This is a genomic window from Chryseobacterium oranimense, assembly GCF_900129755.1.
GTDB classification, from domain to species: domain Bacteria; phylum Bacteroidota; class Bacteroidia; order Flavobacteriales; family Weeksellaceae; genus Chryseobacterium; species Chryseobacterium oranimense.
On sequence record NZ_FQWT01000007.1, the window covers coordinates 173,015 to 230,685 of the forward strand.

The 57,671-nt window shown below is 38.5% G+C and carries 49 protein-coding genes (2 of these 49 running past the window's edge); 25 read left to right on the top strand and 24 right to left on the bottom strand.

Going from position 1 to position 57,671, the window contains the following annotated elements; genetic code table 11:
* Positions 1 to 1,737 carry the 5' portion of an isoleucine--tRNA ligase gene (gene ileS / locus BUB03_RS18760; RefSeq protein WP_040999382.1) on the bottom strand. The gene continues 1,653 nt to the left of window position 1, outside the view, so only the first 1,737 of its 3,390 coding nucleotides appear in the window; the start codon lies at positions 1,735 to 1,737; its stop codon lies off the left edge, out of view.
* Positions 1,738 to 2,101: 364 nt separating this feature from the next.
* Between ileS and BUB03_RS18765 the strand changes: the two genes are divergently transcribed.
* From BUB03_RS18765 to BUB03_RS18775, 3 genes are all read left to right on the top strand, one after another.
* A complete protein-coding gene (locus BUB03_RS18765) occupies positions 2,102 to 3,790 on the top strand; it encodes a M23 family metallopeptidase (RefSeq protein ID WP_073066043.1) in 1,689 nt (562 codons plus the stop codon).
* Between the two features lie 88 nt (positions 3,791 to 3,878).
* Complete coding sequence (locus tag BUB03_RS18770) at positions 3,879 to 5,171, top strand: flexirubin biosynthesis putative acyl-CoA ligase FlxY (protein ID WP_073066045.1); 1,293 nt, start codon at positions 3,879 to 3,881, stop codon at positions 5,169 to 5,171.
* Between the two features lie 127 nt (positions 5,172 to 5,298).
* Positions 5,299 to 5,904, top strand: a complete 606-nt coding sequence (locus BUB03_RS18775; protein WP_073066048.1) for a hypothetical protein — start codon at positions 5,299 to 5,301, stop codon at positions 5,902 to 5,904.
* Positions 5,905 to 5,936: 32 nt separating this feature from the next.
* Here BUB03_RS18775 and BUB03_RS18780 read toward each other — a convergent pair whose 3' ends face one another.
* The gene (locus BUB03_RS18780) at positions 5,937 to 7,187 is read right to left on the bottom strand and encodes an NAD(P)/FAD-dependent oxidoreductase (protein ID WP_073066051.1); all 1,251 of its coding nucleotides are present in this window, start codon (positions 7,185 to 7,187) and stop codon (positions 5,937 to 5,939) included.
* A gap of 97 nt (positions 7,188 to 7,284) precedes the next feature.
* Between BUB03_RS18780 and BUB03_RS18785 the strand changes: the two genes are divergently transcribed.
* From BUB03_RS18785 to BUB03_RS18820, 8 genes are all read left to right on the top strand, one after another.
* The gene (locus tag BUB03_RS18785) at positions 7,285 to 8,805 is read left to right on the top strand and encodes a flexirubin biosynthesis tyrosine ammonia-lyase FlxA (RefSeq protein ID WP_073066054.1); all 1,521 of its coding nucleotides are present in this window, start codon (positions 7,285 to 7,287) and stop codon (positions 8,803 to 8,805) included.
* A 78-nt stretch (positions 8,806 to 8,883) separates the two neighbouring features.
* A complete protein-coding gene (fabG, locus tag BUB03_RS18790) occupies positions 8,884 to 9,615 on the top strand; it encodes a flexirubin biosynthesis SDR family reductase FlxB (protein WP_073066057.1) in 732 nt (243 codons plus the stop codon).
* A gap of 72 nt (positions 9,616 to 9,687) precedes the next feature.
* The gene (locus BUB03_RS18795) at positions 9,688 to 10,908 is read left to right on the top strand and encodes a beta-ketoacyl-[acyl-carrier-protein] synthase family protein (protein ID WP_073066060.1); all 1,221 of its coding nucleotides are present in this window, start codon (positions 9,688 to 9,690) and stop codon (positions 10,906 to 10,908) included.
* 4 nt (positions 10,909 to 10,912) lie between these two features.
* On the top strand, positions 10,913 to 11,167 hold the full coding sequence (locus tag BUB03_RS18800) for an acyl carrier protein (RefSeq protein ID WP_040999465.1): 255 nt from the start codon (positions 10,913 to 10,915) through the stop codon (positions 11,165 to 11,167).
* Positions 11,168 to 11,280: 113 nt separating this feature from the next.
* Complete coding sequence (locus BUB03_RS18805; protein ID WP_073066063.1) at positions 11,281 to 12,165, top strand: LpxL/LpxP family acyltransferase; 885 nt, start codon at positions 11,281 to 11,283, stop codon at positions 12,163 to 12,165.
* A 134-nt stretch (positions 12,166 to 12,299) separates the two neighbouring features.
* On the top strand, positions 12,300 to 13,835 hold the full coding sequence (locus BUB03_RS18810) for a phytoene desaturase family protein (RefSeq protein ID WP_073066066.1): 1,536 nt from the start codon (positions 12,300 to 12,302) through the stop codon (positions 13,833 to 13,835).
* Positions 13,822 to 15,504 (top strand): C45 family autoproteolytic acyltransferase/hydolase, encoded by a 1,683-nt coding sequence (locus BUB03_RS18815; RefSeq protein ID WP_073066069.1) that lies wholly within the window; start codon positions 13,822 to 13,824, stop codon positions 15,502 to 15,504. The genes BUB03_RS18810 and BUB03_RS18815 overlap by 14 nt, the downstream gene beginning before the upstream one ends.
* A complete protein-coding gene (locus BUB03_RS18820) occupies positions 15,501 to 15,866 on the top strand; it encodes a DUF1648 domain-containing protein (protein ID WP_073066072.1) in 366 nt (121 codons plus the stop codon). Before BUB03_RS18815 ends, BUB03_RS18820 begins: the two co-directional genes overlap by 4 nt.
* A gap of 38 nt (positions 15,867 to 15,904) precedes the next feature.
* On the opposite strand, the gene BUB03_RS18825 is transcribed toward BUB03_RS18820, so the two are convergent.
* The 17 genes from BUB03_RS18825 to BUB03_RS18905 form a co-directional block, all read right to left on the bottom strand.
* Positions 15,905 to 17,077, bottom strand: coding sequence for a DUF2062 domain-containing protein (locus BUB03_RS18825; protein WP_073066073.1), 1,173 nt, complete (start codon positions 17,075 to 17,077; stop codon positions 15,905 to 15,907).
* A gap of 4 nt (positions 17,078 to 17,081) precedes the next feature.
* Positions 17,082 to 17,558 carry a hypothetical protein gene (locus BUB03_RS18830; protein ID WP_040999405.1) on the bottom strand — a complete coding sequence of 159 codons (477 nt, stop codon included), beginning with the start codon at positions 17,556 to 17,558 and terminating at the stop codon, positions 17,082 to 17,084.
* Between the two features lie 6 nt (positions 17,559 to 17,564).
* Complete coding sequence (locus BUB03_RS18835; protein ID WP_081780241.1) at positions 17,565 to 17,936, bottom strand: ApeI family dehydratase; 372 nt, start codon at positions 17,934 to 17,936, stop codon at positions 17,565 to 17,567.
* 4 nt (positions 17,937 to 17,940) lie between these two features.
* Entirely contained in the window at positions 17,941 to 18,543 is a 603-nt protein-coding gene (locus BUB03_RS18840; RefSeq protein ID WP_073066076.1) for an outer membrane beta-barrel protein, read from the bottom strand.
* 1 nt (position 18,544) lies between these two features.
* Positions 18,545 to 19,186, bottom strand: a complete 642-nt coding sequence (locus BUB03_RS18845; protein WP_083539010.1) for a flexirubin biosynthesis protein LolB2 — start codon at positions 19,184 to 19,186, stop codon at positions 18,545 to 18,547.
* Positions 19,152 to 19,778 carry a flexirubin biosynthesis/transport protein LolA2 gene (locus tag BUB03_RS18850; RefSeq protein WP_073066078.1) on the bottom strand — a complete coding sequence of 209 codons (627 nt, stop codon included), beginning with the start codon at positions 19,776 to 19,778 and terminating at the stop codon, positions 19,152 to 19,154. The genes BUB03_RS18845 and BUB03_RS18850 overlap by 35 nt, the downstream gene beginning before the upstream one ends.
* Complete coding sequence (locus BUB03_RS18855; RefSeq protein ID WP_073066080.1) at positions 19,771 to 20,526, bottom strand: polysaccharide deacetylase family protein; 756 nt, start codon at positions 20,524 to 20,526, stop codon at positions 19,771 to 19,773. The genes BUB03_RS18850 and BUB03_RS18855 overlap by 8 nt, the downstream gene beginning before the upstream one ends.
* A 40-nt stretch (positions 20,527 to 20,566) precedes the next feature.
* Positions 20,567 to 21,631, bottom strand: a complete 1,065-nt coding sequence (locus BUB03_RS18860; protein WP_073066083.1) for a beta-ketoacyl synthase N-terminal-like domain-containing protein — start codon at positions 21,629 to 21,631, stop codon at positions 20,567 to 20,569.
* Positions 21,628 to 22,827 carry a beta-ketoacyl-[acyl-carrier-protein] synthase family protein gene (locus BUB03_RS18865; RefSeq protein WP_073066086.1) on the bottom strand — a complete coding sequence of 400 codons (1,200 nt, stop codon included), beginning with the start codon at positions 22,825 to 22,827 and terminating at the stop codon, positions 21,628 to 21,630. The genes BUB03_RS18860 and BUB03_RS18865 overlap by 4 nt, the downstream gene beginning before the upstream one ends.
* An 87-nt stretch (positions 22,828 to 22,914) precedes the next feature.
* Entirely contained in the window at positions 22,915 to 23,172 is a 258-nt protein-coding gene (locus BUB03_RS18870; RefSeq protein ID WP_040999413.1) for a phosphopantetheine-binding protein, read from the bottom strand.
* Between the two features lie 85 nt (positions 23,173 to 23,257).
* On the bottom strand, positions 23,258 to 23,797 hold the full coding sequence (locus BUB03_RS18875; RefSeq protein WP_040999473.1) for a 3-oxoacyl-ACP synthase: 540 nt from the start codon (positions 23,795 to 23,797) through the stop codon (positions 23,258 to 23,260).
* A 10-nt stretch (positions 23,798 to 23,807) separates the two neighbouring features.
* Positions 23,808 to 24,968 (bottom strand): beta-ketoacyl synthase N-terminal-like domain-containing protein, encoded by a 1,161-nt coding sequence (locus tag BUB03_RS18880; RefSeq protein ID WP_073066088.1) that lies wholly within the window; start codon positions 24,966 to 24,968, stop codon positions 23,808 to 23,810.
* Positions 24,968 to 25,393, bottom strand: coding sequence for an acyl-CoA thioesterase (locus BUB03_RS18885; protein ID WP_073066091.1), 426 nt, complete (start codon positions 25,391 to 25,393; stop codon positions 24,968 to 24,970). Before BUB03_RS18885 ends, BUB03_RS18880 begins: the two co-directional genes overlap by 1 nt.
* On the bottom strand, positions 25,383 to 26,651 hold the full coding sequence (locus tag BUB03_RS18890; protein WP_073066093.1) for an ABC transporter permease: 1,269 nt from the start codon (positions 26,649 to 26,651) through the stop codon (positions 25,383 to 25,385). The genes BUB03_RS18885 and BUB03_RS18890 overlap by 11 nt, the downstream gene beginning before the upstream one ends.
* The gene (locus tag BUB03_RS18895; protein WP_073066096.1) at positions 26,638 to 27,396 is read right to left on the bottom strand and encodes an ABC transporter ATP-binding protein; all 759 of its coding nucleotides are present in this window, start codon (positions 27,394 to 27,396) and stop codon (positions 26,638 to 26,640) included. Before BUB03_RS18895 ends, BUB03_RS18890 begins: the two co-directional genes overlap by 14 nt.
* A 1-nt stretch (position 27,397) precedes the next feature.
* The gene (locus BUB03_RS18900; RefSeq protein ID WP_040999422.1) at positions 27,398 to 28,393 is read right to left on the bottom strand and encodes a BtrH-related acyltransferase DarH; all 996 of its coding nucleotides are present in this window, start codon (positions 28,391 to 28,393) and stop codon (positions 27,398 to 27,400) included.
* 64 nt (positions 28,394 to 28,457) lie between these two features.
* Positions 28,458 to 28,862 carry a flexirubin biosynthesis protein DarG gene (locus BUB03_RS18905; protein WP_040999424.1) on the bottom strand — a complete coding sequence of 135 codons (405 nt, stop codon included), beginning with the start codon at positions 28,860 to 28,862 and terminating at the stop codon, positions 28,458 to 28,460.
* A gap of 245 nt (positions 28,863 to 29,107) precedes the next feature.
* Here BUB03_RS18905 and BUB03_RS18910 point away from each other — a divergent pair, with 245 nt between their 5' ends.
* Complete coding sequence (locus BUB03_RS18910; RefSeq protein WP_073066098.1) at positions 29,108 to 32,020, top strand: M16 family metallopeptidase; 2,913 nt, start codon at positions 29,108 to 29,110, stop codon at positions 32,018 to 32,020.
* A gap of 286 nt (positions 32,021 to 32,306) precedes the next feature.
* Here BUB03_RS18910 and BUB03_RS18915 read toward each other — a convergent pair whose 3' ends face one another.
* Genes BUB03_RS18915 through BUB03_RS18935 form a run of 5 tightly spaced genes read right to left on the bottom strand, consistent with a single transcriptional unit; the run spans position 32,307 to position 38,941 of the window.
* A complete protein-coding gene (locus BUB03_RS18915; RefSeq protein ID WP_073066101.1) occupies positions 32,307 to 32,750 on the bottom strand; it encodes a hotdog family protein in 444 nt (147 codons plus the stop codon).
* Between the two features lie 7 nt (positions 32,751 to 32,757).
* The gene (locus BUB03_RS18920) at positions 32,758 to 33,189 is read right to left on the bottom strand and encodes a hotdog family protein (RefSeq protein WP_073066103.1); all 432 of its coding nucleotides are present in this window, start codon (positions 33,187 to 33,189) and stop codon (positions 32,758 to 32,760) included.
* Positions 33,189 to 34,328, bottom strand: coding sequence for a dialkylresorcinol biosynthesis protein DarB (locus BUB03_RS18925; RefSeq protein ID WP_073066106.1), 1,140 nt, complete (start codon positions 34,326 to 34,328; stop codon positions 33,189 to 33,191). The genes BUB03_RS18920 and BUB03_RS18925 overlap by 1 nt, the downstream gene beginning before the upstream one ends.
* A 1-nt stretch (position 34,329) precedes the next feature.
* Positions 34,330 to 35,244 (bottom strand): hypothetical protein, encoded by a 915-nt coding sequence (locus BUB03_RS18930; protein ID WP_073066108.1) that lies wholly within the window; start codon positions 35,242 to 35,244, stop codon positions 34,330 to 34,332.
* Positions 35,245 to 35,287: 43 nt separating this feature from the next.
* Positions 35,288 to 38,941, bottom strand: a complete 3,654-nt coding sequence (locus tag BUB03_RS18935; protein WP_073066111.1) for an MMPL family transporter — start codon at positions 38,939 to 38,941, stop codon at positions 35,288 to 35,290.
* Between the two features lie 328 nt (positions 38,942 to 39,269).
* Here BUB03_RS18935 and BUB03_RS18940 point away from each other — a divergent pair, with 328 nt between their 5' ends.
* From BUB03_RS18940 to bamA, 13 genes are all read left to right on the top strand, one after another.
* Positions 39,270 to 40,409, top strand: coding sequence for an EpsG family protein (locus BUB03_RS18940; RefSeq protein ID WP_042280036.1), 1,140 nt, complete (start codon positions 39,270 to 39,272; stop codon positions 40,407 to 40,409).
* Positions 40,410 to 40,702: 293 nt separating this feature from the next.
* Positions 40,703 to 44,134, top strand: coding sequence for a T9SS type A sorting domain-containing protein (locus BUB03_RS18945; protein ID WP_139258929.1), 3,432 nt, complete (start codon positions 40,703 to 40,705; stop codon positions 44,132 to 44,134).
* Between the two features lie 270 nt (positions 44,135 to 44,404).
* Positions 44,405 to 46,963 (top strand): type I DNA topoisomerase, encoded by a 2,559-nt coding sequence (gene topA / locus BUB03_RS18950; RefSeq protein WP_073066113.1) that lies wholly within the window; start codon positions 44,405 to 44,407, stop codon positions 46,961 to 46,963.
* A 157-nt stretch (positions 46,964 to 47,120) separates the two neighbouring features.
* A complete protein-coding gene (locus tag BUB03_RS18955; protein ID WP_042280039.1) occupies positions 47,121 to 48,188 on the top strand; it encodes a formimidoylglutamase in 1,068 nt (355 codons plus the stop codon).
* Between the two features lie 11 nt (positions 48,189 to 48,199).
* Positions 48,200 to 48,976 (top strand): SGNH/GDSL hydrolase family protein, encoded by a 777-nt coding sequence (locus BUB03_RS18960; protein ID WP_073066116.1) that lies wholly within the window; start codon positions 48,200 to 48,202, stop codon positions 48,974 to 48,976.
* A complete protein-coding gene (locus BUB03_RS18965; RefSeq protein ID WP_073066120.1) occupies positions 48,973 to 49,959 on the top strand; it encodes a glycosyltransferase family 2 protein in 987 nt (328 codons plus the stop codon). The genes BUB03_RS18960 and BUB03_RS18965 overlap by 4 nt, the downstream gene beginning before the upstream one ends.
* Before the next feature lie 113 nt (positions 49,960 to 50,072).
* Complete coding sequence (locus tag BUB03_RS18970) at positions 50,073 to 51,200, top strand: glycosyltransferase family 4 protein (protein ID WP_040999442.1); 1,128 nt, start codon at positions 50,073 to 50,075, stop codon at positions 51,198 to 51,200.
* A gap of 29 nt (positions 51,201 to 51,229) precedes the next feature.
* Positions 51,230 to 52,090, top strand: coding sequence for a polysaccharide biosynthesis/export family protein (locus BUB03_RS18975; RefSeq protein ID WP_040999444.1), 861 nt, complete (start codon positions 51,230 to 51,232; stop codon positions 52,088 to 52,090).
* A 2-nt stretch (positions 52,091 to 52,092) separates the two neighbouring features.
* Entirely contained in the window at positions 52,093 to 54,591 is a 2,499-nt protein-coding gene (locus BUB03_RS18980) for a polysaccharide biosynthesis tyrosine autokinase (RefSeq protein ID WP_073066123.1), read from the top strand.
* An 83-nt stretch (positions 54,592 to 54,674) separates the two neighbouring features.
* Entirely contained in the window at positions 54,675 to 54,848 is a 174-nt protein-coding gene (locus BUB03_RS22295; protein WP_407712616.1) for a bacteriocin-like protein, read from the top strand.
* Between the two features lie 332 nt (positions 54,849 to 55,180).
* Entirely contained in the window at positions 55,181 to 56,071 is an 891-nt protein-coding gene (gene porG, locus BUB03_RS18985; protein WP_040999449.1) for a type IX secretion system protein PorG, read from the top strand.
* Positions 56,072 to 56,076: 5 nt separating this feature from the next.
* Positions 56,077 to 56,826 (top strand): isoprenyl transferase, encoded by a 750-nt coding sequence (locus tag BUB03_RS18990; RefSeq protein ID WP_040999451.1) that lies wholly within the window; start codon positions 56,077 to 56,079, stop codon positions 56,824 to 56,826.
* Positions 56,827 to 56,853: 27 nt separating this feature from the next.
* On the top strand, positions 56,854 to 57,671 hold the 5' portion of the coding sequence (bamA, locus tag BUB03_RS18995) for an outer membrane protein assembly factor BamA (RefSeq protein ID WP_040999453.1). Its footprint extends 1,720 nt past the window's final position; 818 of the gene's 2,538 nt are visible here — the first part of the coding sequence; the start codon lies at positions 56,854 to 56,856; the stop codon falls past the right edge of the window.

Genomic DNA, 57,671 nt, shown 5'->3' on the forward strand with positions numbered 1-57,671 from the left:
GTGAAGATCAACCAGTTCATAGTTCTGCTCAGACATATTTCCGATTACAAAACCTTTGAAAGGATTTTCTTTCATGAATCCTGCAGCAACAGATTTTTCAATCTCATTGTACAATTCCTCTACAGACCCGATGATCTTTTCTTCTTTAAGATCTTCCGTTCTCCAGATTGGCAACGGAATACCCCAGTATCTTGAACGGGAAAGATTCCAGTCGTTTACATTTTCAAGCCAGTTGGCAAAACGTCCTTCTCCGGTAGCTTTCGGCTTCCAGTTGATTTCTTTGTTTAAATTAACCAGCCTGTCCTTCACAGCAGTCATTTTCACAAACCATGAATCCAGCGGATAATACAATACCGGCTTATCAGTTCTCCAGCAATGCGGGTAACTGTGGACATATTTTTCAACCTTGAAGGCTTTATTTTCAGTTTTTAAAACGATGGCCAGTTCCACATCCCAAGATTTTTCAGGAGCAGTTCCGTCATCATAATACTCGTTCTTGATATATTTTCCTGAAAATACTTCAGGCACATTTTCTCCTTTGATGAATTTACCCTGAAGGTCTACAAGAGGAACAAGGTTATCATTCTCGTCTTTTACCAACATTGGAGGAATTCCGTTTTCCTTTCCGACTCTGGCATCATCTGCACCAAAAGTAGGAGCAATATGAACGATACCCGTACCGTCTTCAGTCGTTACAAAATCCCCGATGATCACTCTGAATGCTTTTTCAGGTGAATCGTTAGGAGTAAACCAAGGGATAAGCTGCTCGTATTGAGTCCCTGCAAGCTGCTCTCCTGTGAATTCTTTTATAATTTTGAAAGGAATGACTTTGCTTGCTTCAGTATAAGCTGCAAAATCTTCATCCGTTCCTTCCGCATATTTCTTACCGAACACTTTAGGTAAAAGAACCCTTGCCAATACAATGGTGATAGGCTCAAATGTATATTGGTTGAACGTTTTAACCAAAACATATTCAATATCTCTTCCTACTGCCAAAGCTGTGTTGGAAGGTAAGGTCCATGGAGTAGTGGTCCATGCTAAAACATGCACATCTCCATCCACCTCATTAAACAGTTCAGAAGTTTCTTTTTTCGCTTTGAACTGTGCCACTACCGTAGTATCCGAAACATCACGGTAAGTTCCCGGCTGGTTAAGTTCGTGGGAAGAAAGTCCTGTTCCTGCTTTTGGGGAATAAGGTTGGATCGTATAACCCTTGTACAATAATTCTTTATCATACAATTGTTTCAGCAGCCACCAAACGGTCTCCATATATTTGGATTTGTAGGTGATATAAGGATCATCAAGGTCTACCCAGTATCCGATTTTCTCTGTAAGGTTATTCCATACGTCAGTATACCGCATTACCGCTTCACGGCAGGCTTTGTTGTAATCTTCAATTGAAATCTTTTTGCCAATATCTTCTTTCGTAATTCCTAATTCCTTTTCTACGCCCAGTTCCACAGGAAGTCCGTGTGTATCCCAGCCCGCTTTACGGAAAACCTGTTTCCCGTTCTGCGTCTGGAAACGACAGAAAATATCCTTTAATGCTCTGGCCATAACGTGGTGAATTCCGGGCATACCATTTGCTGAAGGCGGACCTTCATAAAAAACAAACTCGGCGTTACCCTCGCGAATCTCAACACTTTTACTGAACGTTTTATTCTGTTTCCAAAACTCCGATACATTCTCGGCTATGTCAATAAGGTTGAGGTTTTTGTATTCTTTAAATTGGCTCATTGTAAATATCTCAATATCGTTGATTAATTAAGTCTGCAAATTTAGTGATTTTTGTCGGTTTATAAGATATGTTTTATTTAGCTTATATCTATTAAAAAGTCAATTTCAGAAATATAAATGCAGAATGAAGTTTGAAGGTGAATAGTGAAGAGTGAATAGGTGAATTTTTCTTGTGGTTTACACTGTTTTTCACAGTTGTTTTATTCAATAGGAGCGGGCTTTAGCCCGCCTAAAAATGGGCTATATTCATTAGGCTTTAGCCAAAATTTAAAATCAAAAGCCATGGCTTTCACAAATGGCATATTTTTCACAGCAATAATATAAAAATTTCGTAAATTTCAATAGATCCCAAAACCAATGTCGTATGAAAATTTTCTGCAAACTACTCTTCATTGCTTACTTTCTAAATTATTTTGCAGCATCAGCGCAGAATAATTATCCGCAAAACTATTTCCGGAATCCGTTGAATATCCCCATGCAGCTGGCAGCCAATTTTGGAGCCGTCCGTTCCAATCATTTTCATATGGGCTTGGATCTGAGAACCAACAGCCAGGAAAATTTATCGGTTGTTGCGGCGGCTGACGGTTATGTAAGCAGGATAAAAGTAGAACGCTACGGTTTTGGAAATGCAGTTTATATCACCCACCCCAATGGCTATACTACAGTTTATGCTCATCTCAATAAATATTTTGACCAGCTGGATGGATATGTAAAAGAAAGACAGTACAAAGACGAAAAATGGGAGCAGGATATCACTTTTTCTCCCGGGCAGTTTCCCGTAACTAAAGGCCAGGTCATCGCTTTAAGCGGAAATACCGGAGGTTCGGCCGGACCGCATTTACATTTTGAAGTCAGGGATACTAAAACGGAAGAATGTATCAATCCTCTGCTTTTTGGCTTTAATATTCCGGACCGTGTTGTTCCTACGATCAGCGGGCTGTATTGGTATGACCGTCGTTTCAGTACTTATGAGCCCGGGGCAAATGGAATTCCGGTTAAAAAAGCCGGCAATGCATATACAACAGATATTATCCAGGTTACTTCACCGGAAATAAGCTTTGCGGTTAAAGCTGTGGATAAAGCCAATCAGGGATTTAACCTTGGAATTTATCAGGCAGATCTGTTGATGGATGGTAAGTTGATCTATAGTTTTTCCATTGATAAAGTAAGCTATGATGATACCCGCTATCTCAATGGCTGTATAGATTACACAAAGTTTTCGAGAGATAAAATGAGTATCCAGCACTTATCCGAATTACCGGGAATGAAACTGAAGAATTACAATTCATCCGGTAAAACAGGAATTATTCACCTTGAGGATGACAGTGTTCACAATATTGAAATTGTTTTAAAGGACGTTAACGGAAACACCAGTAAGCTGGTCACAAAAGTTCGTTATGCTGTAAATTCACAGCAGGTAACTCCTTCGGATCAATTGGTAAAACCGGATGAAGCAAAAACAGTAAGTACCGAAAATGCGGCAATAAATCTTAGTAAAAATGCAGTGTATGATGCGGTGAACTTTAAAATAGGTGAAAAACCGGCTTCCCATCCGGCTGCAATTTCCAATACTGTTGTTCTGCAGACTGCATACATTCCGGTTCATGATTATTTTACACTGAAAATAAAACCCAACAGGAAACTATCAACTGAAGAAAAGAATAAACTGGTTATGCTGTTTGATTACGGAAGTGATACGGATGCCGTAAAAGCAAAATGGAATGGAGACCGGGCAGAGGCAGAATTTAACAGACTTGGTACGGCAGTTCTGCTGTTGGATGAAAGTTTACCTTCTGTTTCTGCGAACTGGAAAGAAGGAGCCCTTGTAAACAACAGTAGTTTACGATTAAAAGGAACGGCTAAAGTGGGTGATATTGCTTCATTCCGTGCGGAACTGGATGGGAAATGGCTCCGCTTTGCCCGGTTAAAAGACGATTTTGTCTATGTTTTTGATGAAAAATGTCCAAAAGGCTCAGGTTCACATGTCTTAAAAATAACAACAATCAATACGGCAGGAAACACTAATACGCAAACTTTTACTTTCCAACGGTAAAATGATAACGCTCAATAATTGTTAAATCTTTTAATCATTCAATCTTTTAATTTTAAATAAATAAATTTGTCTTTTAAAAATAAAATCATTGGAATTCTATCCGGCCATCGAAAAATCAGGTATCCAGGAAATAAAAAAGTTTCAGGAGCAAAAGCTTCAGGAGCTTCTGGCTTATCTTGAGACTCATTCACCTTTTTATCAGAAATTATTCAAAGAAAATAATATCAATCCTGCAGATATCCGCACATTGGAAGATCTGCAGAAGATTCCGACCACTACAAAGAATGATCTGCAGCAGTACAATCACGATTTTTTCTGTATTTCGCAGGACAAAATTGTGGATTACAGCACCACCTCAGGAACTTTGGGTGATCCGGTCACTTTTGGATTGTCTGATAATGATCTTGAAAGACTGGCCTACAATGAAGCCATTTCTTTTGCCTGTGCCGGAATTCAGAAAGGAGATGTCGTTCAGATGATCACCACCATCGACAAAAGATTTATGGCAGGGCTTGCTTATTTTCTGGGGTTAAGGAAAATGGGAGCCAGTGTGGTAAGAATGGGCCCCGGAATTCCCGAGCTTCAGTGGGATTCTATTTTCAGATACAAGCCTAAATACTTAATTACAGTACCTTCTTTTCTTTTGAAAATGATAGATTATGCTGAAAAAAATGGACTGGATTATAAAAATTCAAGTGTTTACGGAGCGGTATGTATCGGGGAAAGCATCAAAAACCAGGATTTTACCGACAATATCCTTTCGCAGAAGATCAAAGAAAAATGGAACATTAAATTGTTTTCCACCTATGCCTCCACAGAAATGAGTACCGCATTCACGGAATGTGAATTTCAGATCGGCGGCCATCATCACCCTGAACTCATTATCACGGAAATCCTTGACGATAACGAAATTCCTGTTCAGGAAGGTGAAAACGGAGAGCTGACCATCACTACTTTAGGGGTAGAAGCCATTCCTTTGCTTCGCTTTAAGACCGGGGATATTGTTAAGGCTCATTATGAACCGTGTCAATGTGGAAGAAACACGATGAGGCTGGGCCCGGTTGTCGGAAGAAAACAGCAGATGATCAAGTACAAAGGGACGACACTTTATCCGCCTGCGATGAATGATATTTTAAATGATTTTAGTACCATTTTGTGTTATCAGATTGTTATTCAGTCTGACGAAATTGGTTTGGATGAAATTATTATCAGGCTGAGCACAGAAGAGGACCATGAAACTTTTGTCAATGAAGTTCGTGATCATTTCCGGGCAAAGCTAAGGGTAAGTCCTAAAATTGAGATCATAGATTTTGATATCCTTTCCAAAACCGTTTTCAACCCAAACAGCAGAAAACCGATTACCTTCATAGATTTAAGATAAAAATACATCACAAACATGAAAAAATGTTGGCTTGAAAGCCAATCATTACAGTGAAAAAAAGTAAAAGCAGTTCAGCAGACCAATATTTATAATATATTTGAAACTTAATTTTTAGAAACCTATAACCATGAAAAAATTATTATTGCTATTATTTGTAGCAATGACAACAGTGGCTTTTGCCCAAAATCAAATCAATATTGAATCCGGAAATTTCGATTTCTTAAAAGACCAGACCGAAGTGAATGTGCAGTTGAAGTTCGATAATGCTGTTTATCAGGAGAAAAATTTTACAGAGGCACAGTATATAGAAAACAGGAAAGCAGATATTACTGCTAAAAAAAGTGAAGCGGTCTGGAAAAACTGGGAATATCAGTGGGGGCAGTTTAAAACTTCAGAATATTTGAATTATTTCTTTGAGGGAATCAACAGCAAATCAAAAAAAGTAACATTTAAAAATGATACTAAAGCAAAATATACCCTAATCATTGATGCAAAATGGATTTATGCAGGCTGGTACGGCGGAATGATCGGTTCACAGGAAGCTAAATTAACTGCGGACCTGACGTTTGTAGAGACAGATAATCCGTCAAATGTGGTGATGAGGTTACAGGCTGATAAAATCCAGGGGAAAAAGATGAACAAGGATTTTGCCTGGGAATACGGAAGAATTGCCGGAGCTTATGAAGTGACAGGTAAAAAACTCGGAGCAGAAATAAAAAAAGCACTTAAATAAAACAAAAGGGTCTGAATTTTTTAGACCCTTTTTTATGATTGTTCCTGCTGTTTCTCCATTTTGATGAGGTTGGCAAGGTTTTTAATAACCGTATCGTGCTTTCTTACAAAAGGATTGTCCTTATTCCAGACATAGCCGGCTAAAACCGCACATATTTTCCTTTTCACATCTTCATTTTCAGGCCTGTGGAAAAATAATTCCTGAAGATTTCCCGTATACCATTCCTTCACATAAGTAGTGAAAACATCTACGCCATAAAGAATATAATCCGTGTACTCTTTCTGCCAGTCAATTTTCTCACCATTAAGCTGTCTTAGAGCCAATTTCGCGGCAAGCATTCCTGATTCCGTAGCAAATGCCATTCCTGATGAAAAAACAGGGTCAAGGAACTCAGATGCATTTCCGGTCAGGGCATATCCATCCCCAAACAGCTGCTTTACCGAGCAGGAATAATCTTTCAGATGCCTTGGCTCAAAAAGAAAATCCACATTGCCAAAACGTTTTACATAATAATCAGAAAGAGAAATGGCTTTTCTTAGTGCTTCTGTCGTATCACCGTTTTCAGATAGGTTTTCAATATAATCTGTAGGTCCTACAATTCCTACGCTCGTATTACCGTTGGAAAAGGGGATTACCCAAAGCCATACTTCAGTTTCAATAATATCAAAAGAAATAAGAGTACCTTCTTCGCCTTCCTCCCTGTTAATATCCTTTACATGAGAAAAAATGGCAGAATGTGGAGACAGTTTAGAAGGTTTTTCAAGATCAAGCAATCTGGGAAGCACTCTTCCGTAGCCACTTGAATCGATCACAAACTTAGAGTGGATCTCCTTTGTTTCACCGTCTTTATTTTTTACCGTAGTTACAGAATCTGTGCCATTGAACCGGATATCAACAACTTCCGTTTCAAATTCAAGATCAATGCCCTTGTTGATTACTTCCTGGGCCAGTGTATTATCAAAATCAGCTCTTGGAACCTGCCAGGTCCAGTCCCAGCCTTCACCAAACTTGTCACTGAAATCAAAAATGCAGACTTCATGGCCTCTTAAAAAACGTGCTCCAAGCTTTTTTTCGAAGCCCATTTTATCCAGAGCCGGAAAAAGGCCTGCTTCATCAAAATGATCCATTACCCTGGGAATTAAGCTTTCGCCTACCACCAGTCTTGGGAATTTTGTCTTTTCAACAACCTTTACGTTGACGTTGTTCTTCTTTAAGTATGAAGAAGATACGCATCCGGAAGGTCCAGCACCGATTACGAGAACGTCAACAAATTCTTTGCTCATCTTGATTTTTTATTTTAATAATAACTTCTATCTTTGCCGCTAAATTAGTGACAAATAATTAATATTTTACAAAATTAGCAACTATTACTTTTAATTGATGAAAATAAATAACTTTTTAGAACTGAAGGATTTTCAAAAAATTATCATTGAGAACGGAAAAATTGAACTGGACGAATCACTTTTGGATAGAGTAGAAACAAGTTTTCAGTTTTTGAAGGAATTTTCGAAAAATAAAGTAATATACGGAGTCAATACAGGTTTCGGACCCATGGCTCAGTTCAAGATCAGCGATGAAGATACCCACCAGCTTCAGTATAACCTGATCAGAAGTCACTCTTCAGGAATCGGGAACCCATTGCCGGCCGAGGAAGTAAAAGCATGTATGCTGGCCAGATTGAATACCCTTTCACTTGGAAATTCCGGCGTTCATCAGTCCGTTGTTCATTTACTTAAAGAATTGATCAACAGAGATATTATACCGTTGATTTTCGAGCACGGGGGAGTTGGTGCAAGTGGCGATTTGGTACAGCTTGCCCATCTTGCTTTAGTGCTGATCGGAGAGGGCGAGGTTTTTTATAAAGGTGAAAGAAAAGCCACAAAAGAAGTTTTTGAGACTGAAGGTTTAGAACCTATCAAAGTAGAAATCCGTGAAGGTCTGGCTTTAATGAACGGAACTTCTGTTATGTCCGGAATAGGAATCGTTAACGCATACAAAGCGAATCAGTTAACAGATATTTCCATCAGGCTTTCCTGTGCCATTAATGAGATTGTTCAGGCTTATGATGATCATCTTTCCGAAGCTTTGAACGGAACCAAAAAACATTACGGTCAGCAGAAAGTAGCAGAAAGAATGCGTGTCCATTTATCCGACAGTAAGCTGATCAGAAAAAGAGAAGATCATCTTTATACCCACTTTGAAGAGCAGGAAAAAGTATTTAAGGAAAAAGTTCAGGAATATTATTCATTAAGATGTGTTCCTCAGATCCTGGGACCTGTTTTAGATACACTGGAATACACTGAAAATGTTCTTGAAAACGAGATCAATTCAGCCAATGATAACCCGATCATCAATGTAGAGGACAAACATGTATACCATGGCGGAAACTTCCACGGAGATTATATTTCGCTGGAAATGGATAAGCTGAAAATTGTGGTTACCAAGCTGACAATGCTGGCAGAAAGACAGCTGAACTACCTCTTGAATGCAAAGATCAACGAAATATTGCCTCCTTTTGTAAATTTAGGTAAATTAGGCTTTAATTTCGGAATGCAGGGAGTACAGTTTACAGCAACTTCTACTACTGCAGAAAGTCAGATGCTGTCCAACTCCATGTATGTTCACAGTATACCTAATAATAATGATAATCAGGATATTGTGAGCATGGGAACCAATGCTGCTGTCATCTGCCGGAAAGTGATAGAAAATGCATTTGAAGTGTTGGCGATTGAAGCCATCACAATCATTCAGGCTGTTGAATATCTTGGTTTTCAGGATAAAGTGTCATCTTCTACCAAAGAACTGTATGACGAGATAAGAAAGATCATTCCTGCATTCTCAGACGATATGGTGATGTATCCGTATCTGGAAGAAGTGAAGAAATATTTAAAAGCAATGTAATTATCCTTGATAATGAATTGTTATACACAAAGAACGGAATTTAACTTAAAAAAACTAAAACTAAATAAACACTAACACATGAAATGTGCAATTGTCACAGGCGGCTCCAGGGGAATTGGAAGAGCAGTCTGTATAAAACTGGCGGAAGAAAAAAACTACCATATACTCATCAACTACGCTTCTAACGAAACCGCAGCAAAGGAAACTCTGGCTAAAGTAGAAGAGCTTGGAGCTACAGGAGAGATCCTTAAATTTGATGTGGCCAATGCCGAAGAAAGCCTGAATGTTTTAACGAAATGGCAGGATAAAAACCCTGACGCAATTGTTGAAGTAATTGTAAACAACGCCGGTATTACAAGAGACGGATTATTCATGTGGATGCAGAGTGAAGACTGGAACAGTGTGATCAACACAAGTCTTAACGGATTTTTTAACGTAACCAACTTCTTTATCCAGAAACTTCTACGCAATAAATACGGGAGAATCATCAATATGGTCTCTGTTTCCGGGGTAAAAGGAACTGCGGGGCAAACGAATTATTCTGCGGCAAAAGCAGCTTTGGTAGGCGCTACAAAAGCACTGGCCCAGGAAGTTGCCAAGAGAAATATTACGGTAAATGCAGTGGCACCCGGATTTATCAGAACAGATATGACCCAGGATTTCAATGAAAACGAAATGAAAGCCATGATCCCTGCCAACAGATTTGGAGAAGCCGAAGAAGTGGCGGATCTTGTAGCCTTTTTAGCTTCTAAGAAAGCTTCATATATTACCGGGGAAGTAATAAACATTAATGGGGGAATTTATTCATAAATCAGGTAGCAGATAAAAGGTAGCAGTAAAGACCTGCAACCTGCAACCTGCAATCTAAAATCTTAATTATAAATGGAAAATAGGGTTGTAATTACCGGGATGGGAATTTATTCTTGCATCGGGACCTCTCTGGAAGAGGTCAGAGAATCCCTATATCAAGGAAAATCCGGTATTGCTTTGGTTCAGGAAAGAAAAGAATTCGGGTTCAGGTCCGGCCTTACTGGAGTAGTGTCTAAGCCGGATCTTAAAAACCTGCTGAACAGACGCCAGCGTGTAAGCATGGGAGAGGAAAGCGAATATGCTTATCTTGCTACCACAGATGCCCTGAAACAGGCAGGAATAGATCAGGATTTCCTGGATGCTCACGAAGTGGGAATTTTATACGGAAACGACAGTGTTTCTCAGGCAGTTGTAGAATCTATTGACATTGCCAGGGAAAAGAAAGATACAACATTGATGGGATCCGGAGCGATCTTCAAATCAATGAATTCAACGGTAACCATGAACCTTTCAACGATTTTTAAGCTGAAGGGGATCAATCTTACCATCAGTGCAGCCTGTGCGAGCGGTTCCCATTCTTTGGGCCTTGCTTACATAATGATCAAAAACGGATTCCAGGATATGATTATCTGTGGAGGCGCACAGGAAACCAACAAATATTCAATGGCAAGCTTTGACGGCCTTGGAGTTTTCTCAGTAAGAGAGGACGAGCCCACAAAAGCCTCAAGACCTTTTGATGCAGGAAGAGACGGCCTTATCCCGAGCGGGGGAGCTGCCAGCCTTATTGTAGAAAGCCTGGAATCTGCACAGAAAAGAGGCGCCACCATTCTTGCAGAGATTGTAGGCTATGGATTCTCTTCAAATGGCGGACATATCTCTACACCAAACGTTGACGGCCCGGCCTTAGCTATGGACAGGGCCCTGAAACAATCCGGATTAAAAGCGGAAGACATCGATTATATTAACGCTCATGCGACATCCACACCAATCGGTGATGCCAATGAAGCTAAAGCGATCCATGAGATCTTCGGAAGCGAAGTTCCGGTAAGTTCTACAAAATCCATGACCGGCCATGAATGCTGGATGGCAGGGGCAAGTGAAGTAGTGTACTCCATTCTGATGATGCAGAACGATTTCATAGCCCCGAACATTAACCTGGAAAACCCTGACGATGAGGCGAAAAAGATAAATTTGGTCTCAAAAACGAAAAATCAAAAAATTGACGTATTTTTGTCGAATTCTTTCGGATTTGGGGGCACCAACTCCGCATTAATAGTTAAAAAATTTGATTAAAAACATGGAAAGGGAAAAAATTGTTGACATCGTTAATGATTTCTTAGTAAACGAATTCGAAGTGGATGGCGATGAGATCAGCAATGATGCCAACCTGAAAAAAACACTCGGGCTGGACAGTCTGGACTATATTGATATGGTCGTGGTTATTGAATCTAATTTCGGGGTGAAATTAGGAGAGGCAGATTTCAAAAAAATGGTGACATTTGATGATTTCTACACTACTATTGAAAATAAAATTGCTGAAAAAAACGCATAACTATCGATTGAACTTTATTTTTTTAATAATGTAACAATAGAACAATGTACCAGTATAACAGTAAATTAAACTATTGTTATGCTGGTACACTGATAAATTGGTAAACTGTACATATGAACAAGTGGAAAGGTAAATCTAAAGGAACCATAACGGGATATAAAATATTCGTTTGGTGCATTAGAAATATCGGCATACGGAGTTCATATTTTGTACTTTACTTTGTAGCTTCCTATTATTTTTTATTCCTTAAAAAAAGCAACCGCTACATCTTTTATTATTTTCAGAAAAGATTGGGCTATGGATATTGGAAATCAAAGGTTTCCGTATTCAAAAGCTATTTTACCTTCGGAAAAGTTCTGATTGATAAAACCGCAATTTCTGCCGGCCTACGGGAAAAATACACCTACGAATTTGATGGTGTTGAAAACCTTACCAGTCTTCTCGCTGAAAAAAAAGGCGGAGTTCTTATAAGTGCCCACATCGGAAATTTTGAAATCGCAGAACATTTCTTTGCAGATATCGATTTCGACTGCCAGATCAATCTGGTGACTACGGATCAGGAAGTAACCGTAATCAAAGAATACCTGGAAAGCGTTGCTGTAAAACGCAGCAATATCAAATTCATTTACGTCAAAGATGATATGTCCCATATTTTTGAGATCAATCAGGCTTTGTCCAACAATGAGCTGATCTGCTTCACGGGAGACCGTTATTTTGAAGGTTCAAAATATCTTGAAGCAGACCTTTTGGGGAAAAGTGCCAGATTTCCGGCCGGTCCTTTCCTCATTGCCTCACGGCTGGGGGTTCCCGTGGTTTATGTGTATGTAATGAAAGAAAAGAACCTGCATTATCATTTATACGCAAGGGTGGCAAAAAATATTAAAAGCCGTGATTCTCAGGGACTTCTCAATTCCTACGTGCAGAACCTCGAAACCATGATCAGAAAATATCCCCTTCAATGGTTCAATTATTTCGATTTTTGGGATGATATTGATTAATTTTTCTAATTTTAACAACGAAAACTAATTAATAAACTCAAATCATCCGGCAATTCAGAAAATGTGATACGGTTTGCACCATTTTCCCAAACCTGAATTTCCGTTAAAATAAAAACACACACACTTTTCCTCTTTTGAAAAAAGAATACGACATACTTGTGATCGGCAGCGGATTGGGAGGCCTTGTTTCGGCTCTTATTTTGGCCAAAGAAGGCCTGAAAGTCTGTGTTCTGGAAAAAAACAACCAGTACGGCGGAAACCTTCAGACTTTTTCAAGGGAAAAGCTCATCTTTGATACCGGAGTTCATTATCTGGGCGGTCTTTCAAAAGGACAGAATCTTCATCAGTTCTTTTCCTATCTCGGAATTATGGATGATCTGAAGCTGCATAAAATGGATGAAGACAGCTACGATAAGATCTCTTTTGGTGATGAAAACATTGAATATCCTCATGCGCAGGGCTATGAAAATTTTGTAGAGCAGCTTACAGCTTATTTTCCCAATGAAAAGCAGAATTTAGAAAGCTATTGTGAAGAAATCCAGTATGTATGTGCCCAGTTTCCAAGATATCAGATAGTCGGGAAAGAAAGCTACAATGAAGAAATTCTCCACCTGAATACCAAAAGATTTATAGAATCTGTTACCCAGGACAAAAAGCTGCAGGCAGTATTGCTGGGTTCCAATTTTTTATATGGCGGCGACTCTGAAAATATTCCGTTTTACGTTCACGCACTGACGGTAAATTCCTATATTCAAAGTGCTTATAAATGTGTAAAAGGAGGAAGCCAGATCACAAAACTGCTCATTAAAAAACTTCGCGAACATGGTGCAGAAGTACATAAACATTCCGAGGTTTCTGAATTTATTTTTAATGAAACGGGAGTCTTATCTTCCGTAAAAACAAAAGAAGGAAAAGAATATACAGCGAAAAAATTCATTTCCAACATAGAAATACGTTCTTTTATTAAATTAATAGGAGAAGAAAAGCTTAGAAAATCCTTTTTGAACAGGGTCCTGAGCTGGGAGCCCGTTTCATCATGCTTCAGTGTTTATCTGATCCTGAAACCACAGTCATTCCCGAACTTCAATTATAATATTTATCATTATTCGTCAGAAGAAATGATATGGAATGCATTCCGCTACACCAAAGAAAGCTGGCCGGAAACCTATATGCTTTCCTCCACACCCTCAAAACACCATCCCGATTATGCTGAAAGCCTTACAGCCATTTCTTATATGGATTTTGAGGAGGTCAAAGCCTGGAAAGAAACTGTAAATACCGTTGCCGATGAGCATGAAAGGGGATTGAAATATGAGCAGTTCAAATTAGAAAAAGCAGAAAAAATGATTACTGCCCTGGAAAAGAAAATTCCCAACCTCAGACATTTCATAAAAAGCATTTATACTTCATCGCCGCTGTCTTACAGGGATTATATAGGCAGCTTTGAAGGAAATATGTACGGCTACATGAAAAACTCGGATAATCCGCTGAAAACAATGGTTTCTCCAAGGACAAAAATTGATAACCTGTTTCTGACAGGCCAATCTGTGAATATGCATGGAATTCTGGGAGTAACGATTGGAGCATTCAACACCTGTGCGGAAATCCTGGGAAAAGAACTGATAGACGGCCGTTTGAAACAAATGATCAATACTCATGAGAAAAAATAACAGATTTACCGTCTTATTCAGGGGAATTCAGTTGGTCCTTATCTTTTTCCTTATTTCATGTGGAGTCTCAAAATCAATCCATCATATTCCAGAGATCAGTACGTATGCGCTGGAAACTCCGGAAGTGAGCAAGATCAACGATTCTACGTTCAGTTTCAACCGGAATTATTTAACCAAAAATAAACAGCAGATCTGGGAACTTTATATCAAAGGTAATCCTTTACAGCTGGGATATAACAACGGAGCTTTAACCCAAAACCTGATGCAGAAGCAGGAAGAAATTTTCTTCTCAAAAGTGGAAGGCTTTGTTCCTTCAAAATTTAAACAAAAACTGCTTCGCGGATTCCTGAAATGGTACAACAGAAAAATGTACCTGAACGTAAGGGAAGATTACCAGGCAGAACTTTATGGTCTGTCCCGATATTCCTCAGATAAGTACAATTTTATTGCACCAAAATACCTTCGGAGCTTGTATCTTCACGGAGCCCATGACATTGGGCACGCTATGCAGGACCTGGCTATGGTAGGATGTACCTCACTGGCTGTCTGGAACGAAAATACGGAAGACGGGGATCTCCTCATCGGAAGAAATTTCGATTTCTATGTCGGGGACGATTTTGCTAAAAATAAGCTGGTAGAATTTGTAGAACCGGAAACCGGAATTCCCTATATGTCTGTAAGCTGGCCCGGAATGATCGGTGTAGTTTCAGGAATGAATAAAGAAGGAATTACCGTAACGATTAATGCCGGAAAATCTAAAATTCCTTTGACTGCCAAAACCCCGATATCTTTGGTAACACGGGAAATTCTGCAGTATGCGAAAAATATTGACGAAGCGATCGCCATTGCTAAAAAAAGAAAAGTTTTCGTCTCGGAATCCATTCTGGTGGGCAGTGCAAAAGATAAAAATGCTGTAATTATTGAAGTTTCGCCTAAAAACTTCGGAGTGTATAAAGTGGAAAATACCAGCCGGATGTTCTGTACGAACCATTTTCAGTCCGAAGCTTACAAAGATGATAAAAGGAACCAAAAGCACATTATAGAAAGTCATTCCCAATACCGTTATGAAAAGCTCCAGGAACTTCTTCAGGAGAATAAAAAACTGAATCCTGAAAAAATGGCAGCCATTTTACGTGATAAATCCGGTTTGAAAGGTGAAAAAATAGGATACGGAAATGAAAAGGCGATCAATCAGCTGCTGGCCCATCATGCGGTTATTTTTTCTCCTGAAAAAAGACTGGTTTGGGTGTCCTCAAATCCTTATCAGCTGGGAGAATTCGTATGTTATGATCTGAACGAGATCTTTTCCGGCAAACAGGCAGAAGAAAGCTTACAGGCAAAAACAGCACTAAATATCGCAAGAGACCCTTTTGCGGATTCAGAGGAGTACCATCATTATGAAATGTCCAAAAAGCTTGGTGCGGAAGTGAATAATGCCATCGATCATAAGGATATTGTATTAACAGATGATTTTATTCCCTACTATCAGTCCATGAATCCGGATTTCTGGCTGGTTTATTACCATGCCGGAAGATATTACTTCGGGATCAATGAGTTTGAAAAAGCTAAAACTGAGTTTGAAAAGGCTCTGACAAAAGAAATTACCACTGTTCCGGACAAACAAAATGTGGAAAAATATCTGAAAAAAACGCTAAAGAAATTAAGATGATTCCCAAACATATAAAACTGCTGTTCTGCATTCCTTTTATAATCATTATTGCTTATACGATTTACCTGTTTACAAGATACGGCTCTATTCCGGATATTATTCCCATTCATGGTTACGGCGGAAAGAATGACGGATTTGGAAGCAAATTGTTTCTTTTTGCTCCTGTCGTATTGAACCTTATCATTTTAGCTTTTATCTGGCTTATTATAAGGAAGCCGGAGAAGATTAAATTTACTTTTGAGGCAAAAGAAGAAGATGAGGCAAAAACCTACTATCAGTATCAATTGGTTTTAGTCATTCTCGCCATATTTGTGACCATGGTTATGAGTCCGTTATCTTTTTCGGATGTTGTCTTTAAGTAATGATTTCTTATTAAAAAACAGGAATATTTTCGTTCCGGTTAATTATTTTCCGGGTTCAGCTTATTCAGGAAAAGAAAGGTTGCTATTCCACAAAGGGCAGACATTGAAGTCGCCAGAATAGCACTCCCAATCACGTACTGAAGAAGATTATTTTTAATCAGTTCAAAATTCAGTTCACTGCTTAAAATATTACTGTCACTATGTACAAAAGGTGCACCCAGAAACAGGGACGCTGCAATGACGAAAGGAATAAAAGGCGGGAGACTTACGTTGGAGGCAATAAACGCCAGTACTTTATTCAGTTTGAAAAGAACAGATAATGAAATAACAAGCAAAGTATGGAATCCCCAGAAAGGAGAAAGCCCTATAAAAACGCCGAGGGCAATTGAAAAAGCCTTTGTACGGTTGCTGCCGTCACTTTCCAGCACATCTTCCTTTAAGAACCTTTTAAAGCTTTTTTTTTTGAAATTATTCACGAAGTTTCTGGGAATAATGTAAAGCAGGGTGATGGTCACCAAAATTGTATTCAGAATGCTGATCCTTGTAAAATCTTTGAACGGCCTGAAATGCGAAACCCTTTCTGCCGGATCATACAAAACCTTTACCGGTACATTCTTTACAGGAACGTGCCTCCAGGCTGTTCTTACAATAATCTCAATCTCAAATTCAAATTTTGGAGTAAAATATTTCTTAGGAATTCTCAGCAGAGGATACAATCTGTACCCGGATTGGGTATCTTCAAGCTTTATCCCCGTTTCAAACCAGAACCAGAAGTTGGAAAACCGGTTTCCAAAGCTGCTTTTTTTCGGGATTCCGTCCTGTGACATGTTCCGGTTTCCGATAAGCAGTACATCCTCTTTTTCCTGGAGCAGTGCTTCTGTGAATACAGGAATATCGTCGGGATAATGCTGCCCGTCCGAATCAATAGTGATGGCATAATGATAACCAAGCTCCTTTGCCTTTCTGAAGCCAATTTTAAGCCCGTTACCCTTGCCTTTGTTCTCAGGTAAGGAAATAACAGTGATCTGAGGATATTGGGACAGTATTTCCGGGGTAGAATCTGTAGAGCCGTCATTGACTACAATAATGCTGCCGGTATATTCCAGCACGCCGTCTATCACTCTTTTCAGAGTTTTTTCGTTATTGTAGGTCGGTATTAAAACGCAGATCTTCTTTTCAGAAATTGCATTTTGTACTTCAGGCAGGGTCATTGGTTTATTTTATGGAAGCTCTTTCTGTATCTGTGAAGGATTTGGACTGCATGACGAATTTTTTCACATAGCTTTTCAGGGCTGTGTTCTGCTTGCTGTAGTTATTGATCAGGAATGCCTTATCGTCTTTGATGCTGCCTCTGTATCCGACTATTTTCGGAATGTTTTCCTGAACACTTAATCTGATTACCCTTAGCTCTATATTATTCGGATTGCTTTTGATAATACTTTCAAGGCTGGTAGCACCGCTTTTTACAAGTGCTTTCCTGTCTTTTTTGGTAATCTTGGCTTCCATGATTTTAGCTGCTGCTTTATAGCCTGTTGTTACAGCATCCGAGCCGGACTGCTTTTCAGCAAGGTTAATGAATGCTTCAGTGTTGGCATTGGACGAATTGGCCTTTGCATAGCTGTTTCTTAAAGCTTCTAAATCACTTTGAAAGAAGAAAATAAAAGCGGTGATGAGGGATAAGAAAAGTTTCATGAAATTTTATTTTTTATAGCTTACTGACATTTTTAATGCAATAGTCTCGCCAAAAGAGGTTGTATTCTTTACTTTAACATCTTCTTCATTTTCAGTAATATCCAGCTGAAGTTTCAGGTCCGGAGTCTCAAAAGGATTGATAATCGCCATGAACTTTACATTGGAAGCTGTTTTCAGGAATAGTTTGGAACCCGTAAATTCCTCTGTAAGTTCTTTTACAATCTGCATCATACAGACTCCCGGCGTCACCGGATTTCCCGGAAAGTGGCCTTTAAAAATATCATGATCCTTATTCAGATGAATATGGGCGGTGAAACTTCCGTTTTCTGCCTTTTCATAAGATTCCAAAGTATAAAAGTCTGTAAGAATGGTTTGCATAATGCTATTTTTTCATGTTAAATGTATAATAAAGTCCCGTCTGGAAAACAACGTTGGAGTGATTCCTGTTGTAGCTGTCTACCGGTACAAAGCCTTTTTTTACCCTGGCTTCGATACCAAAATTTTTAGTAATGTCATACCCTAAACCAGCAGTAATTCCCAGATCGATTTCATTTTCAGGGTCAAAATTCTTTTTATCTACTACAAATTCCAAAGTCGGTCCAACATGTACATTGAACTGATTGAAATAAAATTTATTCACAAGCTGTAATCCAAGGTAAGATACGGAAAGAGTTTTCCCGTCCCAGTTATTAACGTTCGTATTTATTTTAGCTCCCTGTCTGGAATAGTTGATTTCCGGCTGGAGTGCATAAAATTTTGCGAAACGGATATTTCCGAGGAAACCTATGTAAAAATCTGTTTTGGTTTTGTAATCCAGATAAGGTTTCTCAGCATTGGGAAACTCTTCGTAATAGTAATAATTAAACTCTTCACTGTTCGAAAAGTGAGAAAAATTGGCTCCTGCTCTTATTCCCGGGGAAAATGTTACCTGGGCAAAAGCAAAGCCCGAGACCAATGCTGTGATGAGAAATAGAAGTTTTTTCATGTTAATTCTGTTCGTTTTCGGTTATTTGAAATAGTTTTATATTGATCTTAAAGTCCTTGTGCTGGAGGTTTAAGCTATCTGCGAAGATATGTTTTTTTGCCTCAAAAGTAAAATCGATTTTTTCCTTATTGTTTCTGGTATAAATAATCTCCTTGAGAAGACCGTTTTCTTTATTGAAAAACAGGTAATAGGTTTTATGATCAACCTTTGACAGGTAAATTTTAGAATGAACGTTTTCAAAAGATTCATTTACATGATATTGTCTTTTCAGCAGCTGCTGGAAATCGTTCTTTAAAAAATTGATCACAATCTTTTTATCCAGATCCGGAAGTACGTAATTCAGTTTAAAATCATTCTCAGAGATCTCGAAATCGATCAGTTTGTTTCCGAAATCTGAGGTCATAGCTACACGGTGAGTCCTTTCGTTAAGTTTTTTAATGATCAGGATTCCGCTGACGTGATTTTTATAAATATCCATCTGGCATTTATAAACATAGTCTTCACCGGAAGAAAAATATAGGTTTTCTACTGTTTTTTCAGAGCTTTGAACCGGTTTTGCATCTGTAAGCTTATAGGTCTTACAGGAAACAAACAGCACAAGAACAAGGCTAAAGGCTAAATTCCGAAGCAGCAATCGCGGCATTGATCTTTGTATTTTTGAAAACAATATTGGTAGTGTCACCGGAAGCTTCCGTCATATTCACCTGCGAAACCGTAGATTGGTTTTTAGGGAAATGAAGCTCGATCTGCTTGATGTATTTCAGCAGCTGGGCAGATTTAGGAGTGAATTTTGCCACGTTGAAGTTCCCGTTTTTGAAATAGGAAACAGAAAATTCTGGATCGCTGAACATTTTCCCGTTCGAACTTCCCACGATCAGCTTATTGATCTTCTCAAAAGTTTTGCTTTTGGCATCCACAGAAGATTTTTTTCCCTGATCGTTAATGAAAATTTTATTATCCTTGAAAACAATGCTGTACTGGTAAGGCTTTGTATATCTCCAGCTCAGTGTATTTGGTGTTTTTAGCGACATTTTACCGTAAGTGACAATGCTTTTATCCAGAAAGTCCATCTTTTTGGTCTGGGTGAAATCACTCTGCAGCGTTTTGATCTCTTTGGTTTCGGAAGAAACTTTGGCTACAAATGCTTTTGCTTCTGCTCCTGACATGGCCGTCATTTGTGCAGAAATGAAGCCGGAGACTAATAAAAATGCTCCAAAAGCAATATTTTTAATCATTTTTCTTTGATTTTGTAATTGAATCGACGGTAAACGTCGAATATTTTTTCTCCTTCAAAAATAGCAATAAATCTACCAATACGTTGTACGTCTTTTCAGAGGTATCGTGGAGAAGGATAATACTGCCTTTTTTCAGGTCTGTAGTTACTCTTTTAAAGATCTTTTTTTCATCATCCGTAATGGTATCCAAAGAACGTACATTCCAGCCGATGCTTGTTTTATGAGTTTTTTTAATGGCTTTGGCAATACTGGGATTGGTAACCCCGAAAGGAGGACGGTACAGGTCATTTTGTATTTTACCTGTTTCCAACATCACTTCATCACACTTCTCAATTTCTTCCACCATTTTTGAAGCAGATAAAAAACCTGTATTATTGGAATGTGAGTAGGTGTGGTTTCCAACAGTATGGCCTTCCGAGATAATCCTCTGAAAAGTTTCAGGATATTTCTCGATTTGTTTTCCAATGCAGAAAAAAGTAGCTTTTACCTGATGTTCTTTAAGTAAATCTAAAAACTGAGGTGTAAATTCTGTTGGTCCGTCATCAAAAGTAAGGGCAACCTCATTGATTTTTGTTCTTTTGTGGGTAATACTGTTCACGAAATACCCAAGGCCGATATCAAAAGAACCCCAGACTACTACAGCAGAAAAAGCCAGAAAACAGGCAATATAAACCCAAAAACTGCCATGAAACGCATAAATAAAAACGTTACAGAAAAGATAAAATAGAATAAATGGATAATGTTTCATCTTTGGAATTTAGCCGTTTACCTTTTTTACTTTTTGCCCTTTAAAAAGCTCTCTCCAGCAATACTAAACTGTGGTCGCTTCCTGCCAGATGATTATAAAGAAGAATATTTTTGATTTCTGTCTTATTTTCTGAGTTAATCATCATGATTTCAGGGATTTGCTGCTCTTTCAGGATATGACAGGCCATAAACGTTGAAAAGCCGCTTGCCGTATTGAATTCACCGCTCAGATGTTTATAATACAGTAAAGCAGAATTTTGGAAAAGATCCATTGCTCTGTTATAATAAACATCAGATTTTGCATCTCCGCTGAAACCTAAGATTACGGCATCAATGTTTTCGCTGGTCAGATTATTTTTAGCAAGGAAATCCGTCACCAATGACTGCGTTTCTTCTATATCTAACCTGTTAATGATCTGAATATCTTTAAGTTTTGCATAAGAATTTTCAGTTTTATCTTTTCCTAAAACGAAAAATGCTGCTGCTTCGCCCCAGATCACCCCATTCGTTTCCGAATGCAGATAATCGGCGGGAAGATTTTCTTCTTTTTTGATGGTATGGTTAAGGCGGTACAGCTCCATAGTTCTGTCGGTCTGCTCATCTGCTGCACCTGCTAGAACATTTTCAGCTTCACCGTCATTGATCTGCAGTTTAGCATCAAGGAACGAGAATTCCAGTGATGAAGAGGTGTTGACGTATGTGAAGTTGTACGCATGGCATTGAAGCCCCAAAGCAATCTGTCCTGCCACAGTATTATGGGTGGACTGAATAAAGAATGTAGGAGTTAAAAACTCTTCATTATTATCGATCACATTTTTCAGGAATTTTTCTGAATCCTGTGAGCAGCCCATTCCTGTTCCTACGATAATGGCATCCGGCTGTTCAATTCCGGCTTCCTTTAAAGCGTAATGGGAAGCTACGGAACTCATTTTTACTGTTTTAGACATTCTTCTGCTCATGGCAGGCGGAATGAATTCTTTATAATTTGGTTCTATCGCTTTTAAGATCTGAACAGTGTTTTCGATCTTTAAATCCTGGAAGAAATTCTCTTTTAAAGTGTCCTGTACAGAGATGCAGGATGCACTGTTGATGTATACCGCACTCATGATTTTGAGAAAATTAAAGTAGAACAATTGCCTCCGAAACCGAATGAGTTGGAAAGAACATGGTTAATGCTTTTTTCTTTCAGTTCAGTAACTGGGATTAAATTAAACTCTTGCATTTTCGTTTTGAAATTCAGGTTAGGGAAAATAAGTCCGTGCTGCATGGCCAGAATAGAAAATACAGCCTCAATTCCTGCTGCTGCTGCCAAAGTATGGCCTGTAAAAGCTTTGGTAGAACTGAATTCAGGAACCTGATCTTCACCAAAGATCCTGATCATGGCAATTCCTTCTGATAAATCATTATTGGGCGTAGCCGTTCCGTGAACGTTGATATAATCGATATCTTCTTTTGCAAGTCCGGATACTTTAAATGCTTGTTCCATAGCTAAATAAGCACCTTGTCCGTTTTCTGAAGAAGCAGTCTGGTGATGGGCATCGTTTGCGTTGCCATAGCCGGAAAGATAGGCGAGGACTTTTTTATTTTCTTTTTTTACCACTTCATCAGATTCCAGAACGATGTAGGCTGCGGCTTCTCCTAAATTCAAGCCTTTTCTGTCATTGTCAAAAGGAGTGTTGTAAGAATCTGTAAGGATCATCAGCGTATTGAACCCGTTCAATGTAAATTTTGAAAGAGAATCTGTTCCGCCAACGATAACTCGGTCCAAAACTCCGTTTTTGATGAGCTTTGCCCCCATCATGATCGCATTGGCTGCTGAAGAACAGGCGGTACTGATGGTAGAAACCATGCCTTTCAGCCCTAGATAATCAGCGATAGCCAGCGAGGAGTTGCCGGCATCGTGGGAATCGATGTATTTTTGCTTTTCAGGAAAGTTTTCGTAAGAGTAGAAATATTTTTCGGTAATGTCCATTCCGCCTACGCTGGTAGAGGAAATCAACCCGGTCTTATAGGCATTGATATCTGTAATTCCGGCAGATTCTACAGCTTCTTTGGCGGCAACCATGCCTAATAAAGATGTTCTTGTTACGTTATTGTCTTCAGGCAGCTGAAGCTGGCGGATAAGTTCTTCATTAGACCACTTTATTTCGCCTGTTTTTATAGATCCGGCATGACGGGTCTCAAACATTTCAATGTCTGAAATTCCATGTTTTCCGGTTTTCAGCGAAATAAGGTTTTCTTCCACATTATGTCCTATGGAAGAAATGATTCCCATTCCTGTTATGGCAATTTTTTGGCTCATGGTTTTTAATAATGTAACAATGTATCAATCTGACAGTTTACCAATATTGTTGCCCTGTTAGATTGGTACATTGCTAGATTGAATGAATTATTTGGTTCTGTTTGCTTCAATGAAGGCAGCCATTGTATCGATAGACTGGAAAATTTCCTTTCCTTTTTTCGGATCAGCTAATTTTATTCCATAGTCTTTATCAAGAAGAACGATAAGCTCCAAAGCATCGATAGAATCAAGGCCAAGACCTCCACCAAATAAAGGATCTGTATCTTTGATCTCTTCTACAGAAACGTCTTCAAGGTTAAGGACTTCAATAATTTTGTGCTTCAATTCTGTTTTTAAGTTTTCCATAAGTATTTAATTTTCCAATGTATCCATGTACCGGTTTACCTATTTCAGTATTGTTACATTGTTACACTGTTATATTGTTACATTTTTATAAGGTTAGCAAATATACAAAAGCTTTATAATTATCCTGATAAAGTTCTGTCCAGCCGCAGAGAACTTTTTCCGCTTTTCCGGACAGCAGGATCTGTTCTGCATAGTCGTTTAAAAAATTTTCGTCAAATTCATCCAAAACGAAAAAAGCATTTTCCGTCTGCATTTTGTGTTTAATGCTTATCTCGCCTACACATATGTTCGGTAAGGTATAGACAAATACGGCCGGGCTCGGGAAATAATTTTCCTGGGAATTGATGCTTTCCTGGTATTTGAAATCCGTATCAAGGCTTGATGATCTGTTGGCAAAAACCACTGCTGTTCTGCTGTGATTTTCATCTTTCAGAATCATTTCTGCGGCTAGAAAAGCCAGCTTGCTCAGATTATCCATCTTGTGGAATTTAGGATAGCTGATTTCCAGGTTTTTATATGCTTCTTTGGCAAAGTCATGAAATGTTTCGCTTTGGCTTTCAAAAATAAGAGCATCATTGACGGTTATTTTTGAGTGTTCTATGGTGCAGCTGTCTGTTTTCTTCATCAGTTTCAATTTAACATTTTTCCAGAACAACTACCGCATTGCATCCCCCAAAGCCTGACGCTGTTTTTAAAATATATTTAATCTTTGCAGGCTGATTTTCTTTAATAATATTCAATGGCTGGGAAATGCCTTCCACTTCAAAATTTTTGGAAGGGATAAGCATTTCATGACGGGCACTTTCCATGGATATGATGCTTTCCAGAAGTCCGGAAGCTCCTAAGCAATGACCATAATATCCTTTCATACTGTTCAACGGAGCATTCTGAAGTTCCATTCTGTTGAAAGCAATGGCTTCCATTTCGTCGTTATATAAGGTAGCGGTTCCGTGGGCAGAAATAAAATCAATCTGTTCCGGGATGATATGGGCTTCTGCCATGGCGCTTTTGATACTGGCAAAAAGTCCGTCACCTGTTCTGGAAGGTCCGGAAATATGATTGGCATCGTTCACTGCAGAATCTCCAAGGATTTTGAACCTGAATTTTTCGTTTTTTGAGATTGCTTCGTCACTTCGTTCCTCGCAATGACCTGAAGTGATATACATAGCTGCTGCAGCTTCACCGATATTGATCCCGTTTCTGTTTTTGTCATAAGGCTTACAAGGCCCCGTTCCAATGGCCTGGAAAGAATTGAACCCCGAAATAACAAACTCGGAAACTTCATCACCGGCAATGACGAAGGCATCTTTATATTTTCCTGACAGGATCATGCTTTTAGCAACAGCAATGGCCATAACCCCTGAAACGCAGGCATTGGAAACCACGATGGGCTTTGTTTTAAATCCGAAATAATCAGCAATTTTCTGTGCTAAATTAGAAAGATAAACGCCTTCCGGTAATTCGGTCTGGTTTTTTAATAAACTGATGTTTCCTTTGGTGGTAGATAATATAAAGGCTGTTTCTTCTGTAATGGGATGTTTCTCAACAAGAGGTTTTAAACTTAGAAGAAACATTTTCTCCAGTCTGGTAAAATCCTGATTTACGAATTTTTTTCTGAATTCTTCATCAAGTTTTTCAGTATCAATGACCGAAGCATAAAAAGCTTCCTGGTTTTCAATTACTTTATGCAAAGCTACACCTGAATTTCCCCTGACCAGATTATTCCAGTTGGAGGAAACATCAAGCCCTAAAGGCGTGATGCAGTTGTAGTCTGTAATGTAAATTTCCTTCTTCATTATAGTCCCATTTTATCTTTCCATGCCTGAAAAAAATCAGGGTTATAAAGGCATAAATTTCCACTGCTGTCTAAGAAGACCTGAATGGTTTCTCCGCTGCAAACCAGTTGATTATCCTGATTGAACAATTCGTAAGTATAAATCAGTTTGGCAGATGCGGAATTCACAAAAGTAGTAACAATCCTGAAGGTTTCCCCGTATTTTAAAGGAAGGAAATGCTCGCAGGTACTTTTTACGATAGGCGTTACATATCCGGCATTCTGAATGTCTAGGTAGGTAAGACCATGCTGTCTTCCGAAGGCTTCTCTTCCGTCTTCAAAATACACAATATAATGACCATGCCAGACAATTCCCAGCGGATCTGTTTCATTGAATCTTACCCTTACTTCTTCGGTACAGATTAATATGTTTTCTTTAGACTGCATTTTGTTTTCTTTCGTAAAAAATAGAAATAGCTACCATGGCAATATAGAATGCAAACAGTAACGCAAGCTCTTTGGCAATTCCTGTGATTCCGCTGTTTCTTAAAATAATATCATAATAGGCATTCAGTCCCCAGTTCATGGGAGAGAACTTGGCTACAGCCTGCATGAATTCAGGCATCAAGAATACAGGCACCCATATTCCTCCGATGGCGGCCAAAACGACCACCGAAGTTGCCCCAAAAGGGGCAGACTGTTCCTGAGTATCGGCAATAGTTCCCAATAAAACCCCAAAGCCGATAGCGGCAAGTCCGGAAAATAGGGTCACTACAAGAAGCTGCAACATTTTTCCTGAAACATCAAATGCCGGAAGGTCCATATACGGGAAAAGATAGATTCCTACAGCTACCATCAGTAAAAACTGAATGATACAGATGATCAGATAGGTGAATGTTTTTCCTAAAATATGAACGAAATACGGGGTCGGGCTGATTCTTGCTCTTACGCTGGTACCCTGGCTTTTTTCTTTAACTAAATTGATAGACAAAGGAACCACGATAAAAAATATGGCAAAAAGTGTCCATGCAGGGACATTATGCTGAACGGAATTCGGCATGACCTCCATAGCTCCTTTTTTGGGAGTGATTTCCTTGAAACTGATGAGGTTTTTGTTCTCTTCAAGGTTTTCCTCAGTCCCAAGCTGTTCCTGGAATGCTTTGTAGATCTTTTTGTTTTCAATCTCAAAGACCATTTTATTTACGGAATTCATGACTGAATTTTTAAATCCTGCATTGGTAGCGGGATCAAAGTACAGGTGAATTTCTTTTGCTTTTGGAGCCGCTTTTTTAACCTTTGCAGAATCACCTTCCAGGCCAAACGAACTTACGATTGTCTGAACTTTGGAGTCAATATTGGCATTCAGGTCTTTCGTTAAATTTTGAGGAATAACGATAGCCATCTGGTAATCTCCTGAAAATACGGCATCCTGAGCAGATTTTTCATTATAATTGGTCAGCAGCTGGAATGTTTTACTGGCTTCCAGCTCGTGTTTTATGTTTTTTGAGACCTCAGATCGGTCATTATCAATAAAAATGATCGGGATCTTTGAGCCTTCAAGGTTTTTAAAAGTAGAATCCTGGATCAAGGTAATGGTTACTATCAGCAGTAACGGCATGACGAAAATAATCACGATTCCCCCGATATCCCTCTTCAGAAGAAGGATCTCTTTTACAAAGCTTCTCCAAAGTTTATACAACAACATCTCTTAATTCTTTTCCTGTTAATGAAATGAAAACGTCTTCCAGGTTTTCAGCATTGGCAATCTGCGCCACCAATTCTTCCGGTGTTCCTACCGCATGGATTCTTCCCCTGTCGATAATGGCAATTTTTGTACAGAACTCTTCCGCCTCGGAAAGGTGATGGGAAGTGTAAATAATACACGTTCCATTTTTATTCAGTTCCTGTAAGAAATCAATGATCACTTTTTTAGACTGAACATCAACACCCACAGTAGGCTCATCCAGAAACAGAATTTTCGGGTTGTGAAGGGTTCCTGCAATAAGGTTGCAGCGTCGTTTCATCCCTCCGGAGAACTGTCCTACCTGTTTATCTGCGAATTTTGATAACCCCATGATTTCCAGGGATTCGTCAATGGCTTTGTTTAATTTTTTATGGCTTAAGCCGTACAGGCTTCCGAAAAACATCAGGTTTTCCCTGGCTGTTAAAGTAGGGTATAATGCGTATTCCTGCGGAACAATTCCAATGATCTGTCTTAATTTGAAACCATCTTTCTGAGGAGATAATCCATTGATTTTGAATTGTCCTGAAGTAGGCTTGATCAACCCGGAAAGCATTGAAATCAGAGTGGTTTTCCCCGCTCCGTTTGGTCCGAGAATCCCGTAAATTTCATTTTTCTCTATATCCAATGAAATATCGTTGACGGAGAAGTCTTCGGCATTCTTATACTTTTTATAAAGATTTTTAATCTCAATCATATTCTCTGCCATATCAGATCGCTTTTCTCAGTTTTTTGTAAAAAGCTTCTTCCAGATCAGCAATATGAAGCATGGATTTGGAAAGATTGTTGTAAATATCGCTCTTTGAGTTCCTGTTTTTGTAAACGCGGGCAATATCTACGGCAAAATCTCTCCAAAGGTCACCAATAGCTGTGATTTCTTTCGAAAGTTCTTTTAATTCGTCATTTTTAAGAATAACAGCCGCTTCCTGAAGGAATGCACCATAAATGAATCTGAAACCTCCGCCACCGGTACCGATTTCTTCCTGCATTCTGATCAACTGTCCCAAATAGTGGTTGGTTACTTTGGTTCCTTTCTTTTCAGCCCATTTCGGGATGCTTTTTGCCACCCATCGCATGGCTTTTACCCCGATAAGCGGAACCGGAGCCAGCATATTTTTGCAGGTATCTTTAATTCCTTTTCTGATGGCTTCTTCAAGATTGACATGTTCCGGGATATAAGTAGGATAGTACATATGTCCTTTTGGGGGCAGCGCGCCTTTGGCATATCTTACTTTTTCCAGCTCAGCTTCCGAGAGGGTAGTGGTGTAATCCATTACCGGGTCGCTGATCAGGAATTTTCCGTCTTCTTTTCCGTATACTACAAGATTGTGGGCGTTGAAATGGAATTTATATTCTTCAGGAAAATAGGTAAGGTTAAAAACGCCCACCTGAAGTCCTGTAGGAATGTTTTGGTTTAAGTTTCTTTCCAGAGCGGACTGTGCATCCTTAGGATTGGAAAACTTTTCTCTTTTGATTTTAATTCCCAATCTTTTGGCTGCTTTGCTGAAAATAGCACCCGGCATCGGCCTGTAGCTGAATCCCGGCGCAAAATTGACTTTCAAAAAGGGCAGATAGACAAAAAACAGGCCGGAACCGATCCCGAAGATCATTGGTTCGCTGAGCTTTAAGCCTTTATTGAGTAACAGATTGGAGGCAACACCGTTTTCGCAATGTGCGGTCTGATGGTGTTCGAAGTTAAGTTTCATTTGCTGCTTTTATCTTTTTCATTGACGGAATGAACCGGCACATCATTTATGCCGTGTTTTCATATTATTTCCCGTCGAAGTTCTTTAATTCATCCACTGAAATATCAAATGCATCGGCATATTTTTTCAGGACGGATTGGCTTAGTGTCTTAAATACTTTAGGTTTTGCGTGTCTCTTTACACGCCATTGCCACATTCCTACATAGGCTGCAAGAACCTGAAGATCCATTTTATTCAGTTCCATAAAATAGATAATAGGACTTACTAAATTATTGGCCACATTCTGTCTGGCTTCCTCAATCCTTTCATGGATCAGCTCCATAGATTCGTCAAGGGCTGCTTTTTTGGCGTCCCAGCCTATGCTGTTGGCGGTTGTATAATTATCATTCTCATCGGTCACATACAAGACTTCGGTCATGTTTGCCGATTTCAGATTGCTTTCGTCCTGAGGCAGGTCTTGTTTTTTCATGTAAACTGTATTATTTTTTTAATTTCAGATGAAAAATACTTCACCTTTTTGATTCTTTTTAATCAGTTGGCTAAAATAGTGAAAATACATTATATGTAAATCATATTAATTATAATGCCAAAAACATGTCTTTTACACGTCAATTCAAATATTAATCCAAAAAATTATAATCCTGATTTGCTGTAACAACTGCATAGTAAATACAGACTCATTAGATTCTAGAAATTTGAATTAAATAATAACTTATGAAGAAATTTTTTATTTCCGTTTCACTTTTCTGCATGCTGAGTGCAATGGCCCAGAAATTTGAAACCCAAAAGGTGACGGATAGCCAGGGATATACTTACGAAACGGTCAAGAATGACCAGTCCGGTGTAAGGGTTTATACTTTGAAAAACGGATTGAAGGTTTATCTGGCGAAGAATGATGACGCACCGAGAATTCAGACTTATATTCCGGTAAGAACAGGATCCAATAATGACCCAAGCGACAATACCGGTCTTGCTCACTATCTGGAGCATATGGTTTTCAAAGGTACCTCACATCTGGGAACTCAGGATTGGGCAAAGGAAAAGGTACTTTTACAGCAGATTTCTGATCTTTATGAACAGCATAAAGCAGAAAAAGATCCGGAAAAGAAAAAGGCTCTTTATAAAAAGATAGATGAGGTTTCGCAGGAAGCTTCCAAATATGCTATCGCGAATGAGTATGACAAGGCCATTTCTTCATTGGGAGCTACAGGAACCAATGCGCACACATGGCTTGATGAAACCGTCTATAAAAACAATATCCCATCCAACGAGCTTGAAAAATGGCTGAAAGTGGAGAAGGAACGTTTTTCCGAGCTGGTACTGCGTCTTTTCCATACGGAGCTGGAGGCAGTTTACGAGGAATATAACAGAGCTCAGGATAATGACGGCCGTCTTGTGAATTACGCGATGATGGAAGCTCTTTTCCCAAAACATCCCAACGGACAGCAGACGACAATAGGTACTTCAGAGCACCTGAAGAGTCCTTCTATGGTCGCTATCCGTAAATATTTTGACACCTATTACGTGCCTAATAATATGGCTGTTGTTTTAGTAGGTGATCTTGATTTTGATAAAACAATCAAACTTGTTGACCAGTATTTCGGTTCTTTCAAATATAAGGAGCTGCCTATGAAAAAAATGGTGAGCGAAGAACCAATGACGAGCATTGTAACAAGAACGGTAAAAAGTCCTAGCACACCAAGAATGACCCTGGCATGGAGATCCGATTCCAATGGAAGCCAGAATGCAAGGTTAGCAGATGTTGTGGCGGAAATTTTGAGCAACAGGGGAGATGCGGGACTTATAGACCTTAATATGAACCAGACACAAAAAGTATTGGGAGCTGGAGCTTATGAGTCAGCTTTTAAAACTTATGGCGCATTTACCATGTCTGTAACACCTAAAGAGGGGCAATCTTTTGATGAGGCTAAAAAGTTGTTACTGGATCAGCTGGATTTAGTGAAAAAAGGGCAGTTCCCTGACTGGATGCTGAAAGCCATCGTTAATGACAAGAAGGTGCAGCGTATGAAAACATGGGAAACTGCAGACGGACTGGCAACTACCCTGTATGATACTTACATCAATGAGAAAACATGGCAGGATGAGCTGGATGACATCAACCAGTATGAAAAAATTACAAAAGCAGATGTTGTAAAGTTTGCGAATGATTTCTTTAAGGATAATTATGTAGTGGTTTACAAAGAAAAAGGAGTGAATGATAAGCTGGTTCGTGTACAGAATCCGGGAATTACTCCGATCAAGCTTAACAGGGAAGCTCAGTCTCCTTTCCTTAAAGAGATTTTAAACAATAAAGTAGCTGACATTAAGCCTGAATTCATTGATTATAAGACTGCGATCCAGACTTCACAAATTAAAGATAAGAAGATAAGTTTCGTTAAGAATAAATATAATGATGTAGCACAGATCAGCTATATTTTCCCTTTCGGAACGGATAATGATAAGGAGCTGCCAATTGCTGTAACCCTGTTCGAGTATCTTGGAACAGATAAGTATACGCCTGAACAGCTGAAAGGTGAATTCTATAAACTGGGAATCTCTTACAGCTTCAGAACATCCAATGATCAGGTAATTATTACCCTAAGCGGACTTGAGGGGAACATGAAAAAAGCGACCGAGTTAATGAATCACTGGCTGACCAATGTAAAAGCAGATAAAGAAATCTATGCGAAAACCGTAAAGACAATACTGGAAGCAAGAGCTGCCGGTAAAAAAGATAAGGTAAGAATTATGGCCGCGCTTTCGAATTACGCCAAATATGGTAAGAATTCCAGAATGACGGATATTGTTTCCAAAGAACGTCTTGAAAGCATTGATGCGGCGGAGCTGATGAAAAAAGTCAAAGTACTGAACCAGTCTCCATATGAAGTGCTGCTTTACGGACAGGATCAGTCAGGTTTGGAAAAAGCCGTTAAGCCATATATCACGGAAACTACTGTTCAGCCTGCAAAAGCCAAGGAGTACCCGGAGCCTGCCGCAGAAGGAAAAGTATATTTCACGAACTATGATATGGTGCAGATGGAAATGGCTAAAGTGGCCAAAGGAAGTGAGGTGAATCTAAGTAACTTTGGAAAAGCCAATGTTTTCAATGAGTATTTCGGAAGAGGCCTGTCGTCTATCGTTTTCCAGGAGATCAGAGAAAGTAAGTCGCTGGCGTATACAGCTTATGTTTCTTATGCCAATGCAACAGAAAAAGGACATGCGAACTATATCACCAATTATATAGGAACGCAGGCCAATAAGCTTCCTTTGGCAGTAAACGCGATGAATGATCTTATGGTGTCATTGCCTCAGGTTCCTGCGCAGTTCGAAAACTCAAAAGGTTCCGCACTGAAGCAGATTGCCTCCAACAGGATCAACAGGACAAATATTTTCTTCAATCAGCTGGCACTGAAAAAGCTGGGTGTTGATTATGATATCAGAAAAGATATTTATGCTGAAATCCAGGGTCTGACACTACCTCAGCTTACCAGTTTTTACGATACAGAAGTAAAGCCGGTAAAATACAATACAGCCATCATCGGTAAAAAAGAAAACCTGGATATGGAATCTATCAATAAAATGGGAACATTCCAGGAAGTATCTCTTGAAGAGATCTTCGGATACTAACCTTTTAGGATAGCAATTTTTTAAGCGGGGCAGAAATGTTCCGCTTTTTTTATTTACTGAATTGAAAATTAACCACAAATACAACAAATGTGTCTTCACGAATAGCACAGAATATTCAATAGGAACGGGCTTTAGCCCGTTTGCTTAATAATATCAAAATTTCAATCCGGCTTTAGCCAAAACCTTTTTACAATGCAATCATTCATGCAGATCTATGTCATCCGTGATTAAAAACAAAAAACCGCACAATTTGTGCGGTTATATAATTAAATCAAAATAAATATCTCTAAGATTTCACCTCCTGAATAAACAGATTAATCTCTCCCCTGATCAATATCTCATCATCATGAAAAGTTTCGCAAAAAATATTACAGATATTTTCATACTGGGAGATCAGTGAAGCTTTTGAAATGATCTTATCTCCAATTTTAGGAAGTGCAAATACTTCAATTTTTTTGATATTGGTAATAAAGCCAATCACTTTGGTGTCTGCTTCGGGATTTTCAAAAAAACTCTGTCCCAAGATAGATGAGCAGGTCTGGGCAAGATTTTCAATCAGGCCGGCTTCTGCAAATTCACCATGGTGAACAAAAATGTTATCTTCTTTGATCTCAAAGGAAGTCACAACTTTTTCTTTGGTCAGTTCCAGGATATAATCTGCCATCAGCATCGGTTCGCGGTGCGGCAGAAAGTTGTGTATATTAATGATATTCTCTTCCTTGATTTCCATTTACAGTTTATTTTACGGCAGTTTTCATCTGAGATTTTGCAATGATCACGCCATTCAGTTTCGTGACGATGTCTACCAGGGTTACTCCCATTATTTCATTGAGGATCGTTACTTCCGATACCAAACGGTCTCCTGTCCTGGGTAAAGTTTCGGCTTCAAAAGATTTGATTGCTCCGATATATCCGGTAGGCGCATCTTTTCCTAGCAGGTAATATTTGTAGCCTGTGTGTAAAGCAACACTCTGTGCCTGGTGCTCAATAAGACCTGAAGCCTGAAATACGCCATCCTGAATAAAAATATTCTCTTCCCTGATTTCAAACCCTGATACAAGATGTTCATCAGAATATTCCGAAAGCTCATGAACCATGACAAACGGAAAACGCTGCGGAATAAGGCTTCCTACAAAATCCTGATCAGATGTCGGCAGTTGGTGTTTCATTAGCAAACAGTTAACAGGGCACAAGAGTAGGCAAATCTTCCACTTTCAGGAACACACAGGAGTACTTTTTTTCCTTTTTTCAAAGTTCCGGAATTCATTAATTCTTCCAGTGCGATGAAAATAGAACCGGCACCAATATTTCCAACCTCGGAAAGATTATAGAACCATTTCTCAGCAGGGAAATCCATGCCTTTTTTAGCAAACTCTTCTCTCAATCCGTCTTTAAAATAACCTGAAGAAATGTGAGCCAGAACATGGTCTATTTTCGCCGGGTCCAGATTGTGTTTGTCGAAAGAAGATCTTAAGCTTTCCGCTCCTTTTACAAGGATATATTTGTCCAGGATCTTTGTATCCTGCTTAATTGCAAAAATAGATTCTTTCAGCCATTCGTCAGAAGGGTAATCTGCCCATGATTTCAGGCTTCCATCTTCCTGCTTGTCGCATCCGGCATACATACAGGCTTCAATTTCGTGGGCATAAGAGTAAAAATCAATAAATTCTATTTTTAAAGAAATCTGATTTTCTCTTGGTTTATTTTCTAAAAGGAAGGCACCCGCACCGTCAGAAAGCATCCATCTGAGGAATTCTCTCTTGAAAGCAATGATAGGTCTTTCTTCCAGTAACTTTAAATTTTCCGCTTCATGGTTGAATTTATCTGCAGTCATCCAGGCAGACATTCTTTCAGAACCTGCACAAACGGCATTTTCCTGTACACCGGCCTTTACGGAAAGAAATCCGTAGTTCAGGGCATTCATTCCTGAGTTGCATAAGCCGGTAGCGGTATTAATTTCAATAGATTTCCCGATATTCAGCTCACCGTGAACCATAGAAGCGTGGGAAGGCTGCATCTGGTCCGGAGAAGTGGTTCCAACGGACAACAGCTTCATATCTTCCTTTTTGAAATTTTCATCGAATAATCCTTCTACAGCTTTTGCTGTCAGCTGTGCATTGGTATGGGTAGGATTTCCTTCTTTGTCTAAAGCATAATATCTTGTGGTGATCTTGTTATTTCTTAAAATCAGTGATTTTGCTTTAGAAGGAACCCCGTTGATCAGACCAAGATAAGTTTCCATTTCATCATTTGATACCGGGCTGTTGGGTAAATATGTTGATGCTTTTGTTATAAATACGTCGTACATTCTATTTTAAATTAATTCCTTGTAAATATGTTTTTTGTTTTTGTCTTTTAAACCAAAATATAGGGGTTGTCAGTAAGTGTAAAACTAAGACGACAGGTGAAATAATCCATATCGCGGCCATCAAATATACCTTAAAGAATTTTATCAGCAATGGACGCTTCTCTTTTTTCTTGATAATGAGGTTGGACCATACGGTAAAGATCTTGTTGCCTACTTTTTCCACTCTTACTAAAAAAGGACGGATCTCTACGGCGCCATTCTTTACCAGATCCGGCTGAAGACCGGATAGGTTTCCGCTGCTGAAATGTTTTTCTATAATATTTCCATATTTTACTGAGCCTGCAATTTCCTCATCCGAAATACCTGCTGCCGGCAACATACCGGATTTTTCTTTCTGTCCGGTGGTCAGCCAGCGTAAGATCGTCAGAACGCTTGTATAATTGTCATGCCTGTCTACCAAAGCAATATTCCCTACCAATTTTGCGCCAAGATTTTTTAAATAAACCTTCAGCTTCTCCTGGGAAAGCATCCACATGTTGCGGGTGCCTGAAATGGTAACCACATCGGTGTCTTTCATTATCTTTTCCGCGAAACCGCTTTTCAGGAAAGAAATGATAGGAATGGATGGGGTAAGGTACCAAACCTGGTATCCGAATAAGATGAGGTCATACTTCTTATTCAGGATCTCATCAGAAGGCGGAAAAATCTCTCTTGGGATCTGAAGATAAGATTCAGGGAAAGTGTTGAAGAAAACGTCTCCCGGCCATGGGAAAGGGAAGTCTTCTTTCAGCCTGATATTATAATAGGTAACATCGTATTCTTCCTTTCTGGCTTCGAAAGGGCGGGCCACATTCTTCACAATATCCTCCAGCTGGCCGGTTTGCGAATAGTAAATGATCAGTATGTTTTTTTTCATTAATATTCTTTAGCGGTTACAAAAATATGCTTTTCATATTTATTTAGTGTTTTTTGAATATTTTTATTGCCTGTGAACTGAATTTCTGCTGATAATCTGAATTTTTCAGTTCATAATGTGGTATGTTCAGCAGAATAATGGTCTCAGGAAGTTCCTTCAGCGTACCAATATCAAAATTTTTATCTGAAATCAGAAGGATGTCAATCTTTTTATTGATTTCCGGGATGCTGCTAATATAGTTCAGTTTTCTTCTTTTTACCAAATAGGTTTGTTGGGCTGTTGCCCTTCTTTCTTCATCTTTAATGAAAGAAAAAATTCTTCTTTCCGCCTGGTAAAGGGTGAGCAGGATATCCTTCTGTCCAGAATCATCTGCTAGGTGCAGAATTGATGCGTCTTTCGGGATATATTGGTTCAGTTCAAAGTAAACAGATTTGTTGGTGTTAAAATCATCTTTGACTTCTTTTACCACTTCACTGTCTTTGTAGAGGTAGCTTAAAAATAATTTTTTTCTGAAATAGTTCTCGTCCTCCAGTTTATTACGAAGTTCCGCAAATTGATCTCTGAAATAGGCATTGATCTTTTTCGTTCTTTCAGAATAGTTCTTTCCAAAGCTGACATCATCCTTACTGATCCTTTCCCCTACTTTTACGGTGATGCCCCCATCATAAATAATGAAGTCTCCTTTGGGCAGTACTTCGGAATTTCCGTGGATGTACAGCGGAAGAATATCCAGGCCGAACTCTTCAGCCAGATAAAATGCTCCTTTGTGGAATCTTTTGACGTCATTGGTATAAGAGCGTTCTGCTTCAGGAAAAACTACAAGAGAGTAGCCCTGGTCAATTTTTTCTTTCAGTTTTTCCATTCCGTTCTCTATTCCCTGAGAAACAGGGAAAAAGCCAAGCGCCTTTACCAGTCTTCCGAAAACCGGCGACTCGTATACCCAGTCGTTAACCAGGTAGATGATTTTATGAGTGACCATAGCAATGGCCAGCGTATCCAGGAAAGAAGTATGGTTGGCAATGATTACGGCAGGTCTGCTGAAATCTTCCGACGGATTTTTTATAACCCTTTTCTTTACAAATGGGTTGGTGTATAGTACTGATGTTAAAAATTTAGCTAAAATCAATTTAATGATATCTAATGTTTTTCCTTTTGATCTTTTGACGAACATACTTCCGATCAATGAAAAGACAAATCCTCCCAATCCATAATATAAAAAGGATAGAACGGATCTTAAAAATAACCCGAAGGTGATCGGGGAAAGTCCTTTTTTTGCCCTGTTTGTGATCAATAGTCTAAACCAGAAAGGATAAAGCGTTGAGGTGATAATGATTACGGAGAACATCCCGATTAAGGCAACTAATGCAAGTGAATGCAATGCCGGATGTTTGGCGAAGATCAAAGAACCGATAGACAGAACAGTAGTGAAAACGGCCAGAATAATAGACGTTCTGTAGGTTGGAAGCTCGTTTTTTCCTGTCGTATGCTCTTTCTGCATAGCTTTTGTCAGGAAAATACTGAAGTCATCTCCCACACCGAAAACCAGCGTACAGACTACGGTGCTGAAAATATTCAATTCTAATCCAAAGAAATACAGGATACCTGCTGTCACGATTCCTGTCAGTACAATAGGAAACATGGTAAGAACCGTAAGTTCAAAATTTCTAAAGAAAACAATGATGGTAAGGATGATGGCCAGAAGGGAATAATTAATGAGCGTTCCGAAATCTCTTTTCAGCAGTCCCAGGAAATTTTCATTCATCTGCTGGCGGTCAATGGCCAGGGCATTGTGGTTCTTTTCTACGTCTTTTATGAAAGCGTCTCTTTTCTTTTCATCCACTTTTACAACATTGGAAACCGTGTAAAATCCATTCTCACTGCTCAGGAATTCAGGGATCTGTAAGGCTTTGATCTTCTCATAGTCCTGAAGGCTTAAGGGGGTATAGGTTTTATTTAAAATTCCATTGAAATTATCAAATGCAGCACTGTTGAAACCAAACTGATTCCCACTGTTCACCAGTTCCGAAACTGTACGGCTTTTTTTATCCCCATCCCAGAATTGATTCCATACCTCGATCCTTTTTTTCTGATCTTTTTCTGAAAGTACAACGTTTCCAAGAGAATTGTAGCTCAGGATCTTTCCTTCCTGCTTTTCTTTCTCAAGGAAACTGCTGAGCCGGGTGTTTCTTGTCAGTGCCTTTTCTTCGGAATCTCCGTAGGAAATGGTATAAATGGATTTGGAGGTAATGTCGGAAAGCTTCTGGAGCTTAGCCTCACTTATCTTTAATTCTTTTGGAATATAATTCAGGTCGCCGATATCTTCATTGAATCCTACATGCCTGAAACCAAAAAGGCAGGCAACAATAATAATGGAACATCCTATAATAAGAGGCTTATTTTTCTCGTAAGGATAAGAACCGATCTTGTCAATAAAATTAGTGTTGTGCCTGTCCTCCTTCTCTTTGGGCTTGTAAAGTTGAGGAACGATGATTAACGCAGTAATGGAAGACAGAATAACTGTAATCGCTGCAAAAAGACCGAGATCTTTCAGTGCTTCGGAACGCACAAATACCAGACACAGGAAAGAAACGGCTGTCGTAGCGCTGCTCAGTACAATAGGCTGGGTGATTTCCTTGTAAAGTTCTTCAATATTGTTGTTGTGCTTGTAATGGGTGAGAATATGAAGGGCATAATCTATCGTAATCCCGATAAGGATTGCTCCCACACTCAAAGAAATAGCTGAGATTTTATCTTTTATAAAATAAAGAATTAAGAGAGCAAGCAATACTGAAAATACAGTCGGGAGAAATACGATAACCGGAGTGAAGAAATTCCTGAAATAGTAGATCAGCAGGATCAGCAGGACTGTCATAGAGATCATTACCGTATTCTGAATGTCTTTTTTGATCTGCTGAGCATTGGCTACGGCAATTACCGGAGAACCGAAATAGCTGAGTTCTGTTTTTCCTTTAAACTGCTTATTGATATCATCCTTTATCTGGTTGAGCTGATTCACAAAAGCTTCATTACCTTTGGTGTCGTTACTTTTATTTTTAGGATCAATGAAAAGCAAAAGGTTTTTTCCGTCTTTCGTGACGATATAGTTGTCTTCAAGCTTAAAATCTTTGCTGATGTTTAAGGCATTTAATTTTTTAATCCCTAAATAGGTAATTCCCAGCGGATCTTTTTTAATGAAATCTTTCGTTACAAGGCTTGTGGGGGAAACCAGGGAAACGTAATTGCTTTCTACCTGTTTTGATATGCTGTCTTTTTGCAGTTTCCTTTCAATTTCCCTATAATCGTTTTCATCAAGAAAAAGAGGCAGGTTCTGACTTACAAAATCAAATGTTTCAGAAATTTCACTGTCGTTCACCTTTCCCTGGACAGCTCCGATATACTTTTTTAAAGGTTCAATTTTTTGAAGAAAAGTATCTGCCGTTTCCGAAAGTAAAAAACCTTCCTCTTTGGATCTGTTCTCTATAATGACAATGATTTTATCTGAAAAATTCAGCTGTTTAAGAACTTTTGCCGTAAGATCGGATTTTTCATTTTTAGGGATAATCTGATTGATATCTTCCTCAAAATTAATTTTTGAAGCAAAAAATCCGCATATAACAGCTATTCCTAAAGCAATAATTACTGAAAGAATCCTGTTTTTAGAAATCAGATAATATAAAAATATAAAAAAACGATGCATTAGCGTATGGAATCAAGTCTGCAAATTTAATTTTTTCAGTATTAGTTCAAAACATTTCAGCTATAAGTTTTGTCTGAAAATCAACAAAATATTCTAGGCAGAATAAAAAAATATTCTACTTTTGCAAAAGTTCCCTCTTAAGATATATTTTAAACCCATATTTTATTAAAGAAATAAGAATCTGTTTTAGATATGTTGAAAAAAAATGATGAAAAAACAAACGGATTGCTATTTTGTAGTGGTATCCCTTTTCTGCTGTCTGCATTATCTATACAGATTGGCATCTTCCCGCTGTATGCTCAATTCATTAACATTCCATTAGATTAGCATGAGTATATTACATCCCTATTTCATCGTTGCGATTGTATATATGCTTTTCTTTAGTATACAGGAAGTTTTTGGTAGGAAAGTAGATAAAAAATGGTTCTGGTTTTTAGGGATCTATCTCATCATATTGGTAGGTTTCCGTGATAATGTGGGACCTGACTACGGAAGTTATAAAGGACTCTACATTTATTCCGATACGAAGAGCTACTACAGTATTTTCATGAAGATGCTCCATATGAAGGGGCCTGACCAGCTGGAAGTGGAGTGGCTGTATACCCTGATCAATAAGATATTGCTGAATGTCTTTAATGCCCCCTTTTACGTCCTTACCCTGGTTATTGCCATCTGTGCTATTTTCTTTAAGATAGAATATACGGAAGACAATACTTTTTATCCCTTTACCTTTACCCTTTTCATGTTCATCCCCTATTTCTTTGTTGGGGAAAGCGGACAGATCAGGCAGAATCTCGGGACGTTTATTGTTTATTTCGCGATACGGTACATCAAACAGCGGAAACTGTGGCATTACCTGTTCTTTATATTTCTGGCATCAGGAATACATACTGTGTGTTACCTGTTTCTTCCAATGTACTGGCTGGCCCGTGTTCCTTTAAACAAAACTATAATGCTCGTCCTGATCATTATCTCTGTATTTCTTTCACCGTTCGAGATATACCGTGTTTTTGGGAGCTTTTTGGATAGTATGGCTTCAGACAATATTCTGGTGAATGGCTTAAATGGATATATGTACGAATCTACAGAAAGGTTGAATGGCGGTTTCGGGATTCCTGAAGCTATGATGATGATCCTCACTTTCTTCCTGTTTACATTTGATACCAAAATGAAAGAAAAATATCCCTATTACGAATACCATAGAAACTATGCAGTTATCGGGATCTGTTTTTACTTTATTTTCAGGAATAATCCTGTATTCTCATCAAGACTTGTGGGAGCATTTGTCGGATTTTCTTATGTTTTGATCCCCAATACCATGTATGTGGTTTCAAGTGGAGTGAAGAAGATGATTTATGCCTTTATTATTGCACTTGTTATCTTTAACTTTGTGGTGTTCTCTTCTTTCATAAATATTAAAGTAGGTAGATTTACCATTGAACTTTATAAAAACCATATTCTCCCTTAAAATAATTTATTACAACTATATAATATTTGACAAAGACAGCCCTGGAGCTGTCTTTTTTTATGGCTTTCCGGTATTGTTACATTTCTAATTGAGCTGAATCATAAGAAATTTTAACAAAAAAAATTACTTTTGTGTGAAAAGTAGAAATTGCTGTTTCTGTATCTATAATCTTTTAATCGTTTGTTATTGTCAATTTAATTAATGTATAATTTTATTATTTATAATATTAATTGGTTATTTATAGCAAGGGCTTAAAAGTTGTATTTCCTGTAATAGTACACAAGCTTAAGGATATGAAAAATTTAGTTAAAAATTTTGCGGCAATTTTTTGCCTAGTGTCGATATGTACCTATTCCAAGAATAGGATAGAAGTAAAAAAGATCTTTCCGGGCACCTATACTGGTAAATCAGTACCTGCAGGAAGGGATAGTCTGACGAAACCCAATAATCAAATTTTAGCAGTCCCCGACTGGACAAAAGCCCCCAACAGTTATATTTTTGATCCCAGGCAGGAGAGTGAAGGCTTATTGATTCCCGTAAAAAAAGCATATGCTATGTGGAAAGACGACAGCTACCTCAAGAATGAGGGGATTCCTTCCGGAAAAATGTCAGCCGATGTCCTGTGGGAGGATACCCATGGTCTTATCAAATCCGGACCCGGATACTCGCTGGAAGTCATGAGTACCAATGAAAATGCCAAAATAAGGGTTCCCATCAACAAAGCTAAGAAAGGAAATGCTGTTATCGCCCTGAAGGTGAACGGTGAAGTATATTGGAGCTGGCATATATGGGTAACAGATGATCCTTCCAACGGCTCCAAATATAAAAGCTTTGATAATGTCACAAGAATGAGAGCGGATGGAACAGTTGAGGTGATTCCTGATTCCGATTGGGGCTGGATGGACCGTAATCTTGGAGCTTTAAGCAGCTCCATTACCTCGTCAGATTGGAATAGAAGCAGCGGCCTCCTGTATCAATGGGGCAGGAAAGATCCTATCCCGCCGTTAGTGACAAGGGGAAATGATTTCTATGAAGTTTCAGGATCTATAGGAAGAGTAAGGCATAGGGGAGCCAAGAACCTGACCGGTGCTGTAAATATTGATAACCTTACGAAATATGTTCTCTTTTCAAATGCTGAAGTAACCAATAATATCAGACTTTCCATTAAGAATCCGCTTAGCCTGATCTACGTAAACAAAGATGATAACAGCGGCCAGGCGTACTATAATAACAACCTTAATCTTCAGGTTAACTGGTTCGGACGTTCAACAGTGCTGCCTGATAACAGGCTTTCGGAGCTTAATCTTTGGTCAGATAATTCCCAGGGACTCATCAGCACAGGATATAACAATGATGCCAGTGCAAGGCCTTATAGAAGTAAATCATCTTACGATCCATGCCCGAATGGATGGAGAATGCCGTCAATGCTTGTCGCCAACCTGGCTTCTCAGACTTATGTGGATGATATAAGGCTCGATTTTTCCCCTTTCGGCGTCAGAACCAACCTGGCAAAAAATGTTTTCGAAACCAATAAATACCATATTATAAAGCCTACTGATAATGGCGTTCCGTCTTTCATGACCGGATTTAAGGTTTATCCTAATTTAGGTTTTGATCTCTCTAATGCAGGAGGAAATGATATGGGTATTTTTCCCGGAACCGGACAGCTGATAAGGGCTGCTCATCAGGGGCAGTATACCGATCAGCACCATGTTGCTTTGTGGACTGCAACTATGACCCGACACTTTGATTCTTCTCCGGCAGTAACTACAAGAGGTCTTTATATGATTCCCGATAAAGGCCAGCCGGACGTACCCGATCCTAATTATCCCAATATCAAAGGGAGGTATTTTTACATGCCTATGTCAGGAATGTATACTTCCGAGGCCAATGGATGCAGATGTATTAAAGATCCTCTTTATATTGTAGACAACTATGATTTCCCTTCAGAATATCTTGATCCTCCTGCAGAATACAGGGAAGGTATCAATAATCCCAATACGTATCAGGATGTAAAAAAATCGACTCTTTTTACTGTAGAGATTCCTGTGAGCAAAGCTTTCTCGGTACAGAGCCAGCTTTTAAATAATCAGGATATATTGGCTCCTGCGAATTTTAACAGTCTAAAAGCAAATGTCCTCTGGACTACCAATACGGCTCTGATTAACAGGATATCCGTGATTAATCCTTCTCCTAATTCACTTCAAAGCCTCAGTGATTCAAAAATTTCAGTGGACATCAATCCAAATCAAAGTGGAAATGCCGTTGTAACCCTGCATAACGGAAGTATTACCGCTCCTGTATATTGGAGCTGGCACATCTGGATCACCGACTCTCCTCTTGGATCCTATACCTATAAAACGGAACTTCCGGTGTCCGAAGCTGTGAACTATATAAATTATGTAAATAAAGCTGATGTCATACTTCAGACAGAATTTATGGACCGTAACCTTGGAGCGGTAGATGCATTTCCGATCGTTGCCAATGCCCTTACGCCTACTTCTGCTGAGCTTGCCAAAATACGCGCCTCTACAGGAATGCATTATCAGTGGGGAAGAAAAGACCCGATTCCAACATTCCAGCATGCAGATAACAGAGCCTCATTTAGTATATTTTTAGGGACAGCATCAGCAAACGGAACAGTTGCCTATACTACTTTAACGTATGCTGCCTATAATAATATGTCCGGAAACTATATAGTGCCCTATAATACTTACGCGGCATCTGTTGCACAGGGTACAGATAAACCGGCAGATAAAATAGCAAAAGTACTGTCTTATTCCGTGAAAAACCCTTTAACGTATATGATTCCAAGCACTTTTGCTCCTTATAACAGCAGTATGCCTAATTATACCAATGGAACAGACTGGCTTGCCAATGAACCCAACCTCGCTCCTGACCGATGGGGAAGAGGCGGTGAAAAATCTCCTTTTGACCCATGTCCGGAAGGTTGGAGGATCCCGGATCTTAGCAATGTAGCCTTGATTTCTAACCAGGATTTTGGACAGTCACCATGGTATAAAAAAGATAAGAATGTAGCTACATTTTATAGTGTAAGTACAGACTATTCGGGGTATAGAGTTAGAAACCCGTCTACAACCTCCACTATAGGCTATATGCTGATAGGGCCATCTTATGTGGTTGGAAACTATCCGGATTCCGGGACGCGGGGGTACAGAAATGTGATAGCCAATCAGACCCCTACAGGGACATTTAATAATGTCAATTTCCAGTATCCTGCAGTATGGACAGCAGGTTTAGCTTCGAATTATCTGGGAAGATCAGTGAATGTAATGTTTGATGCAGCGTCTACGGCCAACCGTTTTATTGCCTTTAATGATAATAATGATCCGTATTTTGCAACAAGCTGCAGATGCGTAAGAATAAAATATGATGCTCAGGGAAATGAGGAAGGTCCTATTCCAAGATTGCCTGTTACAGCTCTGGCTTCAGGGAAAGCAGCTACGCCTTTCAGCAGTGCTGAGGTTGCAGAAAAAGTAAATAAGAACAAAATCTCTTTATTTCCAAATCCGGTAAAGGATATTCTGTACATCAATACCCAGGAAAAAGACGGTTATTACTACCAGATTTATAATGCATCCGGCCAGTTGGTCAGATCCGGAAAATTTGAGAATGGTAAAACAGACGTATCCTCACTCAGTTCAGGAGTATATTTGGTGAGGATTAATAACGCAGAAGAAATTGTGAAAATTATCAAACAATAAATTAAAAAATAGTAGATAAAGCAGAATAGGGTTTCCTGTTCTGCTTTTTTATGGGTTTTATATGTTTTACATCTATCACCATTGGTGAAAAATTCTATATCATCCGTCTCATGTAAGCCGGATTTTACGCTAAAGCATACTCTCTAAAGGACTTGATATGTTTAAGAATGCCCTCAGGAACGCCTATTAAACCCATCTAAAAATCAAATTAAACCGTTTTAACAAAATGTATATAATAAAAAAGCTTTACTTTTGCAAAAAATTTTTAGAATGTCGAAAAATTTAGTAATCGTAGAGTCACCGGCAAAAGCAAAAACTATTCAGAAATATTTAGGGAAGGATTTTGAAGTGAAATCGAGTTTCGGACACATCCGTGATCTTCCAAAAAAAGGAATGGGAATAGACCTTGCCACATTCAGTCCAGATTACGAAGTTTCGGCTGATAAAAAGAAGCTGGTAACAGAATTGAAAGCAGCCGTAAAGAAAGCTGAAATGGTATGGCTGGCTTCCGATGAAGACCGCGAAGGAGAAGCTATTGCATGGCACCTTGCGGACGAATTGAAGTTAAAGCCTGAAAGCAGAAAAAGGATTGTTTTCCACGAGATTACTAAAAATGCCATTCTAAAAGCCATTGAAAACCCAAGAGATATCGATCAGAACCTTGTGAATGCCCAGCAGGCAAGAAGAGTTCTGGACAGGATCGTAGGTTTCGAAATGTCTCCGGTGCTCTGGAAAAAAGTAAAACCGGGTCTTTCTGCAGGAAGAGTGCAGTCGGTAGCGGTAAGATTAATTGTAGAAAGAGAAAAAGAGATCCGTGAATTTGTTCCGAAAGCAAGCTTTAAGCTGGACGGTATTTTCTTAAATAAAACCGAGCAGGAGATTGCCGCCAGGCTTAAAAAAGACTTCGAAAAAGAAGAAGACGCAGAAAAATTCCTGGAAAAAGCAAAAACTACAGAATTTAAAGTTCTGAATGTTGAAACAAAACCCGGAACACGTTCTGCTTCTGCGCCGTTTACTACATCTACCCTGCAGCAGGAAGCCTCTTCCAGATTAGGATACAATGTAACCAACACCATGCGTCTTGCACAGAGACTGTATGAAGAAGGGTATATTACCTATATGAGAACGGACTCGGTAAACCTTTCGCAGGAAGCAATTGAAGGAGCAAAAAAACAAATCGTTTCAGAATACGGAGCAGAATACTCATCACCAAGAAATTACACCACGAAATCTGCTTCTGCACAGGAAGCTCACGAAGCGATCCGCCCGACTGATTTTGCGGTAAAAAGCATAGGTGATGCCCAATTAAACAGATTATATCAGCTAATATACAGAAGAACACTGGCTTCTCAGATGGCTAATGCCAAAATTGAGAAAACCGTAATTGAAATAGGAAATGCCTCATTGCCCCAGCATTTTGAAGCCCAGGGAGAGGTAATCATCTTTGATGGTTTCTTAAAAGCCTACGGGATTGTAAAAACAGAAGACGATGATGAGGAAAACAATGAAAAGCTTCTGCCTAAAGTAAGTGTTGGTGAGATTTTAAGCTATAAAAAAATTACTGCTTCGGAAAAATTTACCAGACCGAGTGCAAGATATACGGAAGCAGGTTTGGTAAAGAAGCTTGAAGAACTGGGAATTGGACGTCCGTCTACTTATGCACCGACGATCCAGACCATCCAGAACAGGGAATATGTGGACAAAAGAGAGATCGATCCTCAAACCCGTGAGGTGGTGAAAATGTCCCTTACAAAAGACAAGATCAAAAAAGAAGTCCTTGAAGAAAAATTCGGGGGTGATAAAAATAAATTTGTACCTACAGACATCGGTGAAGTCGTAAATGACTTCCTGACGGATAATTTCAAAGAAATCCTTGATTATGGATTTACTGCCAGAGTGGAAGAAAGCTTTGACGAAATTGCCAACGGAGATCAGAAGTGGAAAGAAATGATGACCAATTTCTACTCAAAATTCCATCCGAGAATTGAAGATGTAGAAGAAAATGCAGACAGAGCCACCGGAGACAGGCTTCTTGGAGTAGATCCCAAAACCGGTAAAAACGTTCATGCAAGAATCGGAAGATTCGGAGCCATGATCCAGATCGGTGAAACGGAAGATGAGGAAAAACCGATTTTCGCATCATTAATGGCAGGTCAGAATATTGCAACAATCTCTTTAGCAGAGGCTCTTGAGCTTTTCAAACTGCCATTTGAGCTTGAGGCATTTGAGGGACAGCCGGTTTCAGTAGGAGTAGGAAGATTCGGGCCTTATGTAAAATGGGGCGAAACCTTTATCAGCATTCCGAAAGGAGAAGATCCGCTTTCTGTTAATCAGGCGCGTGCAGAAGAGATTATCAACGAGAAGAAAAAAGCAGATGCACCGATCGCAACGTATAAAGGAGACCCTGTAACGAAAGGAACAGGAAGATTCGGGCCGTTCATCAAATACAAAGATATTTTTGTGAATGTTCCGAAAAAATATAATTTCGACAACCTTTCCCAAAGCGACATTAATGAACTGATTGATGCCAAGCTTGAAAAAGAAGCCAACCGATACATCCAGCAGTGGGAAAAAGAGAAAATCTCTATTGAAAACGGAAGATGGGGCCCATTTGTAAAGTTCGGGAAAGCCATGTTCAAGATCCCTAAGAAAAAAGATGATACGAAATATGAAGCTGAAGATCTGAAAGAAGTATCTCTTGATGAGGTTAAAAAATGGATCACCGATCAGGATAAAAATGCTTTTGCAGAGAAAAAGAAACCGGCAGCCAAAAAACCTGCCGCTAAAAAAACAACCGCTGCAAAAAAGACAGTGGCCAAGAAAAAGTAATAGGAAAATAACTATATAAAGCCGTTAACATAAGTGTTGACGGCTTTTTTTATCAATAAAAATACCGCAGTTTATCAACTTGCTGTGGTTTTTTTGTATGTTTGTTTAATAAAGATATTTGTTAAATTAACCTATTCTCAAGTTCTCAGATTAAAATATGGATTTTGAAGATTTTATTATTTCACCAAGGAATTTCAAAGCGGAAAGCTGGCAGATTGGCAGCAGAATCACGAAAGATATAAAGGAAGACAGCATTGTTCTTCTTTTTGTTTCAGATTACAGAGGTGCGGGCGGTGATGCGGAAGTACAGGACTTTACAGCGGTGAGAAAAGAATTTTATAAACTTTCACAACTGGATTTTGAAGTTCCTGTCGTAGATCTTGGGGATCTGGTTTCCGGAAAATCTGTTCAGGATTCACACTACATCCTGCAGGAAGTTCTGTCGGCATGCCATTACAAGAGAGCTCTTCCGGTCATTATTGGGGGATCCAATGATTTTGCCTTTTCATTATTCTCAACACTGAATTTTCATAAGCAAAATATCAACTATACCCAGATCAGCAATATTATTTCCCTGCAGCAGGGCGAAACAATTAACGAGCACACCTTTTTGGGGAAAATACTCGGTTCCAAAAATTTTTCCATCAAGAATTATCACCATCTGGGTTATCAGAAACATTTGAACGAAACAGATTCGGTAAGACTGATCAAAGAGGTGCAGTTTGATATTGTGCGTCTGGCGGAAATGATGAATTCCACGGAAAAGACAGAACCGTTTTTCAGAAAAGCAGATCTGGTTACCCTAAACTGTGATGCTATTGAAAGTTTCAGTGAGCCATTTTCGATGAATCCTCAGGTCAATGGACTGAACAGGAGAGAAATATGTGCCTATATGAAAGAAATAGGGCTGAGTGAGAATTTAAAATCCGTAGGAATTTTTAATTATAATATTTACTCCGAAAGCCAGCTAAATCACCAACTTCTTGCACAAATGCTCTGGTACCTCATTGAAGGGATCAATATCCAGCGGTCTCACCCGAAAGAAAGGCATTACGAGCTGTTCTATGTTTTGATTGATGATGAACAATATGCTTTCAAAAGGGATACTTTCAGTAATCTCTGGTATTTTGGAGAAGATGAAAACATAGAAAACTGTATTCCATGTTCTAAAAAAGATTTTGAAGAAGCAAAAAGAGGAACGCTTAATCCCAGGCTGACTTTTTAAGTACACATAAGATGAAAAAAAAATTATTAATAAGTATTGTTCTGTTAGCCGGAGTATTCTGCTTCGTGTATTTCTGGAATAAATATTCCTATGCCGGCGAGAAAGATTATTTTTCTTCCCGTACAAAACCGGAAAACGGTTTGCAAATCGGTATTATTGGCGACAGTTGGGTGGTAAGGCAGAATCTGGATTCACTTTTACAGAAAAAGCTTTTGGATAAAGGAATACAGTCACAGATTTATTCTTCGGGAAATCCTGGTGCTAAAACCAAAAAGATTTATGAAAACCTCTTTAAAGATGACACTGAAGAATTTTCCTCCAAAAAAATCATAGAAAAAAAGCCGGATTACTGCATCGTCATTGCCGGAGTGAATGATGCTGCCACCCATGTTGGCCCCGGATTTTATACCCATCATATGGTGATGATCATTAAAACACTTCTGCATTATAACATCAGGCCGGTTATAGTTTCCCTTCCGGAATTTGGCGTTGAAGAAGATTTTAAAAATAAAAATATAATCAGCAGCCTCAGTAACAGAGGGGCTGAATTGGTTTTGAATGAAGGCAATCAATTTAAAATACCCGAATACAGGAATGCCCTGTCCGAAGAATTAAAAAACGATGGCCTCGATAAAAAGGTGATCATGCTCAATTTTGATGAAGTAAGCCCTGATTACGATAAAGACCGGGGTTTATATGCAGATCCTCTTCATTTGAATAAGCAGGGATATCAGAAATTCAGCGAATTTCTGGCCAACGGAATTGTTAATTTAGAAGGAAGAAAATGATGGTTTCAGTTATAGTTCCCGTTTATAACGTAGAAAATTATCTGGCGAAATGCCTGGATTCCCTGGTTGGCCAAACTCTTCAGGATATTGAGATTGTAGTTGTTGATGACGGCAGCAAAGACCGTTCGGGACTTATTATTAAAGAGTATGCAAAGAATTTTCCTGAGAAGATAAAAGCTTTTTCCAAAGAGAACGGTGGTTTAAGTGATGCCAGAAATTTTGGGATAGAAAGAGCTTCAGGGACGTATATAGGTTTTGTAGACAGTGACGACTACGTTACGGAGACCATGTTCGAAGAAATGTTGCAGCTGGCAGAAAAACATCAGGCTAAAATGGTTATCTGCAATATTCAAAAGGTAGATCAGTACGGGAAAATAACCCAAAAGCTGACGCAGATTCCCAATATGCCTGAAAAGATAGAACTGGAAGATCATTTCTCTGTTTTTTCGGATCTCAGCTACTTTGCCTGTAACAAGTTGTTTAAAAAAGAGCTTTTCGAACATAGAAAATTTAAAAAAGGAGTTCATTTTGAAGATATTCAGCTGATACCACAGTTGCTTTTGGAATGTAAAGCTTTGGCCCAGACCCAGAACTTTCACTATCAGTACCTGGAACGTACGGATTCTATTACAAAAACCCATACGGAAAAAGGCCTTGATATCCTGAAAGCAGTAAAGGATGTGGAAGCCGCATTTGAAAAATCGGGATATTCCCACAAAAGAAAAGAGCTTAAAAATTTCCAGATTTTTGAAGGGGTATATTCTTTTCTGGCTTACTTGGCTTTTGTAAAAGACAGCGGTATATTTTATAAAATGGATGCTGAACTGGCCGTTTTTATGGAAGAAAGGAAAATAAAAATTCGAGATATATTAAACTATAATCGTTTTGGTAAGAATTATCTTTTATCTTTGCCGATGAAAAAAAAGATTTTTTATCTGCTGTTTTTTGCCGGACAAAAGAAGTTGATAAGAAGATTGTTATAACACAAATGATAAGTACAATTATTTAAGTCATTATATAAAACATTGACAGATAGCTTTTTATAAAGTGTTTTGATGTTTTTTAGGAATGTTGATGATGTGCTTAATAAAAAAAAATGAAGAATTTTGAATTGTTCTTAAGCGAATCAGGAATTTCTATTTTTTACGTGAAAATAGGATTAGGCTTTCTATTCTCTTTTTTAATTACTTTTTTCTCCATCCCTACCATCATTAAAATATCCAGAAGAAAAAATCTTATGGATGAACCTGGTATAAGGAGTTCTCACCTCAGAAAAATCCCTAATCTCGGAGGGATTGCCATCTTTTATTCAATAGGAATCTGTGCATCCATCTTTGCCTATGAGCTTTTTGATTTGTACAAATTTTTATTTGCTTCGTTAATTATTCTTCTTTACATCGGAGTAATGGATGATATTGTTGTAATGAGAGCTTATAAAAAACTGGTGGCACAGATCATCGTATCTTCACTGGTGGTAATAGGTTCCGATATCAGGATCAGAAGCTTATTTGGGATATTCGGGATTTATGAAATGGGCTACTTCATAAGTGTTTTATTTAGCATCATCACTTTTATTATTCTGATCAATGCATTCAATCTGATTGATGGAATAGACGGACTGGCAGGAGGATACTCAGTGATCTGCAGCGGTCTTTTCGGGATAAGCTATTACCGCCTGGGAGAATATAATTATCCGCTTGTGGTTCTTTCCGTTATTATCATAGGAACTGTTCTTGCATTTTTATACTATAACCTATCCAACTACAGGACGAACAAAATATTTATGGGAGATACGGGATCTATGCTTCTGGGATTTCTTCTGGCATTTACCTGCATCTGTTTTATTGATATTTTTATAGACAAAGAGCTTCCCAACGTTCCAAGATATCACCTTCAGTCTGCACCGGTAATAGCGGTTGCTATTCTTATTTTACCGATTGTGGACACATTAAATGTAATCATTATCAGGCTGTGCAATAAAAAATCACCTTTTGACGCAGATAAAAACCATATCCATCACAAGCTGCTGAAACTAAACCTTACCCACAGAAGGTCTACCTTTTATATTATTGTGTATTACCTGATGATTGTTATTGTGGCTTATTATTTAAGACATATCAATATCAATCTCCTTTTAATGATAATTATTTTCTTAGGTTTTTTTGGAGCCTATTTACCGGATCTTATTTATCATTTACGAAATAATAAGAAAATAAGAATTTAATTTTTACTTTTGCAAATAACATCCCAAATATGATGAAGAATTTGAAATATTTATTTTTATTACTGCCCTTTTTTATGACTTCCTGCATCACCAAAAAAGATGTAAGGTATTTACAGCCTAGCGAAAGCCTTGTAATCAATGAAGAAGGACTTATTCCCTACAATATTCCCACCTACAGAATTACCAAGAATGATATTCTTAATCTTAATATTGTAACTACACCTAAGGGAGACGCGGCCCAGTTTTATTCATCTTTTAATACCTCCGGAGGATCTGGAGGAGGAGGTGCTGCTAATCCCGCTATGGCAGGAGGTAATACTGGAGGTTCTGCAATGGGAGGGAACATGAATTTCTATTTTAACGGTCTGAAAGTAGACTCTAAAGGAGATATCAACGTATTTGGTATAGGATATATTAAAGCGGAAGGAAGAACACTGGAAGATATTACCCAGGAGCTTCAGGAAAAAGTAAACGAAAACTTCCAGGAAGGAAAAGCAGAAGTAAGACTGAATACAGACGGAATTACCTACTACATTCTTGGAGACGTAGAAACAACAGGTCTTTCCGGAGAAAAAGTAGCTCACAAAAATACATTGACTATTACAGAGGCATTAGCTATTAACGGTGGTTTAAACAGAACTGTTGACCGTACCAATATTGTTATCCACAGAAAATTGCCGGAAGGAATAAAAGTAGCAAAGCTAGACCTTACCCGCGAAGATATTATGAATTCCCCGTACTATTATGTACAGAACGGTGACGAAATCTATTTGAATACCAGAGGAAAAAGCTTAAACGGATTTGGAAAAGATCCTATACAGACTTTAACAACTGGGGTATCGGTGATTACTACAGCATTATCAATTTATCTGCTTCTTAAAAACCTTTAACCATGATTCCAGACAAAGACACCACCATAGGGAAAAACGAACCCCAGAAGGAAAAGTATGGATCGTTTGCATTATTTGATATCGAACATTTCCTGAGAAGAATACTCAGAAACTGGTACTGGTTTGTATTCATGCTGTTTATCGGCTATATTATTTCATGGGTATACAGTAAGTATTATGCACAGAACATTTATGCATCGGATCTCTCTCTGAGTATCTCCAATAATACATCCAGTTATTTTACGCCCAACCAGTCTATCAACTTTATCTGGGGACAGAGCGGAAACCAGGATGGAGTTTATCTTAAAAAAATGCTGTTATCCAGATCTCATAACGAGTTTCTGGTAAAAGAACTGGATCTTTTTGTTAATTATTCTACCAAAGGTCTTATCAAATCAACCTATATTGATAAAACCGATTCACCGGTTTTTCTTCAGATTGATAAAAAACACCTTCAGCAGGTTAATTATCCTATTACCCTTATTCCAAAAGGTGGAGATTCTTATGAAGTGATTCTTCCGGAAGAAGGGCAGTCTACCAGTTTGTACAGTTATGAATCAGAAGGATTTCAGTCTATTAGCGGATATAGCAGACCTGCCAATAAGGTTATAAGAATCAACGAATGGTATAATTCTCCCAATCTGCGTTTCAGACTGATCAAGAATACCACGACTCCTAATATAAAGGTTAATAATATTGTTGTAAATCTTAACACTGTTAATCAGAGTGTTAATGATATTGTTTCTACCATAGGAGTAGAATTTGATAAAGAGATTGCAACCATTATGATCATCTCCAAAAAAGGGTTCAATCTTAACAGTACGGTGAACTTCCTGAATAAATCAGTAGCCGAACTTCAGAAAAAAAGACTGGCGGATAAAAACATTGTCAATAAGAATACAGACCTTTATCTGCAAACCAACATAGACGGTATCCGTAAAAAACTGGATTCAAGTGCAGCAGTTCTGAACTATCTCAAAACTTCAGAAAAACTGTATAATATCAAAGACAGAGACGAAAAATCTTTAGACAAAATAAAAGAACTTGAGGCAAAGAAAGCTGATATCTTAAGCAAAATCAGTTCCCTGAATAATATTAAAAATACCCTTCAGGCGCAGAATTTTGATAAAATGATCAGCACGAATGCGGCCGGCTTTGAAGATGGCTTCTTTACTGCTTCTGTTACAGAACTTAAAGCCTTATATATAAAAAGAAGAGAAATGGCAACCATCTACAAGCCAAACTCTGAGCCTATGAAAGAGATAGACAGGCTTATTAATGAGGCTAAAATGGGTTCATCGGGCGCTTTGGGAAATTATTATACAAAATATTATGACGAAATCAATAAAATAGACCGTCAGGTAGCCGAAGCCAATGCCGATCTTACCTCATATCCTGAAAAAGAAAGAAAATACCTTGATGCAGAAAGGGGGTATAGCATGATTGAAGCTACCTATAACAGCCTTTTGGGAAGACAGAATGAAGCACAGCTGAAAGTAGCTACCAACCAATCCGATATTACAGTAATAGACCCTGCCAAGAATTTGGGTCAGGCTCCGATTGGTCCTAACGTAAAAGCAATAAAATCGGCAATTATGTTTGGTCTGCTACTGTTTCCATTATTGTTCATCCTGATTGGTGAAGCATTGGATAACAAAATCCGAAACATCAAAGAACTCCTGAGTGCAACAAAGATTCCGCTTCTTGGGGTCATCGGAAACAATACCAACGAGAATATGCTTACCGTTTTGGAGCAGCCTAAATCATCAGTGTCAGAAGCATTCAGAGGAATTAGAGCTAATATGAGATTCCTGATGGAGAACAGCAGGGAAGACGGTAAAGGAAAAATAATTTTGATAACTTCCTCCGTTGGTGGTGAAGGAAAAACGTATATTTCCATTAACCTGGCCTCAGTAATCGGTTTGAGTGATAAAAAAACAATCCTTCTGGGGATGGACCTTAGAAAACCTAAGATCTTCGGGGATTTTAAAATTGATAATAAATACGGGATCTCCAATTATCTGACCGGAGAAGTAGAAATAGATCAGATTATTAATAAAACCAGGATTCCTGGCCTTGATGTAGCTACTTCCGGACCAATTCCGCCAAACCCTTCAGAGCTTTTAATGAGCGGCAGAAATATCAAGTTCCTTGAAGAGTTGAAGGAAAAATATGATTTCATTATCATCGACTCGCCTCCGGTAGGTTTGGTTGCGGACTCCTATGAACTGATGAAGTATTCCGATGCTAATATCTATGTCGTTCGTCATGAATACACAGAAAAATATATGCTGAAGATGATAACTGAGAAATACCACAACCATGAGGTTGATCATTTAGGGCTTATCTATAATGATTACAATAAAAAGCAGGGATATGGCTATGGTTACGGTTATGGATACGGATATGGCTACGGATATTTTGATGAAGACAAAAACTATAAAGAACCGCTCCTGATCAGAATACGCAATAAAGTACGGGCAATATTTAACAGGAAATAGTATATTCTTATTAAATACTATCTTCAACATTTGGTGATATATGTTATTTTTTTATATATTGCAAAAGAATTAAATAAAATAACATGAAAAATCTAAAAAAACTGTCAAAAAACGATTTAAAAATGATTAATGGAGGGAAGCAGTTGCAGCCACTTACAACGCACTGTTTTAGTAATGCAGGATGCCCTTCAGGACAAATTTGTGTTACTTGCTCTGGCCCGGATTGCGGCAGCTTAGGTAGCGGAATTTGCATCTAATACAATTATTCTTGAAAACAGTGATTAACAGTTTTTATTTATATTGAAACCAAATACTGTTCAAATTTCACTGGTTTGATTTTTTAAGATCAGGATAATTTTCAGGAAAATTAAATAAAGCCCTCACCAATGAGGGTTTTTTTTATGTTGTGAGTTACTTATATTGTATAAATAGTATATAAAGAAATATTTTTGGCACTTTGCCGTTTACTTTATAACAAATTATGTTTTTTTGTTTATTTTTAACTAAACATTAAGGATATCTTTAATATAAAAATGTTTTATATTTGCAAAAATTAAATTTTAAAATAACCATAAATCCATATTCTTTTATGAATAAAAAATTATTGTTTAGCTTTATTGCCTTCCTGGGAATGGTAAGTGTTAAAGCACAAAGAAACGAATTGGGAGTTCGTTTGGGTATGAGTAACCTAGTTGGGGACATCGGAAGGACCAATTATATTTTACAAAAGCCGTTGGATTTAGACAGAATGTCAGACTGGGGGTTCCCGTTTTATGGAGGTTTATTATATAGATTTAATTTTAACCCGCACCAGACCGTTAGATTGGATTTAGGATATAACCAGATTCAGTTTAGTGATAAAGCTGCAAAAGAAGAATATAGAGTAAATAGAAACTCATACGGAAAAAACAATGTATACGAAGCAAGTTTGATGTTTGAATACAATCTTTTCCCTGTAAACAATGAACAGGTAAGCATGGTGAGCCCTTATATCTTTGGTGGTATAGGTGCTTTGATGTTTGATGCCCCTAAAGCTGATCTTGTACATGATTTTAGAAGAGATGCAGACGGTGTGGCACAGGCTCCGCTTAATGAACTTGACTTTACAAGTACTCCTGTATATACATTAGGAAAAAAAGTAACCATGCATATCCCTTTTGGGGTAGGTTTAAAATACAAGTTCAATCATAATTGGGCTATATTTGCAGAAGCTACATTCAGATATACACTGACAGATCAGCTGGACCACAGCCGACTGCTTTCAAAAGATCTGACTTCTAGCTATAATGGAGATATCTTAGATCCTGCTACCGGTGGCTCGCTGCTGCAGTCAGGGAATTATTATGCAGTCTCTAAAGAAAGAGAGCAGGAGCTGCTTAACAAAAGAAATATAGGGGACGAGAGGTCTAAGGACTGGATGAATACTTTTAGTTTAGGATTGACCTATTCATTCGGAAGACCTCCGTGTTATTGTGATTAATTAATATGTCGTTGATTAAAGATAAAATAAATTCTCAGAATTTACCGAAACACGTCGCCATTATTATGGACGGCAATGGAAGATGGGCAAAAACACGTGGCGAAGAAAGAACTTTCGGTCACAGGAATGCCATTGATGCAGTAAGAAATGCCATTAATGCATGTAATGAGATAAATATCCCTTACCTGACACTGTATACATTTTCTTCAGAAAACTGGAACCGCCCTGCAAATGAAGTTAATACACTCATGAACCTGCTGGTGGAAACCCTTTTGCTTGAAGCTGAAGAGATTTTTAGCAAAGGACTCAGAATGCATGTTATAGGGAATTTAGAAAAGCTGCCTCCCCTTGTGAGAGAACAGCTTGAACGTGTAGTAGAACTTACAAAAGAAAACACAAAAGGCAATTTAGTACTGGCAATAAGCTATGGCTCACAGAACGAAATACTGAACGCTGTGAAAAGCATCAGTTCCGATGTGAAAGAAGGAAAAGTTGATATTGAGAATATTGATGAAAAATTATTCGAAAATTACCTTTATACAAAAGACTTCCCGCCTGTAGACCTGCTGATCAGAACCAGCGGCGAAATAAGAATAAGCAACTTCCTTCTTTGGCAGATTGCTTACGCGGAATTACAGTTTTTAGATGTCCTTTGGCCGGATTTTACAAAAGATATCTTCTTCCAGTGTATTGTAGATTACCAGAATAAAGAGAGAAGATACGGTTTAACTGGCGACCAGATAAATGCCCAATAAATTTAAAGAAAAGAAAGACTCGATAAAATGAAGTTTAGACTATTACCCATCATAATGTTTGCTGCTTCGGCACATTTTTATGGACAAGTAACTCCTCAGGACAGCACTAAAGTAAATAATGCTGTACATGCAGAAAATGAAGCAGGAACTTACACTCTTAAAGACATTGTTGTAGATGGGGTAAAAAAATATACGCCGGCACAGATCTTAAGATTTACAGGCTTAACTAAAGGAGAGGCTGTAGATATTCCGGGACAAAAAATCAGCAACGCTGTGAAAAAACTTTGGGATACCCAGTCGTTTTCAGAAGTTGAAGTATATGTTCAGAGTATTGAAGGACAGACTGTAGTTTTAAGATTCTACCTGGAAGACCTTAAAGAACTTGGAGAAGTAAAATTCACAGGTAAGGGGATCGGTAAGTCTAAAAACGAAAAGCTGACAAAAGATAACAATCTCAAGCCCGGGACAAAGATTACCCAAAACCTTATTTCCAGCCTTAAGACAAAAGTTCCTAAGGATTATGTGAAAAAAGGGTATGCTGATGCCAGAATCACCATTCAGGATAAAGTGAATGCCAACGATCCGTCTTTGGTAGACTGGACCATCAATGTAGAGAAAGGCAAAAGAGTAAAAATTGACCATATCGAATTTGAAGGCAACCAAAGCGTTACAGATGCAAAGCTTAGAAAAAAAGCCTTCAAAGAAACCAAACAAAAGAGATTTGGTATCGGCGGAATCCTGAAATCTTCGAAATTCATTGAAGAAAAATATCAGGAAGACAAACAGAGTCTTATCAGCTATTACAACTCACTGGGGTATAGAGACGCTAAGATTGTTTCAGATTC

Excerpts from the sequence above, each read along its gene's own strand:
- BUB03_RS18845 (WP_083539010.1), bottom strand. The coding sequence starts at position 19,186 with ATGCCGCGATTGCTGCTTCGGAATTTAGCCTTTAGCCTTGTTCTTGTG.
- BUB03_RS18800 (WP_040999465.1), top strand. The coding sequence starts at position 10,913 with ATGGAAAGGGAAAAAATTGTTGACATCGTTAATGATTTCTTAGTAAAC.
- BUB03_RS18835 (WP_081780241.1), bottom strand. The coding sequence starts at position 17,936 with ATGCAAACCATTCTTACAGACTTTTATACTTTGGAATCTTATGAAAAG.
- BUB03_RS18860 (WP_073066083.1), bottom strand. The coding sequence starts at position 21,631 with ATGAGTGCGGTATACATCAACAGTGCATCCTGCATCTCTGTACAGGAC.
- BUB03_RS18865 (WP_073066086.1), bottom strand. The coding sequence starts at position 22,827 with ATGAGCCAAAAAATTGCCATAACAGGAATGGGAATCATTTCTTCCATA.
- BUB03_RS18965 (WP_073066120.1), top strand. The coding sequence starts at position 48,973 with ATGATGGTTTCAGTTATAGTTCCCGTTTATAACGTAGAAAATTATCTG.
- BUB03_RS18980 (WP_073066123.1), top strand. The coding sequence starts at position 52,093 with ATGATTCCAGACAAAGACACCACCATAGGGAAAAACGAACCCCAGAAG.
- BUB03_RS18915 (WP_073066101.1), bottom strand. The coding sequence starts at position 32,750 with ATGGAAATCAAGGAAGAGAATATCATTAATATACACAACTTTCTGCCG.
- BUB03_RS18820 (WP_073066072.1), top strand. The coding sequence starts at position 15,501 with ATGATTCCCAAACATATAAAACTGCTGTTCTGCATTCCTTTTATAATC.
- BUB03_RS18910 (WP_073066098.1), top strand. The coding sequence starts at position 29,108 with ATGAAGAAATTTTTTATTTCCGTTTCACTTTTCTGCATGCTGAGTGCA.
- BUB03_RS18900 (WP_040999422.1), bottom strand. The coding sequence starts at position 28,393 with ATGAAACTTAACTTCGAACACCATCAGACCGCACATTGCGAAAACGGT.
- BUB03_RS18970 (WP_040999442.1), top strand. The coding sequence starts at position 50,073 with ATGAAGAATTTTGAATTGTTCTTAAGCGAATCAGGAATTTCTATTTTT.
- BUB03_RS18945 (WP_139258929.1), top strand. The coding sequence starts at position 40,703 with ATGAAAAATTTAGTTAAAAATTTTGCGGCAATTTTTTGCCTAGTGTCG.
- BUB03_RS18830 (WP_040999405.1), bottom strand. The coding sequence starts at position 17,558 with ATGAAACTTTTCTTATCCCTCATCACCGCTTTTATTTTCTTCTTTCAA.
- BUB03_RS18875 (WP_040999473.1), bottom strand. The coding sequence starts at position 23,797 with ATGAAGAAAACAGACAGCTGCACCATAGAACACTCAAAAATAACCGTC.
- BUB03_RS18775 (WP_073066048.1), top strand. The coding sequence starts at position 5,299 with ATGAAAAAATTATTATTGCTATTATTTGTAGCAATGACAACAGTGGCT.
- BUB03_RS18815 (WP_073066069.1), top strand. The coding sequence starts at position 13,822 with ATGAGAAAAAATAACAGATTTACCGTCTTATTCAGGGGAATTCAGTTG.
- BUB03_RS18930 (WP_073066108.1), bottom strand. The coding sequence starts at position 35,244 with ATGAAAAAAAACATACTGATCATTTACTATTCGCAAACCGGCCAGCTG.
- BUB03_RS18805 (WP_073066063.1), top strand. The coding sequence starts at position 11,281 with ATGAACAAGTGGAAAGGTAAATCTAAAGGAACCATAACGGGATATAAA.
- BUB03_RS18890 (WP_073066093.1), bottom strand. The coding sequence starts at position 26,651 with ATGTTGTTGTATAAACTTTGGAGAAGCTTTGTAAAAGAGATCCTTCTT.
- BUB03_RS22295 (WP_407712616.1), top strand. The coding sequence starts at position 54,675 with ATGAAAAATCTAAAAAAACTGTCAAAAAACGATTTAAAAATGATTAAT.
- BUB03_RS18780 (WP_073066051.1), bottom strand. The coding sequence starts at position 7,187 with ATGAGCAAAGAATTTGTTGACGTTCTCGTAATCGGTGCTGGACCTTCC.
- BUB03_RS18960 (WP_073066116.1), top strand. The coding sequence starts at position 48,200 with ATGAAAAAAAAATTATTAATAAGTATTGTTCTGTTAGCCGGAGTATTC.
- BUB03_RS18870 (WP_040999413.1), bottom strand. The coding sequence starts at position 23,172 with ATGGAAAACTTAAAAACAGAATTGAAGCACAAAATTATTGAAGTCCTT.
- BUB03_RS18925 (WP_073066106.1), bottom strand. The coding sequence starts at position 34,328 with ATGTACGACGTATTTATAACAAAAGCATCAACATATTTACCCAACAGC.
- BUB03_RS18975 (WP_040999444.1), top strand. The coding sequence starts at position 51,230 with ATGATGAAGAATTTGAAATATTTATTTTTATTACTGCCCTTTTTTATG.
- BUB03_RS18920 (WP_073066103.1), bottom strand. The coding sequence starts at position 33,189 with ATGAAACACCAACTGCCGACATCTGATCAGGATTTTGTAGGAAGCCTT.
- BUB03_RS18990 (WP_040999451.1), top strand. The coding sequence starts at position 56,077 with ATGTCGTTGATTAAAGATAAAATAAATTCTCAGAATTTACCGAAACAC.
- BUB03_RS18785 (WP_073066054.1), top strand. The coding sequence starts at position 7,285 with ATGAAAATAAATAACTTTTTAGAACTGAAGGATTTTCAAAAAATTATC.
- BUB03_RS18880 (WP_073066088.1), bottom strand. The coding sequence starts at position 24,968 with ATGAAGAAGGAAATTTACATTACAGACTACAACTGCATCACGCCTTTA.
- fabG (WP_073066057.1), top strand. The coding sequence starts at position 8,884 with ATGAAATGTGCAATTGTCACAGGCGGCTCCAGGGGAATTGGAAGAGCA.
- topA (WP_073066113.1), top strand. The coding sequence starts at position 44,405 with ATGTCGAAAAATTTAGTAATCGTAGAGTCACCGGCAAAAGCAAAAACT.
- BUB03_RS18765 (WP_073066043.1), top strand. The coding sequence starts at position 2,102 with ATGAAAATTTTCTGCAAACTACTCTTCATTGCTTACTTTCTAAATTAT.
- BUB03_RS18825 (WP_073066073.1), bottom strand. The coding sequence starts at position 17,077 with ATGACCCTGCCTGAAGTACAAAATGCAATTTCTGAAAAGAAGATCTGC.
- porG (WP_040999449.1), top strand. The coding sequence starts at position 55,181 with ATGAATAAAAAATTATTGTTTAGCTTTATTGCCTTCCTGGGAATGGTA.
- BUB03_RS18940 (WP_042280036.1), top strand. The coding sequence starts at position 39,270 with ATGAGTATATTACATCCCTATTTCATCGTTGCGATTGTATATATGCTT.
- BUB03_RS18895 (WP_073066096.1), bottom strand. The coding sequence starts at position 27,396 with ATGGCAGAGAATATGATTGAGATTAAAAATCTTTATAAAAAGTATAAG.
- BUB03_RS18935 (WP_073066111.1), bottom strand. The coding sequence starts at position 38,941 with ATGCATCGTTTTTTTATATTTTTATATTATCTGATTTCTAAAAACAGG.
- BUB03_RS18795 (WP_073066060.1), top strand. The coding sequence starts at position 9,688 with ATGGAAAATAGGGTTGTAATTACCGGGATGGGAATTTATTCTTGCATC.
- BUB03_RS18855 (WP_073066080.1), bottom strand. The coding sequence starts at position 20,526 with ATGAAACATTATCCATTTATTCTATTTTATCTTTTCTGTAACGTTTTT.
- BUB03_RS18840 (WP_073066076.1), bottom strand. The coding sequence starts at position 18,543 with ATGAAAAAACTTCTATTTCTCATCACAGCATTGGTCTCGGGCTTTGCT.
- BUB03_RS18850 (WP_073066078.1), bottom strand. The coding sequence starts at position 19,778 with ATGATTAAAAATATTGCTTTTGGAGCATTTTTATTAGTCTCCGGCTTC.
- BUB03_RS18905 (WP_040999424.1), bottom strand. The coding sequence starts at position 28,862 with ATGAAAAAACAAGACCTGCCTCAGGACGAAAGCAATCTGAAATCGGCA.
- BUB03_RS18885 (WP_073066091.1), bottom strand. The coding sequence starts at position 25,393 with ATGCAGTCTAAAGAAAACATATTAATCTGTACCGAAGAAGTAAGGGTA.
- BUB03_RS18955 (WP_042280039.1), top strand. The coding sequence starts at position 47,121 with ATGGATTTTGAAGATTTTATTATTTCACCAAGGAATTTCAAAGCGGAA.